Origin of the sequence: Hymenobacter aranciens (assembly GCF_030580865.1) — a bacterium.
Taxonomy (GTDB): domain Bacteria; phylum Bacteroidota; class Bacteroidia; order Cytophagales; family Hymenobacteraceae; genus Hymenobacter; species Hymenobacter aranciens.
In genome coordinates this window covers 1-57,278 of sequence record NZ_JAUQSY010000024.1, presented here as the reverse complement: position 1 = coordinate 57,278, position 57,278 = coordinate 1, and the positions used below count along the sequence as shown (strand labels likewise).

46 protein-coding genes, 3 tRNA genes and 1 pseudogene are annotated in these 57,278 nt (G+C 64.1%); 11 read left to right on the top strand and 39 right to left on the bottom strand.

The genetic code is table 11. The features are described 5' to 3' along the window. From Q5H93_RS23460 to Q5H93_RS23445, 4 genes and pseudogenes are all read right to left on the bottom strand, one after another. Positions 1–293 (bottom strand): annotated as a pseudogene (locus tag Q5H93_RS23460) (hypothetical protein); the annotation flags it as partial. 162 nt (positions 294–455) lie between these two features. Beyond that, positions 456–1,481 carry an aldo/keto reductase gene (locus tag Q5H93_RS23455; protein WP_305009170.1) on the bottom strand — a complete coding sequence of 342 codons (1,026 nt, stop codon included), beginning with the start codon at positions 1,479–1,481 and terminating at the stop codon, positions 456–458. 114 nt (positions 1,482–1,595) lie between these two features. Continuing rightward, complete coding sequence (locus Q5H93_RS23450; protein WP_305009169.1) at positions 1,596–3,617, bottom strand: FG-GAP-like repeat-containing protein; 2,022 nt, start codon at positions 3,615–3,617, stop codon at positions 1,596–1,598. Between the two features lie 138 nt (positions 3,618–3,755). Then, positions 3,756–4,490, bottom strand: a complete 735-nt coding sequence (locus Q5H93_RS23445; protein ID WP_305009168.1) for a hypothetical protein — start codon at positions 4,488–4,490, stop codon at positions 3,756–3,758. Between the two features lie 459 nt (positions 4,491–4,949). Here Q5H93_RS23445 and Q5H93_RS23440 point away from each other — a divergent pair, with 459 nt between their 5' ends. Together Q5H93_RS23440 and Q5H93_RS23435 are read left to right on the top strand one after the other, a co-directional pair. Beyond that, positions 4,950–6,284 (top strand): AAA family ATPase, encoded by a 1,335-nt coding sequence (locus Q5H93_RS23440; protein ID WP_305009167.1) that lies wholly within the window; start codon positions 4,950–4,952, stop codon positions 6,282–6,284. Continuing rightward, complete coding sequence (locus Q5H93_RS23435; RefSeq protein ID WP_305009166.1) at positions 6,284–6,844, top strand: hypothetical protein; 561 nt, start codon at positions 6,284–6,286, stop codon at positions 6,842–6,844. The genes Q5H93_RS23440 and Q5H93_RS23435 overlap by 1 nt, the downstream gene beginning before the upstream one ends. 104 nt (positions 6,845–6,948) lie before the next feature. Here Q5H93_RS23435 and Q5H93_RS23430 read toward each other — a convergent pair whose 3' ends face one another. From Q5H93_RS23430 to Q5H93_RS23410, 5 genes are all read right to left on the bottom strand, one after another. After that, complete coding sequence (locus tag Q5H93_RS23430; protein WP_305009165.1) at positions 6,949–8,259, bottom strand: cryptochrome/photolyase family protein; 1,311 nt, start codon at positions 8,257–8,259, stop codon at positions 6,949–6,951. A gap of 212 nt (positions 8,260–8,471) precedes the next feature. Continuing rightward, positions 8,472–9,101, bottom strand: coding sequence for a flavin reductase family protein (locus tag Q5H93_RS23425; protein ID WP_305009164.1), 630 nt, complete (start codon positions 9,099–9,101; stop codon positions 8,472–8,474). 257 nt (positions 9,102–9,358) lie between these two features. Beyond that, complete coding sequence (locus tag Q5H93_RS23420) at positions 9,359–9,889, bottom strand: SgcJ/EcaC family oxidoreductase (protein WP_305009163.1); 531 nt, start codon at positions 9,887–9,889, stop codon at positions 9,359–9,361. A 189-nt stretch (positions 9,890–10,078) separates the two neighbouring features. Further along, positions 10,079–10,912 carry an AraC family transcriptional regulator gene (locus Q5H93_RS23415; RefSeq protein WP_305009162.1) on the bottom strand — a complete coding sequence of 278 codons (834 nt, stop codon included), beginning with the start codon at positions 10,910–10,912 and terminating at the stop codon, positions 10,079–10,081. Positions 10,913–10,954: 42 nt separating this feature from the next. Beyond that, a complete protein-coding gene (locus Q5H93_RS23410) occupies positions 10,955–11,836 on the bottom strand; it encodes an alpha/beta hydrolase (RefSeq protein WP_305009161.1) in 882 nt (293 codons plus the stop codon). Between the two features lie 115 nt (positions 11,837–11,951). Here Q5H93_RS23410 and Q5H93_RS23405 point away from each other — a divergent pair, with 115 nt between their 5' ends. Then, the gene (locus Q5H93_RS23405) at positions 11,952–14,522 is read left to right on the top strand and encodes an alpha-amylase family glycosyl hydrolase (protein WP_305009160.1); all 2,571 of its coding nucleotides are present in this window, start codon (positions 11,952–11,954) and stop codon (positions 14,520–14,522) included. A gap of 154 nt (positions 14,523–14,676) precedes the next feature. Here Q5H93_RS23405 and aspA read toward each other — a convergent pair whose 3' ends face one another. After that, entirely contained in the window at positions 14,677–16,077 is a 1,401-nt protein-coding gene (gene aspA / locus Q5H93_RS23400; RefSeq protein ID WP_305009159.1) for an aspartate ammonia-lyase, read from the bottom strand. Between the two features lie 353 nt (positions 16,078–16,430). Between aspA and Q5H93_RS23395 the strand changes: the two genes are divergently transcribed. The 3 genes from Q5H93_RS23395 to Q5H93_RS23385 all read left to right on the top strand — a co-directional run bounded on the left by Q5H93_RS23395 (position 16,431) and on the right by Q5H93_RS23385 (position 19,517). After that, entirely contained in the window at positions 16,431–18,191 is a 1,761-nt protein-coding gene (locus Q5H93_RS23395) for a DUF885 domain-containing protein (protein WP_305009158.1), read from the top strand. A gap of 195 nt (positions 18,192–18,386) precedes the next feature. Then, a complete protein-coding gene (locus Q5H93_RS23390; protein WP_305009157.1) occupies positions 18,387–18,743 on the top strand; it encodes a thioredoxin family protein in 357 nt (118 codons plus the stop codon). A gap of 9 nt (positions 18,744–18,752) precedes the next feature. After that, on the top strand, positions 18,753–19,517 hold the full coding sequence (locus Q5H93_RS23385) for a YdcF family protein (RefSeq protein ID WP_305009156.1): 765 nt from the start codon (positions 18,753–18,755) through the stop codon (positions 19,515–19,517). 15 nt (positions 19,518–19,532) lie between these two features. Here the strand turns inward: Q5H93_RS23385 and Q5H93_RS23380 are convergent, their stop codons facing one another. From Q5H93_RS23380 to Q5H93_RS23330, 11 genes are all read right to left on the bottom strand, one after another. Further along, a complete protein-coding gene (locus tag Q5H93_RS23380; protein WP_305009155.1) occupies positions 19,533–20,927 on the bottom strand; it encodes an NAD-dependent succinate-semialdehyde dehydrogenase in 1,395 nt (464 codons plus the stop codon). 153 nt (positions 20,928–21,080) lie between these two features. Next, positions 21,081–22,199, bottom strand: a complete 1,119-nt coding sequence (locus Q5H93_RS23375; protein WP_305009154.1) for a glycosyltransferase family 2 protein — start codon at positions 22,197–22,199, stop codon at positions 21,081–21,083. Positions 22,200–22,203: 4 nt separating this feature from the next. Continuing rightward, positions 22,204–22,542, bottom strand: a complete 339-nt coding sequence (locus tag Q5H93_RS23370; protein WP_305009153.1) for a YbaB/EbfC family nucleoid-associated protein — start codon at positions 22,540–22,542, stop codon at positions 22,204–22,206. Positions 22,543–22,655: 113 nt separating this feature from the next. Next, positions 22,656–24,458, bottom strand: coding sequence for a T9SS type B sorting domain-containing protein (locus tag Q5H93_RS23365; protein ID WP_305009152.1), 1,803 nt, complete (start codon positions 24,456–24,458; stop codon positions 22,656–22,658). Between the two features lie 256 nt (positions 24,459–24,714). Beyond that, a complete protein-coding gene (gene hutH, locus Q5H93_RS23360) occupies positions 24,715–26,211 on the bottom strand; it encodes a histidine ammonia-lyase (RefSeq protein ID WP_305009151.1) in 1,497 nt (498 codons plus the stop codon). Positions 26,212–26,266: 55 nt separating this feature from the next. Further along, positions 26,267–27,538 carry a hypothetical protein gene (locus Q5H93_RS23355; RefSeq protein WP_305009150.1) on the bottom strand — a complete coding sequence of 424 codons (1,272 nt, stop codon included), beginning with the start codon at positions 27,536–27,538 and terminating at the stop codon, positions 26,267–26,269. Between the two features lie 16 nt (positions 27,539–27,554). Next, the gene (locus Q5H93_RS23350; protein ID WP_305009149.1) at positions 27,555–28,814 is read right to left on the bottom strand and encodes a hypothetical protein; all 1,260 of its coding nucleotides are present in this window, start codon (positions 28,812–28,814) and stop codon (positions 27,555–27,557) included. A 66-nt stretch (positions 28,815–28,880) separates the two neighbouring features. Continuing rightward, complete coding sequence (locus Q5H93_RS23345) at positions 28,881–30,188, bottom strand: hypothetical protein (protein WP_305009148.1); 1,308 nt, start codon at positions 30,186–30,188, stop codon at positions 28,881–28,883. Next, positions 30,185–31,597, bottom strand: coding sequence for a histidine--tRNA ligase (hisS, locus tag Q5H93_RS23340; protein ID WP_305009146.1), 1,413 nt, complete (start codon positions 31,595–31,597; stop codon positions 30,185–30,187). The genes Q5H93_RS23345 and hisS overlap by 4 nt, the downstream gene beginning before the upstream one ends. Positions 31,598–31,933: 336 nt before the next feature. After that, a complete protein-coding gene (locus Q5H93_RS23335; protein WP_305009145.1) occupies positions 31,934–34,405 on the bottom strand; it encodes an outer membrane beta-barrel protein in 2,472 nt (823 codons plus the stop codon). 369 nt (positions 34,406–34,774) lie between these two features. Further along, positions 34,775–35,455 carry a TIGR02117 family protein gene (locus Q5H93_RS23330; protein WP_305009144.1) on the bottom strand — a complete coding sequence of 227 codons (681 nt, stop codon included), beginning with the start codon at positions 35,453–35,455 and terminating at the stop codon, positions 34,775–34,777. 200 nt (positions 35,456–35,655) lie between these two features. On the opposite strand from Q5H93_RS23330, the gene Q5H93_RS23325 reads away from it, so the two are divergent. Then, complete coding sequence (locus Q5H93_RS23325; RefSeq protein ID WP_305009143.1) at positions 35,656–37,524, top strand: PI-PLC domain-containing protein; 1,869 nt, start codon at positions 35,656–35,658, stop codon at positions 37,522–37,524. A 104-nt stretch (positions 37,525–37,628) separates the two neighbouring features. Here the strand turns inward: Q5H93_RS23325 and Q5H93_RS23320 are convergent, their stop codons facing one another. The 4 genes from Q5H93_RS23320 to Q5H93_RS23305 all read right to left on the bottom strand — a co-directional run bounded on the left by Q5H93_RS23320 (position 37,629) and on the right by Q5H93_RS23305 (position 42,555). After that, positions 37,629–39,086: a toxin-antitoxin system YwqK family antitoxin gene (locus Q5H93_RS23320; RefSeq protein WP_305009142.1), complete on the bottom strand. Its 1,458-nt coding sequence runs from the start codon at positions 39,084–39,086 to the stop codon at positions 37,629–37,631. Between the two features lie 131 nt (positions 39,087–39,217). Next, entirely contained in the window at positions 39,218–40,399 is a 1,182-nt protein-coding gene (locus tag Q5H93_RS23315; protein ID WP_305009141.1) for an acetyl-CoA C-acyltransferase, read from the bottom strand. Between the two features lie 186 nt (positions 40,400–40,585). Continuing rightward, positions 40,586–41,584 carry a hypothetical protein gene (locus Q5H93_RS23310; protein WP_305009140.1) on the bottom strand — a complete coding sequence of 333 codons (999 nt, stop codon included), beginning with the start codon at positions 41,582–41,584 and terminating at the stop codon, positions 40,586–40,588. Then, a complete protein-coding gene (locus tag Q5H93_RS23305) occupies positions 41,581–42,555 on the bottom strand; it encodes a VWA domain-containing protein (protein ID WP_305009139.1) in 975 nt (324 codons plus the stop codon). Before Q5H93_RS23305 ends, Q5H93_RS23310 begins: the two co-directional genes overlap by 4 nt. Before the next feature lie 154 nt (positions 42,556–42,709). Between Q5H93_RS23305 and Q5H93_RS23300 the strand changes: the two genes are divergently transcribed. From Q5H93_RS23300 to Q5H93_RS23285, 4 genes are all read left to right on the top strand, one after another. Beyond that, positions 42,710–42,797 (top strand) — tRNA-Ser (locus Q5H93_RS23300). Between the two features lie 86 nt (positions 42,798–42,883). Then, a tRNA-Pro gene (locus Q5H93_RS23295) sits at positions 42,884–42,957 on the top strand. A gap of 141 nt (positions 42,958–43,098) precedes the next feature. Then, positions 43,099–43,172: transfer RNA gene (locus Q5H93_RS23290), tRNA-Arg, on the top strand. A 109-nt stretch (positions 43,173–43,281) separates the two neighbouring features. Then, complete coding sequence (locus Q5H93_RS23285) at positions 43,282–44,601, top strand: tyrosine-type recombinase/integrase (RefSeq protein WP_305009138.1); 1,320 nt, start codon at positions 43,282–43,284, stop codon at positions 44,599–44,601. A 30-nt stretch (positions 44,602–44,631) separates the two neighbouring features. Here Q5H93_RS23285 and Q5H93_RS23280 read toward each other — a convergent pair whose 3' ends face one another. From Q5H93_RS23280 to Q5H93_RS23215, 14 genes are all read right to left on the bottom strand, one after another. Further along, entirely contained in the window at positions 44,632–44,862 is a 231-nt protein-coding gene (locus tag Q5H93_RS23280; protein ID WP_305009137.1) for a hypothetical protein, read from the bottom strand. 107 nt (positions 44,863–44,969) lie between these two features. Continuing rightward, positions 44,970–45,155: a hypothetical protein gene (locus tag Q5H93_RS23275; protein WP_305009136.1), complete on the bottom strand. Its 186-nt coding sequence runs from the start codon at positions 45,153–45,155 to the stop codon at positions 44,970–44,972. 2 nt (positions 45,156–45,157) lie between these two features. Next, on the bottom strand, positions 45,158–45,454 hold the full coding sequence (locus Q5H93_RS23270) for a hypothetical protein (RefSeq protein ID WP_305009135.1): 297 nt from the start codon (positions 45,452–45,454) through the stop codon (positions 45,158–45,160). After that, on the bottom strand, positions 45,451–45,696 hold the full coding sequence (locus Q5H93_RS23265; RefSeq protein WP_305009134.1) for a hypothetical protein: 246 nt from the start codon (positions 45,694–45,696) through the stop codon (positions 45,451–45,453). The genes Q5H93_RS23270 and Q5H93_RS23265 overlap by 4 nt, the downstream gene beginning before the upstream one ends. A 292-nt stretch (positions 45,697–45,988) precedes the next feature. Then, positions 45,989–46,525: an RNA polymerase sigma factor gene (locus tag Q5H93_RS23260; protein WP_305009133.1), complete on the bottom strand. Its 537-nt coding sequence runs from the start codon at positions 46,523–46,525 to the stop codon at positions 45,989–45,991. Between the two features lie 86 nt (positions 46,526–46,611). Continuing rightward, a complete protein-coding gene (locus Q5H93_RS23255) occupies positions 46,612–47,187 on the bottom strand; it encodes a recombinase family protein (protein ID WP_305009132.1) in 576 nt (191 codons plus the stop codon). A gap of 5 nt (positions 47,188–47,192) precedes the next feature. Next, positions 47,193–48,041 (bottom strand): toll/interleukin-1 receptor domain-containing protein, encoded by an 849-nt coding sequence (locus Q5H93_RS23250; protein WP_305009131.1) that lies wholly within the window; start codon positions 48,039–48,041, stop codon positions 47,193–47,195. Between the two features lie 120 nt (positions 48,042–48,161). Next, positions 48,162–51,605 carry a phage tail tape measure protein gene (locus Q5H93_RS23245; protein WP_305009130.1) on the bottom strand — a complete coding sequence of 1,148 codons (3,444 nt, stop codon included), beginning with the start codon at positions 51,603–51,605 and terminating at the stop codon, positions 48,162–48,164. Positions 51,606–51,622: 17 nt separating this feature from the next. Then, the gene (locus Q5H93_RS23240; protein WP_305009129.1) at positions 51,623–52,063 is read right to left on the bottom strand and encodes a hypothetical protein; all 441 of its coding nucleotides are present in this window, start codon (positions 52,061–52,063) and stop codon (positions 51,623–51,625) included. After that, positions 52,060–53,553 (bottom strand): hypothetical protein, encoded by a 1,494-nt coding sequence (locus tag Q5H93_RS23235; protein WP_305009128.1) that lies wholly within the window; start codon positions 53,551–53,553, stop codon positions 52,060–52,062. The genes Q5H93_RS23240 and Q5H93_RS23235 overlap by 4 nt, the downstream gene beginning before the upstream one ends. Next, entirely contained in the window at positions 53,550–55,475 is a 1,926-nt protein-coding gene (locus Q5H93_RS23230) for a SprB repeat-containing protein (protein WP_305009127.1), read from the bottom strand. The genes Q5H93_RS23235 and Q5H93_RS23230 overlap by 4 nt, the downstream gene beginning before the upstream one ends. A 3-nt stretch (positions 55,476–55,478) precedes the next feature. Next, a complete protein-coding gene (locus tag Q5H93_RS23225) occupies positions 55,479–56,012 on the bottom strand; it encodes a hypothetical protein (RefSeq protein ID WP_305009126.1) in 534 nt (177 codons plus the stop codon). Between the two features lie 2 nt (positions 56,013–56,014). Further along, complete coding sequence (locus Q5H93_RS23220) at positions 56,015–56,821, bottom strand: hypothetical protein (RefSeq protein WP_305009125.1); 807 nt, start codon at positions 56,819–56,821, stop codon at positions 56,015–56,017. A gap of 97 nt (positions 56,822–56,918) precedes the next feature. Then, positions 56,919–57,278 (bottom strand): T9SS type A sorting domain-containing protein (locus Q5H93_RS23215; protein WP_305009124.1); only part of this gene is annotated, 360 nt, incomplete at its 5' end.

Below are 57,278 nucleotides of genomic sequence, written 5' to 3'. Positions count from 1 at the left end.
TGGTGCCCGCCGTAGCGGGCGGCGAAGGGCTTCATGCTGCCGGTGACGAGGTTGCCGGCCAGGGCATCGACGGCCGGGCCGCGCGCCGGGGGGCGGGCCAGACCCAGCCGGGCGGCGAGGTCGTCGGACCAGGCCAGCAGCTGCGGGGCGGCCACGGGGGTGGGGGCTACCTGCGAGTAGAGCACGCCGGGCACCTGGCGCGACTGCCGGTTGGGGGCTATTTCGCCGGGCAGCTCGTCCACGAAGGAATTGTGGAAGGGGGCTTGGTCGAAGGATTGGGGGGAGGAAGGCATGGGAGCAGCCGGGGGAAAGGCCGGCGCTTGCTTAACGCAGCGGCGGGGCGCTTGTTTGGGCCGGGCTTGGGGGCAACGCAACACCTCTCCTCCGGCCCGGGAAGAGAGGGGTTGCGACAGGGTGGCTTGCGGCGGGCAACTCTGCAAGAGGGGGATTAAGCCTTATAGCACCGAAGCCTTCAGCATCGGAAACCGGCGCTGGTGCCAGTAAGGGTACACCGGCGGAGTATCGCTGGCGGCGTCGAGGCGGGCCACTTGCGCGGGGGTGAGGTTCCAGCCCACGGCGCCGAGGTTCTGGCGGAGCTGCTCCTCATTGCGGGCGCCGAGCACGAGGTTGGCGACGGTGGGGCGCTGGAGCAGCCAGTTGAGGGCCACCTGGGGCACGGTTTTACCGGTTTCTTCGGCCAGCTCGTCGAGCACATCCACGATGTTGTAGAGGAACTCGTCCGTCACGTCGGGGCCCTGGCCGCCACCCTGCTGGAGGCGGCTGTCGGCGGGGGCGGGCTGGCTGCGGCGGTAGCGGCCGCCAAGCCGGCCCCCCGCCAGCGGGCTCCACACGAGGGCGCCGACGCCCTGGTCCTGGGCCAGGGGCATGAGCTCCCACTCGTATTCGCGGTTGATGAGGGAGTAGTACACCTGGTGGCCGATGTAGCGGGCCCAACCGTGGCGCTCGGCCACGCTGAGGGACTTCATGAGGTGCCAGCCGGAGAAGTTGGAGCAGGCAATGTAGCGCACTTTGCCACTGGTAACGAGGTCATCCAGGGCACGCAATGTCTCCTGCACGGGGGTGCGGGCATCGAAGCCGTGGAGGTAGTAGATGTCGATGTGGTCGGTGCCGAGGCGGCGCAGGCTGTCGTCGCAGGCTTGCAGTAAGTGCTGGCGCGAGGAGCCGAAGTCGTTGGGGCCGTCGCCCATGGGGAAGGTGGCCTTGGTGGAGATGAGGGCGTGCTGGCGGCGGCCTTCGAGGGCCTGGCCGAGGATTTCTTCGGCGGCGCCCTGCGAGTACACGTTGGCGGTGTCGAAGAGGTTGACGCCGGCTTCGAGGCAGATGTCGAGGAGGCGGCGGGCTTCGGTGACGTCGGTGCTGCCCCAGGCTTTGAAGAATTCGTTGCCGCCCCCGAAGGTGGCGGTGCCGAAGCTGAGGACGGGGATTTGGAGGCCAGAGGCTCCGAGTTGGCGGTATTCCATATGCGGGGGAGAACCGGGCGGGTGGGGAAAGGTTGGCCTGAGCCAGCCTTCAGCAACGCAAAAATCCCCGCTGGGGACACCAGCGGGGATTTCACCTATCTATCCTCCAGCCGACTATTCCACCAGCAGCCGCCGGGCCTGGCTGCCTACCCGCACCAGGTAAAGCCCGGCCGGCAGCCCGGCCAGCTCCAGGTCGGCCGTGGGCTGGCCGGGGGCCAGCGGCAGCGTGCGCACGAGGCGGCCCGTGGCATCGAGCAGCTGCGCCGGGGGCAGGGCGGCGGCCCTGGCCGCCAGGTGCAGGCGCACCAGGTGGTGGGCCGGGTTGGGCGCGAGCGTAAACAAAGCCGGCGCGCGCGCGCCGGCCGTGGCCGCGGGAGTAGCCAGCACCGTGAAGGCGGTGCGCAGCGTGTCGCGGCCGACGCGGGTGGCCACGCTGATGAGGCCGCTGGTAGCACCGGCCGGCACGGTCACGCGCAGGGCCGTGCCGAGGGCGTTGGTGCTGAACTGCTGGGCGGGCACGCCATTAAAGGCTACGGCGGTGGTGCCCGACAGGTTGGTACCCGACACTTCTACCAGGCTGCCCGGCGCCGCACTGCCCGGCATGGCCGAGAGCAGGCGTGGCGGCAGGCTGGCCTGGTTCAGCAACAGAGCCACGTACTGCGTCTGCATCAGGGGCGCCACAATATCGAGGTCGCCGTCGTTGTCGAGGTCGCTCAGGCTGATGTGCTCGGGGCGGCCGGGCAGAGGCAGCGGGGCGCCGGGGGTAAACTGGCCGTTGCCTTCGCCCAGCAGCACCTGGAGCTGGTAGGTGCCGCGAGGGTCGGCCGTGCCCACCACCGCATCGGGGTGGTTGTCGGCGTTGAGGTCGCCCACGGCAATGGCCGTGCCCTCGCCGCTGCCAAACGTGAAGGGCGAGCCCGGTGCGTGGGCCAGTTGCCCGGTGCCATCGCCCAGCAGCACGGCCAGCGTGCCGCTGAATGTAGTCGTCAGCAGGTCAAGGTGGCCATCGTGGTTCACGTCGGCCGTCTGCAATTCGCGGGGGTACCAGGGGCCCACCGAGAAGCCGGCGGGATAGAGGTTGCCAAACACCGGCGTGAAGCCCCCGGCGGGCGTGCGCAGCGACACCGTGGCCACGGCGTAGCCCGGCGCCTGGGCCACATCGGTGGTCACCACGTCCAGCAAACCGTCCTCGTTGAAGTCGCCCAGCGTGCCCTGGGTGAGGCGGGCGTGGCCGCCCCAGCCCACCGTCAGCACCGCGCCCACCGGGTAGAGGCCGCTGGCCGCGCCGTGGTACACGGCCAGCTGGTGGGTCATGCTATTACCGGTGAGCAGGTCGGGGCGGCCGTCGAAGTTCAGGTCGGCCACTTCCAGCACGTAGTCGCTCGGGCCGCCGGCGGCGTAGTACATCAGCGTCGACTGCGCCGTGAAGCCGCCCGTGCCGCTGCCCAGCAGGGCATACAGGCCGTCGGCCCCCCGCCGAAACACCACATCGGCATTGCCGTCGTGGTTGAGGTCGGTAGCGCGCACGGCCGTGGCTCTCCACGACGAGGTGAGCAGCCCGGTAAAGTGCCGGTAGCCGCCACCGGCCTGCGCCAGCCAGGTGTTGACGCTGTCGTCGGTCGACACGACCAGGTCCTGGAGCTGGTCGTTGTTAAGGTCGCAGGGCTCGGCCCGCAGCACGCCGATGGTATTCCACACCGATACCCGCAGCAGCTGCCGGGTGAAGCTGGCGTTGCCACCCAGCGTGGCCGCCGTGTATTGCAGGCAGTAGGGCAGGGCGGCCGCGCCGGCGCTGCCCTGCACCGTGCCCGGTACCGTCAGGGTGATAGTTTCGCCGGCCCGGAAGGGTTGCGTGGGCAGCACCGTCAGTACCGAATCGGTGCTGCCGGCCGCGAGGGCAATGCCGGGGCCGGCGTGGCTGCTTTGCAGCTGCACCCCGCCCACGGTGCTGGCATTGAGGCCCTGCGTGTAGGGCAGGGTCAGCAGCTGGCCCGGGAGCAGCGCGCTATGCGGCGCGGGCTGCACCAACGCCCGGCGCAGCTGCGGTGCCTGCGCCGCCGCCGGCCGCAGTGTGGCGCCCAGCAGCAGTACGGCCAGGGCCGGCCGCCAGGAATGGGAAAGGAAGCAATAAGTCATTGGCGAAAAGGTGGCCCCGGTTGGCAGCCCGGCAAAAGTAGCGATAAGCAATAATCCGCCATCAGCCTGACGGTGGGCCAGCACCAAAAAGCCCCGCCGATACTGTCGGCGGGGCCTGGGTAAGGAAGGGAGCCGGACCTAGCCGGCGGGCGAGGGCGCCGGCTTCTCATCGGCCGCCTTCGGCCCCGTGTACTCCTTCAGAATAGCCTCCGGAAAGTAGTCGCCCGCCCGCTCCGGCGTCAGGAAGTAGTGCATCAGCAGCGCCAGCAAATTCAGAAACAGGGCATCGGCCAGCGCCAGGCGGGCGGCGCCGCGCAGGTCCTGGGTGTCCTCTTCGCCGCCCATCGTCTCCAGCTGCGTCTTGCGCGAATCCGTCACGTTTTTCCACAATTGCTTGGCCTTCGTGCCCATGGCCGCACCCACGTCGTCCTTCAGGTCCTCGGCCGCCTTTAGAAACACGCTGGCCTCGGTGTCAATATCGGCCTTGTTGGCCTCCGTAACGTCCGTCACGCTGTTCGGGAAAAACTGCAGGTACTGCTTGGTCTTTTCGCCTTTGATATTCTTATCCAAATCCGTGTAGAGGGCGGCAATAATCTTGGCCTGCTGCCCCACGTAGCGCTGAAACTTCTTGATAGCCGCGTCATTGTCCAGCGTCTCACCCTTGCGCTTGGCGCCCTGCTGGGCCCCACCCTGCACCGCCAGCCGGTAGTCGGCAATGGCTTCGTCGGTGGCCGCCACCCGCGCCTTGAATAAATCGGGCAGGCCCGGCAGCGCCGCCCGCAGCCGCTCCACGTGCACGTCGGAGTACTTTAGAAAGCGTTTCGCGCCGAGCACGGAGTTGCGAAACGGGTTGGTGAGAAAGGGTTCAATCATGGTTGAAAAGGGGTAAAGGGTGAAAAAAAGGACTGTCAGTACTCATCAATGGTCCCGACCGGGTCGGGGTGGTCCCTCGTCGCCTCGACCAGGCATCCCGACCGGGTCGGGATGCTCACTCGTCGCCCCGACCAGGCATCCCCACCTAGTCGGGATGGTCACTCGTCGCCTCGACTAAGCATCCCGACCGGGTTGGGGTGGGTACTCGTCGCCTCGACCGGGCATCCCGACTAGGTGGGGATGCTTGGTCGTCGCCCCGACCGCGCATTTCGACCGTAAGCAACTAAGCGCGGCGCTAGTTACGAAGAATTATTAATTCAACCAAACCCGTTCTCGGGTGCTGCCGGGCGCGGGGCGCCGGCCACTTCTGGCCTCCCGCCCCGTACTTTGCGCCCTATGGCTCCCAAACGCGCTTCTGCCCCCCCTACGCCGCCGGCCGCGCCGGCCCGCCCGCCCTACATGCTCATCGAAGAAATTCGGGTGCAGGGGTATAAATCGTTGGTGGATGCCACGCTGCACGTGCGCCCGCTGACGCTGCTGGCGGGCACGAATAGCTCGGGGAAATCGAGTATCATGCAGCCGCTGCTGCTGATTAAGCAGACGATGGAGGCTAATTATAATCCGGCGGGGGCGCTGGTATTGAATGGAGCGCATGTTCAGGCGGATACGGCGGGGGATTTGATGGCAGCAATCGGAAAAAGTAAAGCTAAACAGCTTTTGATAGGCATAACAGGAAGCTATAACCGAGGAGAAACATCTGTTAAAAGAAGTTTTGAACTTGCTTATCATGTAGACGGCGCCAATTTTTTAGTCTCTTATCAGCAATCCCAATCTATGGGTTGGCCTGATGGCCCAAGAAAGACTCTCATAACACCAGATTCAACTTGGGACTCTATGCACTCTCAACTTGACCCGAAGAGGCAGAAACAGTATTCATTAAAAAATAATTTTGGGCATGTTCAGATGCGAAATGGGTTCTTAGTTAATTCCGTAAGTGATAAAGAGGGTAATCTTGTAGTTGTTTTTAAAACTACAATCCAAATCGACAAAGTTCTATCAACTCTTTTGCACATTCCTGGTCTGCGTAATAAGGCTGAGAGAACTTATTTGCCCACTTTGTTTCAAGATAGTGTAAAAGGCACATTTGACTTATATGTTGCTGGAATTATTGTCCAATGGCAGCAGCAGGAGAATACTAAAGAGCTGTATAAACTCAATGATTACCTCTATCGCCTCGGCCTCACCGATAGTATCACAGCCAAGGTGAAAAACGCCAACGACGTAGAGCTAAGCGTGAGCCGGCTGCCGGCCGGCAGCAGGGGCAAGCCCCGCAAGGCCGACATGGTGAACATTGCCGACGTGGGCATCGGGGTGTCGCAGGTGTTGCCCATCGTGGTAGCGCTGATTGCGGCGCAGGAGGGGCAGCTGGTGTACGTGGAGCAGCCGGAGCTGCACCTGCACCCCCGGGCGCAGGTGGTGATGGCCGAGCTGCTGGCCGAGGCGGCCAACCGGGGCGTGCGGGTGATAGTGGAAACGCACAGCAGCCTGTTGCTGCTGACGGTGCAGACGATGGTGGCCGAGGGTGAGATGAAGCCGGAAGATGTGGGCCTGCACTGGTTTTCGCGGGATGCCAAGGGGGCCACCACGGTGCGCTTCGAGCAACCCGACGAAAACGGGGCCTATGGCGACTGGCCGGAGGATTTCGGAGACGTAGAGCTGGAAGCCAAGCGTCGCTATCTGGACGCTATTGGTCAGCGGCGGGCGCAGCGGCAGGCTGGCAAAGCAACAGCCTGATGAGAGCCGCTACCCCCCGCCCCCGGCAGTTGGTTATTGATGCCGATGTGCTGCAGTCGGCCTCCGCAAGAAGCGGCGATGCCAAAGCTGTGGCATGTCGGGAAGCCTTGGAAGCCATTCGGCAGGTGCGGCATTTTGTGGTGCAGACGCCCCTGCTGGAAGAAGAATGGGACAACCATGCCTCGGAGTATTCGCTCGATTGGCTGGTGCAAATGGAATCGCGCCGCCGCGTAGTGCACACAGTAGAAGAGCCCCGGACGGGGCTCGACGGAGCCCTACGCAAGCTGCCGGTGACACCGGAAGTGCTGGCCATCATGCTCAAAGATTGCCATCTGCTGGAAGCGGCGTTAGCCGCCGACCACGTAGTGATTTCCAAGGATGAGAAGGCCTACGCACATTTCTACCACGCTTCGGCGAGCATCAGCCAGATACGCCCCGTGATGTGGGCGAGTCCCATGCGGGTGGCCGATGAGTGTACCGGATGGCTGCTGGCTGGTGCCAAGCCGGAAACAAAGCGGCGGGTGGGAAAACGGCCGCATCGCAAGCATCCGGACTTTTAGATACGTTTTTCTGATGGCGCGGCCGGCGCGACCGGGCGAACCACCCCCGTTCGCGCCTCTTCGGCGCTCACATCCCCTCCTTTTCAAGGAGGGGAGTTGTCGTTCTACTGGCGGCCTTCCCGGAACAGCTGCAGCGCCCGGTCGCGGCCAAATTGCAGGTCGACCAGGGGTTTGGCGTATTTGGGGGTGCCGTATTCGGGCACCCATTTTTTGATGTAGGCGAAAGTGGGGTCGTATTGTTTTTGCTGGCTTTCGGGGTTGAAGATGCGGAACCAGGGGGCGGCGATGGCGCCGGTGCCGGCCACCCACTGCCAGTTGCCGACGTTGTTGCTGAGGTCGTAGTCGAGGAGCTTTTCGGCGAAGTAGCGCTCGCCGAGCTGCCAGTCGATGAAGAGGTGCTTGCAGAGGTAGCTGGCGGCCACGATGCGGGCGCGGTTGGGGAGGTAGCCGGTGGCGTTGAGCTGGCGCATGCCGGCATCGACGAAGGGCTGGCCGGTGCGGCCCTCGCACCAGGCCTGGAACTCGGCGGGGGCGTCGCGCCAGGGCAGGTGGCGCATCCTGGGGTCGTAGGCCTCGGTGGCGGTGTGGGGGAAGTGCCAGAGCAGCATCATGAAGAAGTCGCGCCAAATCATCTCGTTGAGGAGCTTGCTGTTTTCGCGGCGGGCCTGGCGCATGAGCTCGCGCACGCTGAGGGTGCCGAAGCGCAGGTGCACCGACATGCGGGTGCTGCCGGGCTCCAGGGCTGGGAAGTCGCGGGTCTGGTGGTAGTGCTTGACGACGGCGGCGGGCGGGGGCTGGGCGGGGGGCGTGTACTGCTCGTGGGGCTCGAAGCCGAGGTCTTTCAGAGAGGGCCGGGCAGCGTCGGCGCGGTGGGGGCGGGCGAGGTGCTCCTTGGTGAAGAGGCGGGCCGAGGGGTGGGCCTGGAAGTCGGCGTCGGTGGCCTGGGCCTGCCAGGTTTTGGAGTAGGCGCCGAAGACTTTGGGGGGCTTGCCGTTTTTGGTCAGCACTTCGTCTTTGGCGAAGATAACCTGGTCTTTGAAAGCGTGGAACTCGACGTCGTGGGCGTAGAGCAGCTTGGCCACGGCGGTGTCGCGGGCAATGGCGGCGGGCTCGTAGTCCTCGTTGGTATACACGGCCTGGAGGTCGTAGTCCTGGAGCAGCTGCTGAAAGACGGCCAGCACCTGGCCGTGGCGGGCGAGCAGGCCGCCGCCGGCTTCGTGGGCCTCGTGGGCGAGGCGCTCGACGTGGTGGTGGATGAAGGTGAGGCGGGCATCGTCGGGGGGCAGGGGGGCGAGGATGTCGGCGTCGTAGATGAAGAGGGGGAGGACGGGGGCGCCAGCCTGCAGGGCGGCGGCGAGGCCAGCGTTGTCGGTGAAACGCAGGTCGCGGCGGTGCCAGAAGAGGGTGATTTTCATGTGGAGAGAACGAAGCTTCCCTCCTTGGAAAGGAGGGGATGTGAGCGCCGAAGAGGCGCGAACGGGGGTGGTTGGCCCGGTCGCGCCGCTTGGGCTTTAGGGTTTTAAGTTACTGCTTTGTTCGGTTTTAGTTCAGCCGGCGCGGACGGCCTAACCACCCCCGTTTCAGCTGCGCTGAAACATCCCCTCCTTAGCAGGAGGGGAGTTTTGTTCTACTCCGCTTGTGGCTGCTGCCCCGGCCGGGCATAGCCGAAGCGCACGGGCGGGCCTACGGCATGGTAGCTATCAAGCCCTGAGACGGTGGCCGTGCCCAGGCTGGCTAGGTCGAGGGTCCCATCGGGGCGCAGGGCCTGGTCGGGGAGGTAGATGTGCTCGACGGTGCCGACGAGCAGCACGGTGCCGTTGTGGATGGGCAGCTCTTCGCGCAGGCGCAGGCCGATGCTCAGGGGGCTTTCGGCCACGTAGGGGGCGGGGAAGTCGTCGCGCCAGGCGGGGGTGAAGCCGCAGGCGTCGAACTCGGAGACGCCGTCGGGGAAGTTGGCGGAGGTGTAGTGGGCCTGGGCGGCCCTGGCCAGGGGCACATGGTTGAGGGTGAAGCAGCCGCTGGCCCGGATGTTCTGGTAGGTGTGGCGGGGCACGGTGGCCGGGCGCGTGACGATGCCAAGCACCGCCGGGTCGGAGCCCAGGTGCAGGGTCGAGCTGAAGATGGCTAGGTTGGTGAGGCCATCAGGAGCGGCGGTGCCCACGAGGGTGGCGGGCTTGAAGCCGGGCAGGCCGTTGACGAGGTTGAGGCGGTAGATGCGCTCGAAGGCGCGGATATCGGCGGCGGTGAGGTGGGGCATGATAGAACGAAAAAACTCCCCTCCTTTCCAAGGAGGGGATGTTTTGCCGCAGGCAAAACGGGGGTGGTTCGCCCGGTCGCGCCGTTCGCGCCGGGTGGGGGGCATACGCGGATATGCTCCTTCGGCAGGGCTTTCGTGCCGGTTGGGGGTACATACGTGGATATGCTCCTGACGGCGCGAGCGGGCGAACCACCCCCGTTTTGCCTGCGGCAAAACATCCCCTCCTTGGAAAGGAGGGGAGTTTTGTTCTTAGCCGCTTACTTCGCCGGCTTTTGCATCGGGTTGCTGGCGGCGGCGCGGGCGTCGATGACGGTGTTCTGGCCGGCGGTGAGCAGCCAGCGGCCCTGCTGTTTCACCATCACCAGGGTCATGAGCTCGTCGGTGTCGCCGGCTTTGTTGGCGCCGCGGTTGATGCCGTCGGGCGGGTAGAAGGCGCCGACGTGCTCGTGGGCGTTGACGACGGCTACGTCGGGGGTGACGAAGCGGACGTTGACGTCGTTGAGGGTGAAGGGGACGCCTTTGAACATCGTGTCGAAAATCTGTTGGTGGGCCTGCTGCACGGCGGGGCGGCCGCGCCACCACATGCCCACGATGTTGACCCAGCTGACGTCGGGGGTGGTGTAGGTTTCCATGTCGGCGAAGTGGTGGTTGGTCCAGTTGGCAGCCATGCGCTGCACCAGCTGGCGAATGGCGGTTTCGTCGGCGGCGGTGGTGGTGGCGGGTGGGGCCTGGGCGAAGGTGCGGCCGGTGACCAGCAGCAGGGCGAGGCTGAGGAGGAGGGTTTTCATGGCGTGAACTTTGGATGGTTGTTACGCCGGCAAAGGTGGGGGTGCGCGGGGGGCGGGGGGTAGTAAAAAAACGACATTTCGGGAGTAGCGCGAAACTCCGTTTCCGCGACGAGCGCAGCGAGTAGCAAGCGTTAGCAGACGCCTGGAACTCGCTGCGCTCGTCGCGGAAACGGAGTTTCGCGGTACAGCCTAGCGGCCCAGCTGGAGGCGGCCGCCGGCTAATTGGGTGTGGGCTACCTCGGCGGCCAGCAGCTGCGGGGGCGTCACGCCGGCAAATTCCTTGAAGTCGCGCACTAGGTGGCGGTAGTCGAAGTAGCCGCAGTGGATGGCCACGGCCAGCCAGTCGAGGTCGGGCTGCTGCTCCTTGAGGCGGAAGGCCTGGTCGAAGCGCACGATGCGGGCGTAGAGCTTGGGCGCCAGGCCCACCTGCTCCACGAAGTTGCGCTCGAACTGGCGGGGGCTCAGGCAGGCATCGGCGGCGAGGTGCTCCAGGGGGGCGGTGGTGCGGCCCGAGGGCAGCAGGGTGGGCAGCAGGCGGTCGAGCGGCCGCTCGGGGCGGCCGGGCAGGCGGCGCAGGGCGCGCAGCAGGTAGCTTTCCACAATGGCGAGCATGGCGGCGTAGTCGGTGGTTTCGGCCAGGCGGGCCTCTACTTCGCCGATGCCGGGGCCGAGCAGGGCCCGGCTTTCGACCGAGAAATCAAATAGCTCCCGCACGGGCACGCCCAGCAGCCGGTGCAGCCCGCCAGGCCAGAAAGCGGCGCAGACCATGAGGTGGTCGGGGGCAAAGTGCAAATCGACCCGCGACACCTGCGGCCCCACCACGATGCTGGCCGGCATGGCAATATCCTGGCCTTGGCCGTAGTGAAAGGTACGCATCTGCCCGCGCGGGTAGAAGTACAGGCACTGTTGCGGGGCCGGGGGCATGGGTTTCACGGCCTGGTCGGCATGGCGCACGTGCACCAGCAGGTAGTGCTGCACGAAGGGCCGGAGGGCGGGCGCGGGTGGGACGAGGCGGAAAACCATCGGGGAGGGCGAAAAACTCCCCTCCTTTCCAAGGAGGGGAGTTTATCGTTCTACCGTGACCCCATTGGCCTTCAAAACGCCGTTGAGGAACAGCACCTGGTAGGGCAGGGCGTTCTGCCAGTAGTCCCAGGTGTGGGCGCCGGGGCGCTCGGTGTAGTCGTGCGGGATGTGCTGGTACACGAGGCGGCGGTGCACTTCGCGGTTGATGTCGATGAGGAAGTCATCAACGCCGCAGTCGATGATAATTGGCAGCTGGTTCTGGCCGATTTTTTCCAGCATACTCATCACCGAATTGGCCGTGAAGCGTTCGGGGTGTTCGGTTTCGGCGCCCAGCACCGGGGCCCAGAGCTTTTCGCGGTTGGCTTTTTCGGCGGCAGAGACGTTGCGGGTGAGGCTGCGCAGGTCGAGGGCGCCGCTCATGCTGCCGGCGGCGGCGAAGAGTTCGGGGTGGCGGGCCGAGAGGTAGAGCGCGCCGTGTCCGCCCATGGACAGGCCGGCGATGACGCGGCCCTTCTTGTCGGCTACGGTGCGGTAGGTTTTATCGACTAACGGCAATACTTCCTTGAGAATGTGCGTCTCGAACTGGCTGCCGGGGTTCACGGGGCTGTCGAGGTAAAAGCCGAAGGTTTCGCCCTCGGGGCACACGATGATGAGGTTGTACTGGTCGGCGAGGCGGTGGACGGTCTGCTTGTCGGGCGTTTGCTTCAGCCAGTTATCGAAGTGGCCCCAGGCGCCGTGCAGCAGGTAGAGCACGGGGTAGCGGGCCTTCTTGTTTTTGGGGTAGGAGGTGGGCAGCACCACGGCTGCGCGGTACGTCTTGTTCATGGCCGCGCTGGGCACGGCCAGGGTATCGACGCTGGCGGCGAAAGTGGCAGGGGCAGCCAGCAGCAGCAGGGCCAGCAGGAGAGGACGAAGGAGGGGCATAGAGTTAAAAGGGTGTTAAATCGGCCGCAAAGTAGGCTTTTCCGAACGTTTGGGCCGGCGGCTACCTTGTGTCCGCAGTACCTTTAGGTCTGTTGACTTTATTTAATTCAAGCGAATGAGACATTACGTACTCCTGGTGGCCCTATTGTTGGGCAGCTATTATTCCCGGGCCGCCCAGGTCACCTTCCGCGTGGACATGACCGGCCAGACGGTGCCCGCCGGCGGCGTGCACGTGGCCGGCGACTTCCAGGCCTCGGCCGGCTTCCCGGCCAACTGGAACCCCGCCACCACCGCCCTCACCGACGCCGACGGCGACCAGATTTGGGAAGTAACCCTGACCGTGCCGGCCGGCGAGTACCTCTATAAGTTCGTGAACGGCAACGCCTGGCCCGCCGCCGAGCTGGTGCCCGCCACCTGCGGCCTCGCCGATGCCAGCGGCAACGTGAACCGCCAGGTAGTGGTGGGCGGCGCGGCCGTGCGGCTGCCGGCCACGCCGTTTGCGGGCTGCCTGCCGATGCTCACCTTTCGGGTGGATATGACGGGGCAGGCCGTGTCGTCGGCCGGGGTGCACGTGGTGGGCAACTTCCAGCCGCTGGCCGGCTATGGCGCGGCCGGCGATGCCACCGCCCTGCCCCTGCGCGATGCCGACGGCGACGGCATCTTCGAGGCGCGCATCGCGCTGCCCGCGCCCGCCCGCTTCCAGTACCGCTTCGTGAACGGCAGCACCCTGGCCGGCGCCGAAACCGTACCCGCCGCCTGCGGCACCGCCGATGCCAGCGGCACCCTCACCCGCGTGGTAGATGCCACGGCGGCCGTGAATACCACGCCCGCGCTGTGCTTCGGCAGCTGCGCGGCCTGCAACGGGGCCCCGGCGACGAACTACCCGACCTACTGGTGGAACGACGCGGTGTTTTACGAAATCTTCGTGCGCAGCTTTTACGACAGCAACGGCGACGGCAAGGGTGACTTTGCGGGCATGACCCAGAAGCTCGATTACCTCAACGACGGCAACCCGGCCACGACCACCGACCTGGGCATTACGGGCATCTGGCTGATGCCGATGATGGAGTCGCCGAGCTACCACGGCTATGATGTGACGAATTACAAAGCCACCGAGCCGGATTATGGCACGATGGCCGAGTTTGAAACCTTCCTGGCGGCGGCGCACCAGCGCGGGATTAAAGTGATAATTGACCTGGTGCTGAACCATTCGTCGAGCCAGCACCCGTGGTTTACGCAGTCGGCCAGCAGCCCCAGCAATACCTACCGCAACTGGTACGTGTGGTCGCCGACGGATTTGGGCTTCGGGCCGTTCGGAGGCAGCGGCTGGCACTTCCGCAACGGGCAGTATTACTACGGGGCCTTCTGGGACGGCATGCCGGACCTCAACTGGCGCAACCCGGCCCTGAAGGCTGCTATGTGGGATGCCAGCCGCTTCTGGCTCAAGAAGGGCGTGGATGGCTACCGCCTCGACGCCGTGCGCTACTTCGTGGAAACCGGCACGACCCACTCCGACACCCCCGAAACGCTGGCCGTGCTGCAGGAAATGCACGACTCGCTGAAAGCCGTGAACCCGCAGGCTCTGTCAGTAGGTGAGGCCTGGACCAACACCCGCGCCGTCATCCCCTACGTGCAGAACAACCGCCTCGACATCTGCTTCGAGTTCGACCTGGGCGAGAGCATCATCAACGCCGTGACCCAGGGCAGCCCCACGGCCCTGCGTACCCAGCTCAACCTGGTGAACAACCTCTACCCGCGCCTGCAATACGCCACCTTCCTCACCAACCACGACCAGAACCGCGTCTTTGATGGTCTGGCCAGCAACCAGCCGCGCATGAAGCAGGCTGCCGCGCTCTACCTCACCATGCCCGGCGTGCCCTTCCTTTATTATGGGGAAGAAGTGGGCATGAGCGGCACCGGCGCCGATGAAAACAAGCGCCTGCCCATGCAGTGGACGGCTGGCGCCCGCGCGGGCTTCAGCACCGGCACGCCCTGGCGCGCCCTCAATGCCAACTACGCGCAGTTCAACGTGGCCACGATGGCCGCCGACCCCAACTCGCTGCTCAATCACTACAAGAAGTTCATCGGCCTGCGCAACGCCAGCCCGGCCCTGCGCAAGGGCTACTACCTGCCCGCCACGGCCTCGGCCGCGCCGGTCATCAGCTACGCCCGGGTGTTCGATGCCGAGATGGTATTAGTAGCGGCCAACGTCAGCGGCAGCGCGGTGACGTCGCCGGCGCTGTCGGTAGCGGTGTCGACCCTGCCCGCCGGCACCTACCCGGTGACGGAGCTGGTGAGCGGCCAGGCGGCCGGCACGGTGACGGTGAGTGCGCAGGGTGGTTTCAGCAGCTTCACGCCCACGCTGGGTAGCCTGGCGGCCAACCAGACCTGGGTATTTCAGATTGGCGCGGCCACGCCCACCAGCGTGACGCCGGCAGCGCCCGCCTTCGCCCTGGTGCTCTACCCGAACCCCACCACCGGCCCGGTGCGGCTGGCGCTGGCGGCCGCACCGGCGGCGCGCAGCCAAGTGCAGGTGTTCGACCTCACGGGGAGGGAGGTGTTTGCCACGCGCTTCGCGGGGGCTGAATACGCGCTCGAAACCAGCGGCTGGGCGGCCGGAGTGTACTTTGTGAAAGTGCAGTCGGGTAAGAAAGTGGCGGTGCAGCGGCTGGTGGTAGGGCTGTAAAGACGAAAAAAAACGTCATCCTGAGCGCCGAAGGCGCGAAAGGACCTCGCCCGCTTCGTTGTGGTAGTAATTAATTACTGCCGCACTGAGACCCGGACGAGTTCCTTTCGCGCCTTCGGCGCTCAGGATGACGTTTTTTTTTGCTGTTCCGGTACTACTTCATAAACACCGGCCGAATCAGATTTTCGAACGTGAAAATCTCATCCCATTTCTCCTGCGTCAATAGCCCGCGCTCCACCACGGCAATGTCGTGCACCGATTTGCCGGTCTTGAGCGCCTCCTTGGCGATGCCGGCCGAAGCCTCGTAGCCAATAACCGGGTTGAGCTGGGTGACGATGCCGATGCTATTGCGCACCAGGTTTTCGGCGTGCTCCTTGTTGGCCGTGATGCCCACCACGCACTTCTCGCGCAGGGTGCGGCAGGCGTTGGTCATATATGAAATCGAAGTAAACAGCGCAAAGCTGATAACGGGCTCCATCACGTTGAGCTGCAGCTGGCCGGCCTCGGCGGCCATGGTCACGGTAAGGTCGGCGCCGATGACGTAGAAGGCCGTCTGATTCACCACTTCGGGGATGACGGGGTTGACCTTGCCCGGCATGATGCTGGAGCCGGGCTGCAGGGCGGGCAGGTTGATTTCGTTGAAGCCCGTGCGCGGGCCGCTCGACAGCAGGCGCAAATCGTTGCAGATTTTGGAGAGCTTCACGGCCGTGCGCTTGAGCACACCCGAGAGCTGCACGTAGGCGCCGGTGTCGTAGGTAGCTTCGAAAAGGTCGCCGGAGAGGCTCAGGTCCAGCCCGGTGATGTCGCGCAGGTACTGCGTGACCAGCTCAGGGTAGCCCTCCGGAGCGTTGATGCGCGAGCCGATGGCGGTGGCACCCATGTTGATTTCGGCGATGAGGCGGCGCGAGTCGTCGATGCGCAGCAGCTCCTCGCGCAGGTTGGTGGCGAAGGCGTTGAACTCGTCGCCCATGCTCATGGGCACGGCATCCTGCAGCTGGGTGCGGCCCATCTTGAGGATGTTACGGAACTCGACGCCCTTCACGCCGAAGGCTTCGGCCAGCTCGGAGAGGGTATCGCGGTAGCCGGCCAGTTTGTTATTTAGCGCAATGCGGAACGCCGTGGGGTAGGCGTCGTTGGTGCTCTGCGAGAAGTTGACGTGGTTGTTGGGGTGGCAGTACTGGTAGTCGCCCTTGGCGTGGCCCATCAGTTCGAGGGCCACGTTGGCGATGACTTCGTTGGCGTTCATGTTCACCGAGGTGCCCGCGCCGCCCTGAATCATGTCGGTGAGAAACTGGTCGTCAAACTCGCCGGCGGCCACGCGGTCGCAGGCCCGGGCAATGGCCTCGGCGATGTGGGCGGGCACCACGCCGAGGTCGCGGTTGGCCAGGGCGGCGCCCTTTTTCACGTAGGCCAGCGCCTGCACGAAGAGCGGCTCGGTATTGATGGGAATGCCGGTGATGGCAAAGTTTTCGAGGGCGCGGAGCGTCTGGATGCCGTAGTAGGCGGAGTCGGGCAGTTCGCGTTCGCCGAGAAAATCGTGTTCGATGCGGGGCATGGAAAAGGGAGTTGGGTGGGAGGGTGGGCGTGAAAAAGAGCCGAAAAGTACGGCCTGGCGCTGGGTTGGGGCCGGAGTTGCGGCGGGCTTTGGGCCGTAAGCGTTGAGGCTGGGGGCGGTAATGGATTGCGCTGGCGTCAACCTCACCCCCTGACCCCCTCTCCGCAGGAGAGGGGGCACCGGTCTTGCGCGGGTTTGCCCTATTAGAAAATCGTCAGGCTCCCCCTCTCCGCAGGGAATGCGCATCAAGCATTCTTCGGGGGCCGGGGGGTGAGGTTGGCCCAGCCTACGTATTGCGGGGCGTGCCGTTCCTTTGTAGAGCGGTATTCACCCGCGTACCCTTTCCCGCTTTCATGAAACACACTTACCTCTTATTGCTCGGGGCGGCGCTGGCCGCCGGCTGCCAGTCGTCCGACAAAACCGCTGCCAAGGCCGGTAACTCGGCCGACACCCGCTTCGATGCCTACAAAAACCAGTTTATCGAAGAGCTGTGGCAGCACGCGCCCGACTGGGCCGCCCAGCAGGGCTACCACAAATACGACTCGCTGCTGCTTATCCCCGATGCCGGCCAGCGCCAGCGCGATGCGCAGTTTTACACCAGCAGCCAGCAGCGCCTGCGCGGCTTTGCCTTCGACAGCCTCTCGGTCAACAACCAGACCGATTACCGCCTGCTGGCCAACCAGCTCCGGGCCTTCCGCTGGTACGCCGATACGCTGAAGGACTGGCAGTGGAATCCCGCCAGCTACAACCTCGGCGCCAGCGTGGGCGACCTGCTCAACGGCCGGCACTACCGCCTCGACCGCCGCCTGCGCAACATCAGCGACAAGCTGACCAACGCCGCCGCCTACTACGCCGCCGCCCGCGCCAACATCCAGCAACCCACCCGGGAGCACACCGTCCTGGCCATTGCTCAGAACCAGGGCGGCCTGGCCGTATTCGGCCCCGCGCTGGCCGACTCGGTGCAGAAATCCGGTCTCAGCGCCGCCGAAAAAACGACGCTGACCACGCGCATCGCCGCCACCCGGCAGGCCATCGAGGGCTACGTGAGCTTCCTGCAGAAAGACGTGGCGGCGGCCGGGCAGTACCGCAGCTTCCGCATCGGCAAGGCGCTGTTCGACCAGAAATTCGGGCTCGATATTCAGTCGCACTTCACCGCCGATGAGGTGTACCAGGAAGCCCTTAAGCACAAGAAGGAATTGCTGCGCGACATGGGCCAGCGCGCCGCCCGGCTGTTTCCTAAGTATTTCCCTGGCCAGCCGGCCCCGGCCGATACGCTGGCCCTCATCACCAAAGTGGTGAGCCAGCTTACGTTGAAGCATGCCCCGCGCGACGGGTTCGTGGACGCGGTGAAGCGCCAGATTCCGACGCTGGTGCAGTTCGTCAACGACCATAAATTGCTCACCCAGGACCCCAGCAAGCCGCTGGTGGTGCGCGAAACGCCGCTCTACATGCGCGGCGGTGGCGCCGGGGCCAGCATCTCGGCCCCCGGCCCCTACGACAAGACCGCCGATACCTTCTACAATGTGGAGCCTATTCCAGCGGAGAAAACGGCCGCCCAGGCCGAGAGCTACCTGCGCGAGTACAACGACTACACGCTGCAGATTCTCAACATTCACGAGGCCATTCCGGGCCACTACACCCAGTTGGTGTACGCCAACCGCTCGCCCTCGCTGGTGAAATCCGTCTTTGGCAACGGCGCGATGGTGGAGGGCTGGGCCGTGTACTCGGAGCGCATGATGCTGGAAAGCGGCTACGGCCAGAACTCCGACGAAATGTGGCTGATGTGGAACAAGTGGAACCTGCGCACGACGCTCAACACCATCCTCGACCACGCCGTGCACGTCGATAATATCAGCGAGCAAGACGGCCTGGCGCTGCTCATGCGCGACGGCTTTCAGGAGCGGGCCGAGGCCGAGGGCAAGTGGCGCCGCGCCACCCTCAGCCAGGTGCAGCTCAGCAGCTACTTCACTGGCTACACCGAGATTTACGCCCTGCGCGAAGAGCTCAAAAAGCGCGACGGCCAGAGCTTCGACCTGAAGGCGTTCCACGAGCAGTTTCTGAGCTACGGCAGCGCCCCGGTGAAGTACATCCGCGAACTGATGCTGCGCAAGTAGAACGAGGTGGTAGTACGAATTCCGCGAAGCGGTTCGTACTACCACTCTGACGTTGTTACAATCGGGCTGATTATGCCCTGCCGACAAAGTGGTAGTACGAACCGCTTCGCGGAATTCGTACTACCACGCACCGTCCGCCCCACTACATCCTTTTGCTGAGTTTGGGAGTTAAAGGCCGAGCTATCCACCTTTTTTATGACCGAAGAAAACCGCCTGCACGTCCACGATACCAACGACGACGAACTGCGCCGCCTGATTCACGACCACCTCAAGGTGTTCGCCAAATTCACCTCCGAGGGCTGCGACATCTGCCAGCGACTGGCGCCACCCTTCAGCAAGTTTGCCGACAATCCGGCCTTTGCCCCCATCCTGTTTGTCCGCCTGAATGCCGACGAAAACCCGGTGGCCAAGAAAATGATGCAGCAGAAAGTGGCGCCCTTCTTCGTGAGCTACTGCCAGGGTCACCTGCTGGAATGCGACAACCTCACCACCGAGGCCGAAGTGCGCGCCCAGCTCGAGCGGCTGCGCGATTTCATACCCCACGCGCGCTAAGCCGCCCGTATGTTCTTCCTGCTTTCCAAAGTATTATTCTACCTCGTGGCGCCCGCCGTGTGGCTGATGGTCCTGCTGCTGCTGGCCCTCATCGCGCGCGATGCCCAGCGGCAGCGCCGCCGGCTGCGGGCCGCCGCCCTGCTGGCCCTCATCGGCACCAACCCGATGCTGCCTAACGAGCTGCTGCGGCTGTGGGAGCTGCCGCCCCGCCGCCTCGCCCAGCTGCCCCGGCAGGCCGATGCCGCCGTGCTGCTCACCGGCATCACCGAAAGCCACGAGCCCACCGACCGCGTGTACCTGGGCGCCGGCGCCGACCGGTTCACCAATGCCCTGTGGCTGTACCGCGCCGGGCGGGTGCGGCGCATCATCATCACGGGTGGCTCGGGCAGCGTGCTCGACAAGGCCCGCACCGAGGCCGAGGAGCTGCGCATCCTGCTGCGGCTGGCCGGGGTACCGACTTCGGCCATCCTGATGGAGGAAGAAAGCCGCAACACCCGCGAAAATGCCCTCTATACCAAAGAGCTGCTGGCCCGCCAGCCCGAGTTGGATACGCTCATTCTGGTAACGTCGGCTTTTCACCAGCGCCGGGCGCTGGGCTGCTTTCACAAAGTGGGCCTGCACCCGATTTCTTTTCCCGCCGACTTCCGCACCGCGCCCCGCCAGATTACCCCCGACTACTGGGCCATGCCCTCGGCCGATGCCCTGGCGCAGTGGACACTGCTGCTGCACGAAATACTGGGCTGGACGACCTACAAGCTGCTGGGCTACGCCTAGGTCAGCGGGCTGGCGCTACTCTGTCTTGGCCTCTGGCGCGGCCGCCTTCCCAATCCACACCGACTTCTGGTTCACGAACTCCCGGATGCCCAGGTACGACAACTCGCGGCCGTAGCCCGACTTCTTCACCCCGCCAAACGGCAGCTCATTCATTGACTTCACCAGGCCATTGACGAACACCGCGCCGCTCTCAATCTGGCGGGCCATTTCCTCGGCTTTTTGCAGGTCAGCAGTCCACACCGCTGCCCCCAAGCCGAAGCGCGAGTCATTCGCCAGGCGCACGGCGTCGGCCGCGTCTTTGGCTTCCAGCACCAGGGCTACCGGCCCGAAAAACTCCTCCTCGTAAGCGCGTTGGCCGGGCTTCACATTCGACAGAATCATGGGCTTGAATACGGCGCTGCCGGGCTTGGGCTGGCCGCCGTGCAGCTCGATTCGGGCGCCTTGGGCTACTGAGTCGGCCACCTGTTTGGTGAGCTCGTCGGCCAGGTCGGGGCGGGCCAGGGGGCCGTACTGGGTGGCTTCGTCGAGCGGGTCGCCGGGGCGCAGGGCCAGCAGGTGGGTTTTGAGCTGGGTGATGAATTCCTTGAGCACCTTCTTCTCCACGATGAAGCGCTTGGCGGCGATGCAGCTCTGGCCGGCGTTCAGCATGCGAGCCTGGGCGGCGGTTTTGGCGGCTAGGGCCAGGTCGGCGTCGGCCAGCACGATGAAGGGGTCGGAGCCACCTAGCTCCAGCACGGTTTTCTTGATGTGCTGCCCGGCGGCAGCGGCCACGGCGCTGCCCGCGCCCTCCGAGCCGGTGAGGGTGACGGCCGCTAGCCGGTCGTCGGCAATGAGCTGCGGGATTAGCTCATTTTCAATAAGCAAATTGCGGAAGCAGGCCTCCGGCAGCCCCGCGTCATGAAAGATTTTTTCCAGCGCCAGCGCGCACTGCGGCACGTTGGACGCGTGCTTGAGCAGCCCCACGTTGCCTGCCATCAAGGCCGGGGCGGCGAAGCGCACCACCTGCCAGAGCGGGAAGTTCCAGGGCATCACGGCCAGCACCACACCCAGCGGCTGGTAGCTGATGAAGCTGCGCCCGGCGTCGGTTTTGATTTCCTCGTCGGCCAGAAATTCTTCGGCTTTTTCGGCGTAGAAATCGCAGCAGGCGGCGCATTTCAGGGCTTCGGCGCGGCCATCTACCACGGGCTTGCCCATTTCCAGCGCCATCAGGCGGGCCAGCTCGTCCTGTCGCTCACGCAGTAGTTCGGCGGCGCGGCGCAGAATGTCGGCCCGGTGTGCGAACGTGGTAGTGCGCCAGCCGGCGGCAGCGCGGTGCGCCTGGGCCAGCAGCTGCTCGGCTTTAACCCGGGAAATGGGGCGGAAGCGGCGCAGCACCCGGCCGGTGTAGGGGTTGATGGAGGCAATGGGCATAGCTGTATTTATCGCTGGCGCGCGTCTCCGACGCGTGCCGACTGGGTTCGAGCCTCTGGCTCGCGGTATAAAACGACGGAACTGGCGACTTGTTCTGGCTAACGAGCCCGAGGCTCAAACCCAGTCGGCACGCGTCGGAGACGCGCGCCAGCGTTAGCCTTTCAGCCCCAGCTCGGAGAATTTTCGTTTTCCCTGTACGAAATACGCCCATACCAGGCTGCCCGCGTACACCCCGGGCCGCTGCGCCACCCGCAGGTGCGGCTGGGCCGCCTGGCGCTGCTGCTGCCAGTAGCGGCGTTTCTGAAATACGTGCCAGTGGGCGCTCCACACGGCCCTGGCCTCGGGCCAGTTGCCAGCCAGCAGGAAGCGCGCCAGCGCCACCCAATCGAGCAACACGCGCTGCCATAGCGCGCTGCGTACTTCGCCGGGCGCGGCGTTTTTATACAGCAGGGCCAGGCCGTTGCGGAAGTTGAGGTAGGTTTTGCGCGGGCTGCTTTTGGGCAGCGTGCCGCCGCCCACGTGCTGCACGGCGCTGCCGCCGTGGTACCACACCTCGTGGCCCGCGTTCCAGAAGCGCCAGCAGAGGTCAATTTCCTCCATGTGCGCGAAAAAGGCAGGCTCGAGGCCGCCCAGGGCGCGCCAGGCGCTGGCCCGCACCAGCAGGCAGGCGCCGGTGGCCCAGGCCACGGGGCGCGGGTCGTCGTACTGCCTGAGGTCTTTTTCCAGCGTATCAAATAGCCGGCCGCGGCAGAAGGGGTAAGCCAGCCGGTCGAGGTAGCCGCCGCCGCCGCCCGCGTATTCAAACAGCGTGGGGTCGGCGTGGGCCAGGATTTTGGGCTGCACGGCGGCAATGCGCGGGTTGGCGGCCAGCAGCTGGTGCAGCGGCTGCAGCCAGCCGGGCGTCACGGCCACGTCGGAGTTCAGCAGCACGAAGTAGTCGCTGTCTACCTGCCTCAGGGCGTGGTTGTAGCCTTCGCAGAAGCCGTAGTTCTGGTCGAGCAGCAGCAGCTCAACGGCCGGGAAGTCGCGGGCCAGCAGCTCCACCGAGTCGTCGGTCGAGGCATTGTCGGCTACCACCACGCGGGCCCCGTCGGCGCAGGCAATGACGCCGGGCAGAAACTCCCGCAGAAACTTCGCCCCGTTCCAGTTCAGGATGACGATGGCGGTGTCGGGTAATGAGGAATGAGGAATGAGGAATGAGGAATTATCAGGTGAGCCAGTCGGACTAGCGTGCTGCAACTCCTCATTCCTCATTCCTGATTCCTCATTCATAAGCTTACGCGCCAAAGCCGCTCAGGTCGAGGCCGGGGATATTGGGGAGCATACCGCTGGTTTTGCGCTGCATTTCCTGCTTGGCCTGCTCGGCCACAGTGTCGAGGGCCTTGTTCACGGCGGCCACCACGAGGTCGGCCACCATGTCGCGGTCCTGCGGCGTGAGCAGGCTCTCGTCAATGTCGAGCTTGATGAGCTGACGGTGCCCGTTGGCGGTGGCTTTTACCAGGCCGCCACCGGCCTCGCCGGTGGCGGTAATGTGTTGAAGCTCTTGCTGGGCTTGCTGCATTTTGTCCTGCAGGTCTTTCATTTTGCCCATCATGCCGGTGATGTCGAAGGCCATAGAAGTCAATTAACAATTAATAATGAACAATTAGCAACCAAAGGTCAGCGTCAGCTAATGAACAGTGACAAGAAAGCAATGAGCATTTTGGTCCGGAGTGAGGCCAAAATTGCTCATTGTAAAATGGTAATGGTGCCGGTTTCGCGGATGAGCTTACCAGTTTCGTCAATCTGCTGGAAGCGCCAGACGTAGGCGCCGTTCACCGGAGCGCGGCTTTTGATGCGGCCGTCCCAGGTTTCGGAGCGTTGGGTGCTGTTGAATACCTCCATGCCATTGCGGTCCACGACCACGAAGGAATAGTTTTCGAGGAAGCGGCCTTTCACTTCAAGTACGTCGTTTAGGCCGTCGCCGTTGGGGGTGAAGGCCGTCGGCAGCTGGAGCCGCACACGGCGCGCCACGCTGGCCACGTTGGAATAGCTAACGGTATCGGCCGGGATGCCGCCGCCGCTGATGCGCAGGCGGTAGCGCAGCACCTGGCGGTCGGCGGGCGGTGTAAAGTCGGTAACGGAGTTGCCGCTCACGGGCAGGGTGCTCAGGGTGCTGCCATCCGGCGCCAGGCGAAGCAGCTCGTAGCTGGTGGGCGCGGCCGGGTCGGGGCCGGTGAAGTTGGTCCAGCTCAGGTTCACGGTGTTGCCTTCGTTGTCGGCCGGGGTGGCCGTGAGGAAGGCGGGGCAGGTGGGGGAGCTTTCGGCCGAGGAGTTGCCGCACACATCCACGAAGCGCACGGTGTAGCAGGGGGGGGCGACGCGCAACGAGTCGAAGGACGTGGGGTCGGCGATGGCGCGGCCGGTGGTGTCGCTGGCAAAGTCGCGGGCGGGGCGGCTGCCGACGGTTTTACGGTAGCGCAGCACACTGCCGCGCGGCACGCGCGGGCTGGCTAATACTGGCGTCAGGCTCACGGTATTATTCAGCGTGAAGCTCGCTACCAGTGGTGGCACTGGTGGCGGGATGTTGTTCGACAGCGCCGTAACGGTGCCCTCGTTCGAAACGGATTCGGCCCCGTTGGGCAGCACCGCCGTGACGCGGTAGGTGTAGCTGCTGCCGCAGAGCACAGCCGCGTCGGTATAGGGGCCGACGGCAGGGAGGGTCGTCAGCAGCGTACCGTTGCGCTCGATGCGGAACGCGCTGGCGCCCGCCCCGGAATAGCTGACAGATAAAACGTTCTGACCCGGGACGGCCGTCACGCTCAGGTCGAGCGCGCAAATGGGGTCGGAAGTGGCGGGTTGCAGCTGGCAGGCATCGACGCGGCGCAAGCGGTAGCAGCCCTGCGCGGCACCGGGCAGCGTAGCCGTGCCGGCAGTGGAGGCCGGCAGGTCCAGCACGGTGCTGAAGCCGCCGGGAGCCGCAGCATCTTCCCGAATGATACTGTATTGATAACCCGATTGCAGACCGGCAACCGTGACCGTGGCGGCGGTGCCTGCTCGCGGCGCCTGCGTGAGGCGGTTGAAGCTCAACGGCGTGGGAGTGGGCGGCAGGGTAAAGGACTTGCGCAGGCTGTCGCGGCACAGCGTATTGTCGTTGTAAAAGCCTACTACCGTCACGCCGGTAGCCCCGCCGGAGGCCACTACATTGGCAGTGCCGGGCATGAGCGGCACCCGCTGCGGCCCGCCATCGAAGTTGGCGATGTAGCGGTCGTAGCTGGAGCCCGGCTTCAACGTAATCAGCGTGTTATTATTTAGGCAGCCAGCTACATCGAAGTCGGGGGTAGGGCTGTCGAAAACCTGGAAGTTGCGGTAGAAGAACAGGGCTGGGTCACCAGGGTTGCCACTATTGCCGTTGGCGTATATCGTGATGGGGCCTGCTGCCGTGGGGGTGTACACGAAGGTGCCGGGCTGACTGCCGTTGCAGAGGGGAAAGGTCGTTACCGTGCCTTGTAGCACCTCTAGCTGCACATTGTTGGGGGCGAGGCCGCACACTTCAAATCGGACTGACTGCCCGACGCATAGATTATCTATCTCAATAGCCTTGCCATCCACAAAAGTTCGAATCGGACGAGCTGGATTGGGGCAAGCGCTAGTGCCAGACGGCGTGCAGCCTTGGCCGAAAGCAATGGCTGCCGGCCAACCCAGCCCAATCAATAAGCACCAAAGAAAACAATACCTCATAAGCACAGCTAAACGCCAAACGGCCGGAATTCGCGCCCGGGCCCGCGCAAAAATCGCGCCCCGGTGCTTATTCCGACCAGGCAAACGTACGCACGAAGGCGGCGGCGCGGTGCAAATCGGGGTACAGTATCCGGTCGCGCACCACGAAATTGACTTCCTTGCGGAAGGCCTCGACCACGGCTTCGAGCCGGGCCGAGGTACGGCCGGGACGGCGGAAGGCCAGGGCCTGCACGGCCGTAAGCAGCTCAATACCTAGTACCTGCTCGACGTTTTCGACCACGCGGCGGCTCTTGGTGGCGGCGTTGGCGCCCATGCTCACGTGGTCTTCCTGGCCGTTGCTGCTCACGATGGAGTCGGCCGAGGCGGGGGTGCAGAGCTGCTTGTTCTGGCTCACGATGCCGGCGGCGGTGTACTGGGGAATCATCAGGCCAGAGTTGAGGCCGGGCTCGGCCACCAGGTAGGTGGGCAGGCCGCGCTGGCCCGAGATGAGCTGGTAGGTGCGGCGCTCCGAGATGCTGCCCAGCTCGGCCACGGCCAGGGCCAAGTGGTCGAGGGCCAGGGCCAGCGGCTGGCCGTGGAAGTTGCCGCCGCTCAAAATAAGGTCGTCGTCGGGGAAAATATTAGGGTTATCAGTCACCGAGTTACACTCCGTTTCGATGACCTGGGCCACGTAGGCCAGGGCGTCGCGGCTGGCGCCGTGCACCTGCGGCACGCAACGGAAGGAGTAGGGGTCCTGCACGGCGCGGCGCGGCTCGGTCTGCAGCTCCGAGTCTTCGAGCAACTCGCGCATGTGCTTGGCCACCGATACTTGCCCGGCGTGGGGCCGGATGCGGTGCAGCCCTTCGTAAAATGGGTCGGCGCAGCCGCCGAAAGCCTCCAGCGACAGGGCCGCAATGACGTCGGCGGCGGCGGCCAAGCGTTGAGCGCGCAGGATGCCATCTACTGCGTAAGCCAGCATGAACTGCGTGCCATTCAGCAGCCCCAGGCCTTCCTTGGCCTGCAGGTGCAGCGGCTCCCAGCTGAAAAGGCCCAGCGCATCCTCGGCCTGCAGGCGGTAGCCCTGATAATTCACTTCGCCCATGCCCAGCAGCGGCAGGCAGAGGTGTGCCAGCGGGGCCAGGTCGCCGCTGGCGCCCAGGCTGCCCTGCTCGTACACCACCGGGTACATCTCGCGGTTGTACATGGCCAGCAGGCGCTCGGCCGTCGCTACTTGCACGCCGCTGTGGCCGTAGCTCAGGCTCTGCACTTTAAGGAAGAGCATGAGGCGTACCAGCTCCTGGGGCACCTCGGCGCCGGTGCCGCAGGCGTGGCTCATCACCAGGTTGGTTTGCAACTGCTCGCGCTCCTCGGGGGCGATGCTCACGTTGTAGAGCGAGCCGAAGCCGGTGTTGATGCCGTAAATTGGGGCGTCGGACTGGGCCAGGCGGCGGTGCAGGTAGTCGTGGCAGGCGGCGATGCTGGCCCGGGCTTCGGGGCTGAGGGCGGCCGGGCTTTTGTCGGCCAGAATCGTGGCGAGGTCGGCCAGGGTGAGATGCTGGGTGGGCGAAATGGAATGGGTGGACATTAGGGAAAATGGGTGGGGACGTGCGGAGCGGCAAAGTTCGCACACGGCGCGGCTATTACCACATACCCCGCGCCTGAAGCATGCGGGCCAGCGGGGTGCCGGGGCGTACCAGCGGGCGCAACTCCCGGTAGGGCACCACGACGGGAGTGGGCCGGCCTCCGTTACCAAACAGGGTAAAAGAATCATACGTCACCTCCAGGCCTTCCGCAGTCAGCGTCAGCGACTCGCCGAAGCTGTCGGGGTTTGGCAGCGGCACCAGCGCGTTGGCTTTATTGGCTTCGTCCTGCCAGGCCCAGCTATGGCTGCGCCCGGTATTGATGTCGTCAAATTCGGGGTCGTGCAGCAGGTGCCGGGTGAGCAGGCGACGGAGCGGCAACTCATAATCAGGACGGAGCTGGCTGGCGAAAGTCAGTTCCTTACCGGCTTTAAGGTCAAAAATGTGGCCTTCCATGCCTTCGTCCGACGTGCCGCCGAAGGCCCGCGACCAAATGCTCGTCTGGTAGCCCAGCAGGCCGAAACCGTTGAGCCGCACGTCATCGGTGTAGGTGGCCTTGCCGTCGCCTTCCAGCTTGTGCCACACGCGCTCCTGCCGCCGGGCCAGCGAGGGCGCCAGCACTGGCCGCAAGGCAGCAGGCACAGCCTTTGGATTCAGAAGCATCAGAAAATCGCGCTGTTGCCAGGCCGGTTCGCAGTCGCCGATGGGCAGGCCGCCGCCGCGCAACAGCATAGTTTCGATGGTGTAACGCACGGCCCCGGCGTAGCTTTCGCGCAACGCCAGGGGCTGCGGGCGGCCCTGGTGGCGCCAAGTGCCCGTCAGGGTAGCACCCGGCGGGTGGCTTAGACGCCATTCCACCACGTCGAGGCTGTCGGTACAGTCGGCGCAGCCCCTCAGCACCAATTGCCCGGGCTGCGTGCGGCTGGCGTACAGCGAAACTTCCGGCCCGCCCCAGCGAAGGTAGTAGCGGGCCTCAATTGAATCGGGGTGGTGCCAGCGCAGCTCGGCGGTGATGGACTGCTGACCGAGCGTGCCCACGTAGCGGCGCACCTGCAGCCGGCGCCGGGCGGCCGGGAGGCGCACGAAAGCCCAGGGTCGGGGCGGGCAGGGGGGCTCCGGCTCGGGCGCGGCAGCCGCTGTTAGAGCGGGCGGCGCGGGAGCGGGCGGCGGCACAGGTTGCAGTTCGGCCGCCGGGGCGCTGGCGGCCGGCGGGCTGGCCGTCGTTGGGGGGCGGGGCGCCGTGGGCAGCACCTGGCCCAGCCAGTAGCCGGCTCCGCCGATAAGCAGGGCGGCCGCCCCGGTCGCTAGCCAGGAAGTTCGGGGTTGAGTCATGGGGTAATGAAGGCGGTTACCGTATTCCTCGAGCGGCCAGCATACGGGCCAATGGCGTGCCGGGGCGTATCAGCGGGCGCAGCTCGGCGTAGGGAATGAGCACACTGGCGGGAGGCATTCCGCCGGGGCTGGTGTAAACGCTGAAAGGCGAATACGTTGCTTCCAGGCCATCGCCGGTCAGCAAAAAGTCCTCTTCCGTAAGTGTTTCGCGCTCGGGGCGGGGCAGGTCTACCAGTTGCTCGGCGGCGGGGCGGTCGTCCTGCTGCCAGTACCATTCAGCGTCCGTGTTGCTATAATCGTGCAGCAGATGAGCGGTGAGCAGACGGCGCAAGGGCAATTCGTAGCCGGGCCGCAACTGGCTGGCAATGGTGAGTGAGTCCCCGGTAACCAGGTCAACCAGAAAGCTTTTGGTGCCGGGCTGCGGGCGGCCGCCGAAGGGGTCGGCCCAGTATGATGTCTGGTAGCTCAGGAGGTTGAAATCGTTGAGCCGCCCCGCCACGCCGTGCCTTGTGCGGGAGTCCGGCTCGTAATTGTCGCGCAGCTGCTGGCGCCGCACGGCCATCGTGGGCGGCTGCAGGCGGCGCAGCGCCGGGTGGCGGCCCGCGGCGCCCAGCAAGTGCAGGTATTCCTGGCGCAGGTAGGGCACGCGGCAGTCGTTTTCCTCATCGGTTGCGGGCTTGCCGCCGCTTCGCTGCAGCACCTGGATTTCATACTGCGCTGCGCCAGTGTAGTTTTCGCGCAGCTGGAACGGGTGGCGGTGGCCGCTGGTATCGACCCAGACCCCCCTGAGCACCGCGCCCGGCACGCGGGCCAGCCGCCAGGTGCCCGCCCCGCCGTAGTCCGGCAGGCCTTGCCGCACCGGCAGCACCAGCGGCTCACGGCGTTGCTCATCCTCACCCAGAGTATATTCCGGCCCGCCCCGCCAGCGGTAGAAGCGGCCGGTTATCGAGTCCGGGGGCGTCCAGCTCAGCTCCACGGTCACGCGCTCCTGATTGATGGTGCCGGTGTAGCGATGAAATACCGGCCCGACTTTCAGCGAGCTGAAGCGGAGCGGCTGGGGCTGGCAGCCTTCCGACTCATCGACGGGAGCGGGCTGCGGGGAAGTTGCCGACATGGTATCGACGGATGCTGCCCGGTCATTTTCGATGGGCTTTGTGGTCAGCGAGGTAGTATCAGGCTCGGCCGCTGCCAGCGGCGCCGGCTGGGCCGGGAGCGGCATAGGTGGCAGCACCCGGCCCAGCCAGTAGCCCAGCAGGCCGATAAGTAAGGCTGCCATACCAGTTGCTAACCAGTTGGTCCAATTTCGCTGCTGCTTCATAATGGCTTGGGAAGGAACAGCAAATTACCACATTCCGCGCGCCGCCAGCATGCGGGCCAGCGGGGTGCCGGGGCGCAGCAGCGGGCGCAGCTCGGCGTAGGGAATGAGGACGGTGTCCCAGCCACGGGCATTTAGGGCGTTCAGGGTTTCGTAGCCATAGGTTAGCTCCAGGCCCGCGCCGGTGAGGACCCAGGTCCAGGGACGAGGGGCCAGGTCGGGCTGCTTCCACGACTCGTAGCGGTAGGTTGTGTCGTAGGCGGCTGCCGGGCTGGCTCGCTGCCACTCCCATTCGATGTCCCCGAAATAGGCATCGCGCCGCAGATGCCAGGCTGCCAGCCGGCGCACGGGCAGCCAGGAGCCGGGCAGCAGCAGGCGGTCGAGCGGCCAGGCCTGCCCGCCTACCAGGTCGAGCAGCGACGAGCCTGCGCTCTCCTCAAAAAGCCGGCCGGTATCATATGAGTAGTATTCGGTGGTAGTGGTGTAGCTCAGCAACCCAAAGTCATTGAGCTGCACGTTCAGGCCGACGGCTACGCGGGCAGCCGCGTCGCGGACGAGCTGGGTGGTGCGGCGGCGGGCGGCCGGGCCGGGCGACAGCCGCGACCGCAGCGCCGCCGGCACCCCGTCCCGCCCACCTGAGAGGTGCAGAAACTCGTGGCGGACGGTGGGCACGTGGGGGCAGCCCTCGTAGTCGGGTTCCCAGGCCGTCGACCAGCCGCCGGTGAGGTAGGTGGTTTCGATGGTCAGGCGCACGGCCCCGGCGTAGCTCTCGCGCAGCACGAAGGGGCGGTGGCCGGTGGCGGCGTGCCAGGTGCCGCGCAGCACGGCCCCCGGCCGGTCCGGCAGCTGCCACCGCCCTGCGCTGCTGTCGCCGATGCTGAGGTCGTGCCGGCTCACGGCCAGCATGGGGCGGCCCGGCCGCGAGCCGGCGGCTGGCTGCAGCGTGTAGGCGGCCCCGGCGCGGTGGAAATAGAAGCTGCCGCTCACCGAATCCGGATTTTGCCACCGCAGCAGGGCCGTGGCGGGCTGGCCGCCCACCGTGCCCACGTAGCGGCGCAGCTGCCAGGGCCGGCGCGTGGCCGGGCTGCCCCCCACAAACCGCAGCGGCCCTGAGTAGCAGCCGCTGGCCGTATCGGCCGGGGTGGGGGCACTAGCGGCGGTATCTACGCGCGCCACTGCGCCGGTTTCCTGGGTGGCAGCCGTCAGAGAATCAGTCACGGCCAGGGGCTGAACCGGTGGGGGCAGCTTCCGGCCCAGCCACCCGCCGCCCAGCGCCAGCAGCAGGCCCGCTACGCCGGCCGGCCACCAACTCCCCCAGGCCTGCTGCCGTTTCACACCGTCAGCGCCGACACCACTTCCCCAATCGGCAACACCTTTTCCTCGCCGGTTTTCAGGATTTTAATCTTCACCACGCCCGCCGCCAGCTCCTCCGGGCCCAGGATGAGCACCAGCGGAATGCCCTTGGCATCGGCGTATTTGAACTGCTTTTGCAGCTTGCTGGCGTCGGGGTAGAGTTCGCTGGGAATGTTGGCTGCCCGCAGCTGAGCCAGCAGGGGCAGGGCGGCCAGGCCGCTCTCCTTGTCGAAGTGCGTGAGCAGGCAGCGGGTGGGCGTCTCGGCCGTTTCGGTGAACAGGTCGAGGCTTTCGAGGCAGTCGTAAAGGCGGTCGACGCCGAAGCTGAAGCCCACGCCCGACACGCCCGGCAGCCCGAAGGCGCCGGTGAGGTTGTCGTAGCGGCCGCCGCCGCTCACGCTGCCCATCGCCACGTTGTTGATTTTGACTTCAAAAATGCAGCCGGTGTAGTAGGAGAGGCCCCGGGCCAGGGCGGGGTCAAATTCCAGCCGCTCAAACTGCCGGAAACCCGAAGCGACCAGCAAATCGTGCACGTCGGCCAACTCGGCCAGGCCGCGGTAGCCGCGGTCGTGGTCCGACTCGACGCCCGCCGTGGCGAAGCCGGCCAGCAGACGCTGCAGCTTCTCGGCGTAGTCGCCCTCCACGCCCAACAGCTCAAACAGCGTGTCGATAACCGACGCCGCAAAGCCTTTTTCCAGCAGTTCCTTGCTCACGCCCTCGCGGCCGATTTTATCGAGCTTGTCGATGGCCACGAACAGGTCGTTCTCGTTGCCGGCACCGCCCAGGGCCTGGAAGATGTTGCGCAGCACCCCGCGGTGATTGATTTTGATGGTGAAATCGTGCAGCCCCAGGCCATTGAGCACCTGGGCCATCATGAGCACAATCTCGGCCTCGCAGAGCAGCGAGTCGGTGCCCACCACGTCGGCGTCGCACTGGTAAAACTCGCGGTAGCGGCCGCGCTGGGGGCGGTCGGCGCGCCACACGGGCTGCATTTGGTAGCGGCGGAAGGGGAAGGTGAGCGTGCCTCGGTTCATGGCCACGTAGCGGGCGAAGGGCACGGTGAGGTCGTAGCGCAGGCCCTTTTCGGCGATTTTGGGGAGCACGACCTTGGGGCCGGCGTCGAGGTCCTCGGCCGTCACGTTGGGGGTGATGACGCCCCGGCGCTCGTTTTGCAGGAAATTGCCGGAGTTTAAGACTTTGAACAGCAGTTGGTCGCCCTCGTCGCCGTACTTGCCGGTGAGCACAGAGAGGTTTTCGAGGGTCGGCGTTTCGAGCGGGGCGTAGCCAAACTGCTCGAAGGTGCGGCGAATAACGTTGAAGATATGCTGGCGGCGGGCCACCTGGGCCGGGCCAAAGTCGCGGGTGCCTTGCGGGATACTGGGTTTTTGCATAACGGGGGCAAAGGTAGGGCGCAGGGGGCGTCGGGAAATTCCGGGCGGGCGGCGGGTTTTACGGAACGCCCGTTCGGCATTTCCGAACGGGCGTCCGGTTTCACCGAATGTAGGTTCGGTATTTCCGAACGAGCGTCCGGTTTCACCGAACCTACGTTCGGCTTGCCCGAACGTGCGTCTGCTTTGGCTGAACGTCGGTTCGGTGGTTCCGAACGTACGCTCGCTTTGACCGAGCACCCGTTCGGAATTATCGAATAGCTCATTCCATACTAATAACCCCGCCGCCTGACCAGCAGACGACGGGGCTTTTGCAGAAAAAAGCACTCCGGAAAAAAATTACCCCCCGAAGCCCCCGCCGCCCTGGGGCGCGGCCTCGATGCGCTTGGCGGGCTTGCTGGCGCCCAGGTACCAGGTGAAGCCGAGCCAGCCCACGCGGGTTTCCTGCTTGTCGTAGTAGCGGGCCGTGAGGCCGGGGGCGTCGATTTCGAACTCGCGCACCTGGGTGTTGAGCGCATCGCTCACGCGCAGGGTGAGGGCGGCACGGTCCTGGAAGAGGCGCTGGCGCAGGGCCACGTCGAGGCCGCCGGTGGCCAGCTGCCGGCCCTGGGCCGTGAGGGTGTTCGAGCGGAAGGAGCCGGTGAGCTGCACGTCGAGCTTGGGCGTGAGGGTGAAGTTGTTATTCAGGCGCAGGGTGCCGGCCAGGGCGGCGCGGTTGGCGGCGCTGGCGCCGTTGGTGGCCACCTGCGAGCGGTAGAGCGAGCCCGTGGCGGCCACGCGCCACCACTTCGTGAGGGGCTGGTTCCAGGTCAGTTCGAGGCCCAGGTTGGCGGTGCGGCCGAAGTTGCGGTAGGTTTCGGCCGTCACGAGGCCGGCGCCGCTCAGGCGGCTGGCCAGCGTGTCTACCGAGCGCAGGCGCTGGATGGCATTGTCGGTGAAACGGCCGAACAGCGTGGTGCTGATGGTGGCCCCGCCGCCCAGCGTGATTTGGTGACCCAGCTCCAGGTTGTGGCTGAACTCGGCGCGCAGGCCGGGGTTGCCGAGGCGGTAGTTGCGCGGGTCGGTGTAGAGCTCGAAGGGCAGCTGCTGCATAAAGCTGGGCCGGTTGAGGCGGCGGGCGTAGCTCAATTGGAGCTTCTGCTGGCCAGCCTCCTTGCCCAACTCGCGGGCCACCGTGGCCGAGGGAAAAAAGCTCAGGTAATCGAGCGCCACGCCGCCCTGGCGGCCCCGCACGGTGCCGGTCAGGTTGGTGTATTCGGTGCGCAGGCCGCCCTGGGCACTCCACTTATCGTTGAATTTGCGCTGGTAAGTAGCGTAAGCAGCGGGCAGCAGCTCCTGAAAATCGTAGGCCACCGAGCGGGCCGCGTCGCGGGTGTACACGGTGGGCTCCGTAGTGCTGGGCAGCAGCATGTCGGAGCTGCCGTTGTTCACCGAGTGCTGGAACTTCAGACCCGTTTCGAGCTTGCTCTTGCCGTCGGCCAGCGGGTGCACGTAGTCGAGGCCGGCGAAGAGCACGCCGAACTGCACGGCCTGCCCCTGTTTCCAGCCCAGGGTGCCCGCGCCGCTCAGCGTTTGGGTCACGGGCACCTCGCCGGCCACGCGCACGTAGCCCGCGTTGGCGGTGAGCTCGCGGCCGGGGTGGGCGGCCCAGCTGCGGCGGTAGTCGGCGTTGGCGTGCAGCACCAGCACGTCGGTGTTCAGCTCTTGGCGGCCGGTCTGGCGCAACAGCGGGCCCTCGCTGGCCTGCTGCGTGAGGTTTTGGTTTTCAAGCTCGGTGTGGCGCTCCAGCTCGGCGGCGGCGCTCAGGCTCAGGGTTTGCTCGGGGCTCAGGGTGTAATCGAGGCCCAGGCTGGCCTCGTGGTTCTGGTGCCGCTCGAAGCCGGTGCCCTGCTGGCTGGTGCGCAGCAGCCCGGGGCCGGGCAGGGCGGCCGTCTGCTCGCTGTGCGAGCGGCTGCGGAACTGCTGGTCGCGGCCGTCGTAGCTGGCTTTCCAGGTGGCCGCGCCCTGCCGGCGGCTCAGGCTGATACCGGGCGAATACTTTTCGCCCGTACCCAGCACCAGCGCCACCTGGCCGTCGGTGCCGTTAGCCACCTGCTTCTTGGTGATGATATTGATGACGCCCGCGCCGGCCGCGTCGTACCTGGCCGAGGGGTTGGTCATCACCTCCACCTGGGCAATGCGCGAGGCCGGCAGCTGGTCGAGCCGCTGGCCGGTGCCGCTGTTTTCGGAGTTAGCCGGCTTGCCGTCAATCAGAATGGTCAGGTTCGACGAGCCGCGCAAACTCACCGTGCCGCTGGCATCTACGGCCACCGAGGGCACGTTTTGCAGCACGTTCACGGCCGTACCGCCCACGCTGCCCAGGTCTTTCTCCACGTTGATAACCTTTTTATCAAGACTTTCGAGCACCGTGGCCTGTTGGCCCGTCACGACTACCTCGCCCAGCGCCGTGGTGGTAGCCGTCATCTTCAAAGTGCCCAGCTGCACCGCCGGCGCGCTGGCTGTCAGCGTGAAGCGCCGGCGATGCAGAGCGTAGTTCAAGTCCTGCACCCGCAGCAGGTAGCTGCCCAGAGCCAGCCCGGTGGCCTCAAAGCTGCCGTTCTCAGCAGCCTGCACACCCGTCACCAGCGTCGAATCAGCCGCCCGCAGCAGCACCACGTCGCTGAATGGCACCGGCTCGCCGGACTTGGCATCGCGCAGGGTGCCCCGCACGCTGCCGGTACCCTGGGCCCGGGCCGCGGCAGCTACCAAAAAGAGCGCACAAAGAAAGGCCAGGCCGCTCACGGCCCGGATGATGAAGGAAGTCGATTTCATGATGAGAGAGTTCGGAGGTGCGCCGGGGCGGCGAGTGAGCATCATTCCCGGCCGCGGTTCCGGGGATTTTGTTCGCTCGGGGCCAGGGGAGGCACCGGGTGAGAAAGTCCTGTTTTGGTCGGCCCGAAGCCCGTTCGGCTAGGCTGGATTGTGAGGTACTATGCTATCAACGGTTCAAAGGTACGGGAAGGTACTTTGTTTTGCAAGGTACCTTTGGTTTGAAAATCTTCGAAACCGACTTTGTGTCAGGTTGGATGGTTGATAACCAGAAGATAAAATTTGTGCAGCGACTTTGAATTAACCGCTGCTTGCTGCCTTAGATGCAGCTTTGTAACCGCCGGTTGCCTGGTTCCGACGATTTTTGCCCAGCTACTCGCCGCCCTTGCGCACCTGATAAATCACCGAGCCTGCCAGCGGCGCCTTCCACGCCGCCCGAATACCGGCCTGCTTCAGCCCCTGGTTGGTCCAGTCGTTGCAGGTGCGGAAGGCGTGGTACTTGCCCTTGGCCTGCAGGAAAAAATCCTCCGGCGTGTAGCCGGCCTGCGGGATGGGCATGAGCCGCCCGGTGCTGTCGCGCTCAAACGAGGCCTGCACGTAGTTCAGCAGCTGCCGGTACTGCGCCTCGCTCACCCGCAAAGCCACCGCCCGGGGGCCCGGCCGGGGCGCCGCCGGGTAAAAATCGATGTGCATCAGGGTAGGGCCGGGTACCAGCGCCCGCAGCACGGTGCCCGCGCCCGGCAGGTGCCCGCCGTACGACGCCATATAGAAACCGGCATTGCCCCAGCCCATAGCCACGTATTGGTAGGCCGAGAATTGTCGGGCCCAGGCGGGGTTTTCGAGCCAGGTCAGCCAGTCGGTGCCGGTGCGGGGCTCGCGCAGCGGCAGCACAATGTCGGTATGAAAACCATTCGACACCACGAATACCGGGATGCCCGCCGGTGCCGGGCGAAATGCCCGATTGACGGGCACGCAGGTGCCCAGCAGCAGGGCCAGGGCCAGCACAAAACCGGCCAGCAAGCCAATCCGCAGACTTTTTTTCAACCGATTCATCGCCGTAGAGTAGGGGGTGGGGCTGCTTAATGCCCTGATTGGCCACCAGGTAACCTGCCTACGCCCGGACCCCCGTAAAAACACCTGTTTAGCAAATCAGGTAGTTTTACGCTACCGCCGGGTTGGCTGGGCGCAGACCTTTGTGCCGTTCCATTGAGTGATGGAATAAAGGTTCTCATCTTCAGTCCACCAACTGTCTCATGGCCACCATTGCGCCCCCGTCGTTTCAGAAGTACGACACCGGTATTCTACCCAAAATTGCCATCTCCGGAAGCACGGTGGTGGAGGTGCACCAGTCGCAAAACCTACAGGATATTTATTACCACGTGGGCCAGCTCGACGATACCACCTGGAACTACGGCCCCAGCACGCAGTACGACGACGGCATCACGCCCGGCGTGGCCCTCAACGCCAGCGGCACGGTGGTGGAGGTGCACCAGTCCAACGGCGGCTCCTCCAATCTGTGGTGCCACGTGGGGCCGGTGAACACCAGCAGTAAAAGCATCAGCTTCGGCAAAAGCCAGCAGTACGACAAGGGCACGACGCCCAGCGTGGCCCTCAACGACCACGGCGTGGTGGTCGAAATTCACCAGTCCAACGGCGCTTCCACCAGCCTGTGGTACAATGTAGGGCAGGTGGATACCAGCAAAAAGGAAATCGACTTCGGCAAAAGCTGGGAACACGTCAATGGTGTGACGCCCATCGTGGCGCTCAACAACAACGGCCTCGTGGTGGAGGTGCACCAGTCCAACGGCCCCTCGTTTAACCTCTGGTACACCGTGGGCCAGGTGAACACCAGCGATAAAAGCATCAGCTTCGGCGAAAGCCAGCCGTACGACACCGGTACCCGCCCCGCCATCACCCTCACCGACGACGGCCGGGTAATCGAAGTACACCGCTCGCAGACCTTCGACACGCTCTGGCGCCGCACCGGTACCGTCAACGCGGCCACCAATACCATTGTGTGGGACAATAACGGCATCAGCATCCTTTACGGTCAGGGCGATACGCCCAGCATCGGCCTGTCAGGCGCCAACCTCATTCAGGTGGACCAAAGCGCCAGCTTCGCCCTGATGTACGCCGCCACCACGCTGGCCGACCACTCCAATTGGATGGCCGATAACCTCAGTCTGCTCGGCAGCCGCCAGCTGCAGCAAATCGTGCTGCCCGCCTCGCACGATGCCGGCATGTACACCCTCGAAAGCTGCTTCCCCGGCGCCAACAGCTGCAACACCCAAACCCAGACGCGCACCATCGGCGAGCAGCTCGTGGGCGGCTCGCGCTACTTCGACCTGCGTCCGGTGCTCTACAACAGTACGTTGTACACCGGTCATTACTTCGCGCTGAATGCCGGCTGCAACGGCGGCGCCCTCAGCGACATCCTGAGCCAGGTGAAGGAATTTATGCAGAACTCGCGCGATTTGGTCATCCTCAAGTTCTCGCACTACTTCAACCGCGACAGCATGCTCGCCGGCTTCGGCACCGCGCAGATGGAGCAGCTCATTAACCTCGTGACAAGTACGCTGGGACCTGTACTCTACACCGGCGCCGTGCCCAGCGGCGGCCTGGCCACTGCCACCCTCAACGACCTGATGGCCAGCGGTGGCCGCGTGCTGGCCGTGTTCGATGAGCTCGACAGCAGCCTGAAGGAGTCCGGTATTTATTCTTACCTCGACCGCAGCAATTCTGCCCTGGGCGGCAAAACCGGCACTGCCGACCTCATCGTGTACGATGTGTATGCGCAGAAGAGTGAGCTCGATGAGATGATAAGCAACCAACTCGAAAAGCTGGACAACCCCGCCAACCACGGCGGCAGTCTCTTCCTGCTGTCCTGGACGCTGACGCTCAGCGCCGCACAGTCTGTCGTCTGTGGTTCTTATTCGTCCTACGTTACCTCCATTCTCAGCCTGGCCGACCAGGCCGCCGAAGCCCTCTACCCCACGATGCAGCAATGGCTGCAGGGCGGCCAGATTTCCACCACTTACATCCCCAATCTGCTCTACATCGACAACAGCCGCGGCTACGCCACCGAAGTAGCGCTGTGGCTCAATCAGCAATTGCTCGCCTAACCGGCTTTTCTCACGCATCATTCTGCAAAACAAACTTCCTACGCTCTGTACTTTTGCAAAAAAAGAAAATGCCCTGGTCACCGGACCAGGGCATTTTTCATGCGCTATTTTTTCTTCAGCGGGGCCTTGAGTGGCGTGCGCAGCGGCCCGCGCGGCTTGGGGCGGGTGTCGGCCTCCACCGGTACACCGTTGCGGTAGAGCTGCGAGCGCAGCACGGTTTCGCCGTCTTCCTTGTAGTAGCGCCACTCGCCGGTTTCTTTGCCGGTGCGGTAGGCGCCGCTCACGCTCAGGGTTCCATCCTCGCGCAGCTGCCGCGCCGGCCCCGATTTCTGGCCGTGCACGTAAGTGGTTTCGGCCCGGAGCTTGCCGCTGGGGTAAAACTCCTCGTATAGCCCCGCCCGCTGCCCGTTGATGTACGGCGCGCGGCTGTTGAGTGCGCCGTTGTCGTAGTAAACCAGCTGGTTACCGGAGTAGCGGCCGTTCAGATAAGGCACTTCGGTTTTCTGTTGTTTGCCGCCGGGGTAGTAGGTGCGCCAGGTGCCGAAGGGCCGGCTATTCTTGTATTGCTCCTCGCCCTTCAAGCTGCCATCATCGAAGTTGCGCGTGATTTTCTGGTCGTGGCCATCATTGGAGTAGGCGGTTTCGGTCATTGTTTGACCGTTCTCATAGTATTCCAGGCCTTTCCCCGTCGGGATACCGCGTTTGTACGTCACCTTCGATTTCACCTTGCCGCTCTCGTAGTAGCTCGTGGCGGGTCCGTCGAGATTAGTAGTGCCGGTGGGCGGGGCCACTTTTTTGGTCAGGTCGTCGCCGAGCGGGTTCTTCACCGCCCGCTGGGCCAGCGGCGCGGCCGCGTAGGTGCTTTCGGTCTGCAGCTTGCCGCTGGGGTAGTAGTTGCGGTAGCGCCCGCGGCCGTTGGCATCGGCCAGCACTTCGGTTTCGAGTTGGCCGTTGGGAAAATACGTTTTATAAGGTCCTGCCAGCAGGCCGCGTCGCAGCGTGGCCTCGCTTTGCAGCGTCCCATCCGGGTAAAAAAACTTCACCGGCCCGTCGGGCAGCCCGTCCTTATAGGTGATTTCCGACTGCGTTTTACCGTCCGGATACACCGCTTTCAGGGCGCCGTTGGGTTGGCCCTTTACCAAGGTGGTGCGCAGCCGCACCTCGCCGCTGGGGTGGTAGTAAATCAGTTCGCCATTCGGCTCATCATCAGCAAAGGAGCCTTCCTGCGCCACCTTGCCCGAGGGATAATACGTCTTAAACGGCCCCTGCCGGATGCCGTCGCGGTAAGTAGTCTCCAGTCGCCGCCCGCCCGTGGGATGAAACTCCACGTAGGCCGAGTCGCGCTTGCCGGCCGCGAAGCTGGTCTGCTGCTCCAGCCGCCCGTTGCGGTAAAACCGCTTGTACGAGCCCTGCGGCACGGTATCGGCCGCTACCAGCGCCGTAAACACCTCGCGCTTCCTAGTCTGCGCCGAGTCGAAATAGGTAATAATGCGCCGCAGCCGCTGAGCCGAAGCCGATGAGGCGACTGCCAGTAGAAAAAATAGAATCACAAAACGCTTCATGGCCGCAAGAACGCAAAACGGCCGCGCAATAGTGCGCAGCCGTTAACATGGGAGTTAAAAGTTGAGAGTTAAAAGTTAAAAACAGGCGCCGCCAATCCTTTAACTTTTAACTCTCAACTTTTAACTTAAAACTACAGCTTCTCCACCACAATGGAGCTGGCGCCGCCGCCGCCGTTGCAGATGCCGGTCACGCCAATTTTGCCACCCTCGTTCTTGAGCACGCTCAACAGCGTGGTCACGATGCGGGCGCCCGACGCCCCCAGCGGGTGGCCCAGGCTCACGGCGCCGCCGTACACGTTCACCTTGGTGCCTTCCAGGTTCAGCAGCTTGTTGTTAGCCAGGCTCACCACCGAGAAAGCTTCGTTGATTTCGTAGAAATCGACGTCGGCGGCCGTCTTGCCGGCATTTTTCAGGGCCTTCGGAATCGCCAGCGAGGGCGATGTGGTAAACCACTCCGGCGCCTGCTCGGCATCGGCGAAGCCCAGGATGCGGGCGATGGGCGTGAGGCCCAGCGCCTCGGCTTTCTCGCGGCTCATCAGCAGCACGGCGGCGGCACCGTCGTTCAGGGTCGAGGCGTTGGCGGCCGTCACGGTACCATCTTTGGTGAAAGCGGGGCGCAGGCCGGGTACTTTGCTGAAATCCACCTTGGTGTATTCCTCGTCGTCGCTGATAACGGTGATTTTGCCGCGGCTCTCGATGGTCACGGGCACGATTTCGTCGGCCTTCTTGCCAGCCTTGGCGGCGTTGGCGCTGCGGGTGTAGCTCTCAATGGCAAAAGCATCCTGCTCCTCGCGGCTGATATTCATTTCCTTGGCCGTGTGCTCGGCCGCGTTGCCCATAGCGTAGTCGTTGTAGGGGTCCCAGAGGCCGTCCTTCATCAGGCCGTCAATCATGGCGCCGTGGCCATACTTGGCGCCGAAGCGGGCTTTGTCGAGGTAGTAGGGCACGTTGCTCATGCTCTCCATGCCACCGGCCAGAATAACGTCGGCCTGCCCCAGCATGATGGCCTGGGCGGCATACATAATGGCCTTCGAGCCCGAGGCGCACACTTTATTAACAGTAGTGCATTCCACGGTGTCGGGCAGGCCGGCTTTCTTGGCCGCCTGCCGGGCCGGAGCCTGGCCCAGGTTGGCCGAAATCACGTTGCCCATAATCACCTGTTCTACTTCGCCCGGCGCTACGCCGGCCTTTTCGAGTGCGCCCTTCAGGGCAATGGCGCCCAGCTCGGTGGCCGACAGCGAGGCCAGCGCCCCGCCAAACGAGCCAATCGGCGTCCGCACGGCCGAAATGATGACAACTTCTTTGGTCTGCATAAAAAATCCTGAAATGGAAAAAAGGGTGGGAGGGAATCAGGCCCCAAAAGTACGGCCCTTATCCGTGAACAAGGTGCAAGCGGGCCTGCACAATAAGTAATAAGGCATAAACAATGAGCAATGAGCAATGAGCAATGAGCAATGAGCAATTTTGCTTCTTGATTACCAATTTTCAACTGCTCAATGTCACCACGTCGGTTTCGTGGGGTCTGGTTTGACAGTTGCTGGCCGCTCCAGTTGCTGCAGATATTGCTGTTCCTGCCCCCGCAGCGCCTCCAGCACCTGCCGCGCCTGCGCCGGACTCAGATTCATGGCCCGCAGCCGCTCGCGCTGCGTTTGCAAGCGCGCATCCTCCGGCAATGCCGCCTCCGAGCCCGGCCGCCGGCCAAAGCCCGCCGGGGCGGCTGGTCCAGCTTTGCCGCTCATATCAAGCCCACGCTGCGCGCCTGGTGTACTGCCCGTCGCCAGGGGCTGCCGCTCGCCATTGCCTACGCCCCGGCCACCCTTGGCAGTAGAGCCGGGTAGGCTGCTGGGCCGCTGCGGGTCCGCCTGGCCGGTCGGGTTCGGCTGGCTTTCTGGCTGGCCCGCGGGGGGCCCAGGTGGCTGCTTGGGCTGCGGCAGTTCCCCGGCATCATCAGCCCCGGCTTTTTCCGGTGGGCTTTTTCCAGATGCTGACTTCTTATCGGAGTCTTTCGGCTGCTGCTCCGCTCCGCTACCCGCGCCGGGCGGCGGCATGTCTGGCGCTTGCTGCCGGGCCAGATAGTCGCTTAGTACCTCGTAGTCGTAGCGCGCCCCCGCGTTGGCCGGGTTCACTATCAGGGCCTGCCGCAGCAAGCTCAAGGCCTGCGCCACTTGCCCCTGCTGCGCTGCCAGCACCGCCAGCTGTTGCCGCGCCACGCTACCAATGTCGTCCGGGCTGCCCGTTAGCACCCGCGTATAGGTGCCGCGCGCCGCGCCCGCTTGCCCCGCCCGCGCCTGGGCGTGCCCCAGGTTCAGCACCAGCAGAGGGTCGGGCACGCGCCGGGCCTTGGCCGCTAGCGCCGCTTCAAACTCCTGGGCGGCCCGGGCGGCATCGCCCTTGGCGTAGGCCACCTGACCCGCAGCCACGGCCACGTTGCGGTCGCGCACTTTCGTCAGTTGCTGGCAGCTAGCCAGCGTTAGTATTAATAGAAGGCGCTTGTTCATGGGCGAATTACTCGTATCGTTACCACCGCATCGAGCGCCAGCAGCAGCAGTGCCAGGGCCAGCGGCCAGCGGTAGCGGTTGTCGGCTACGGCCACACTCCTGATTTGCGCCGTCGGGCCCTGCAGGTTGCGTAGCGCCGCCGTCAGCCGGCTTACCCCGTTCTGCTTATCGTTCAATTCTACGTACTGTCCGCCGGTTTGGGCCGCCAGCTGCAGCAGCGTCGCATCCTGCAGGCGGCTGGTTACGGGTTCATTGCGCTGGTCGCGCACCAGCCCCCCGCCCGGCTTGGGAATGCGAGCCCCTGCCGCCGTGCCCACCCCCACGGCATACACCCGGGTGCCGGTGCGGGCCAGAGCGTGGAGCGTGGGCTCCAGGTTTTCGCCAAAGTCTTCGCCGTCGCTCACCACCACTACCGCCGTGGTGCGGGCCGCATTGCTGGCCGGGCTGCTCCGCGTCAGCTTATCCAATACCATATCGAGCGGCGTGCGCAGCGTGGTGGCACCGGGCGGCAGCAGGCTAGTGCGCAATGTGCCCAGAAATACCCGTAAGGCCTCCTGGTCGTGCGTGAGGGGGCATTGCACCACCGCCTCACCCCCGAAGAGAATCAGCCCCAGCCGGTCGGCCGGAAACTGGGCCACCAGTTGCTGCAGTTCGGCCTGGGCCCGCAGCAGGCGGCTCGGCGTTACGTCGGTCGCGTCCATTGAGCGCGACACATCCACCAGCAGCCACACATCTTTGCCCACCGCCCGCACCGGCTGCTGGCTCACGCCCCACGAGGGGCCCAGCAAAGCGAGCCCCAAGCCCGCGCCCGCCAGAAGCCGGAGGGGCGTTTTCCAGCCCAGCCGGCCGGCGCGCTGGCCCAGCGCCCGCCCAATGCGCCAGCCCCGCCGCCAGTAAAAACCCATCAGCAGCAGGCTGACGAAAAAAAACAGCCCCACGGCTACAAAATCAGGATACGCCCAGTTCAACACGCAAGTAGCAGGGAGTGCGGAGCCAAGCCATAAGGCCGGCCCACCGGCCGCGAAAATATTTTCGCCCCAAAGATAATTTTTTGCGGCGAGGTATGGGATTTTTTAATTCGGCTGGTATATTTGCACCCGCTTCGGACGGGAGCGCAGCCAATCCGGAGAGATGGGTGAGTGGCTGAAACCAGTAGTTTGCTAAACTGCCGTAGCTCTAAAGGCTACCGGGGGTTCGAATCCCCCTCTCTCCGCTGTTTTTAGTGATGAGTTAAAAATTATGAATTATGAGTTGGTCAGCTGACCCATAACTTATAATTTTTAACTCATAATTTGTTTTCGGGGTGTAGCGTAGCCCGGTATCGCGCCTGCTTTGGGAGCAGGAGGTCGTAGGTTCGAATCCTGCCACCCCGACACACCAGGGAGCTGCCCGCAGCCAACGGATGGCAGCTTTCCCAGCAATCCGTCATCTATAAAAAGTGCTCCTTGGCCGTCTTGGAGCACTTTTTTTATTTCTGCACCGACCATCGTTCTTCTCCGCAGATACCTGATTCTGCCTCGTTAGCTCAGCTGGATAGAGCATCCGCCTTCTAAGCGGACGGTCAGGGGTTCGAGTCCCTTACGGGGTACGCAGTACCATTTTTTAGCCAAAACCCTCATCGGGAACCCGCATTCCAGCTTGGAAATGCAGGTTTTCGATGGGGGTTTTGGCGTTTCTGTTTGACAAATGTTTGACACGTGAATTTTTCAGCCACAATCAACCTCCGAACGCCGGCGCAGAAGAACGGATTGAACACGGCCCGGCTCCAGATTATCCTGAATCGAAAAACGCTGCACCTGCCCCTGGGCTTCTCCTGGCCCGAGGCCTTGTTTGATGCCGGGGCCGGCTACTGCCTGGTGCGGCTGCCCACGGCCAGGCGGAAGAAGGGGTATGACGAAGCCCTGCAAAATCTGCAGGCGGCGGTGGGGCCAGACCTGGCGGCCGCGGCTGAGCACAATAATCTGATTATCGGCAAAGCCCTGGGAGATGCCAACGCGGTGGCCCGGCGTTACCACCTCAATGGCCAGTTCCTTACGGTGGACGAGTTTCAGCGGGAATACAACAGCAGCGCCAGCCGGGCCGACTTCCTGGAGTACATGGAGAAGCGCATCACCAAGCGCTGGCGGCTGGGGCAGATATCCGAGTCGACGAAGAAAAAACACCTCTCGACCCTGTATAAGCTGCAGGAATACCTGATTTACCTGCAAAACCCGCGCAAGCACAAGCCGTGGGGGCGGGGCTACCATGCCGGCCGGCCAGCAGGCACGCCGCACGTGCCGCTGCCGTTTAACTCATTTACCCACGATTTCGCGGGCGACTTCGACTCGTGGATGAAAAGCGTGCACAAGAGCTGCACCAACACCCGCTCGGGGCGCCACCGCAATATAAAAGCGTACCTGACGCTGGCGAGGCGGGATAAAATTGCGTTTGAAGACCCCTACGAGTACTTCGTGAATAAGCGCGTGGATGGGAAGTGGAAGGCGCTGAGCGAAGATGAACTGGCGCTACTCGAGCACCACTACACGCAGCAGGTGCCGCGCTCGTGGCAGCGGCGGGTGCTGCAGAAATTCCTTTTTAGCTGCCACTGCGGCCTCCGGCTGGGCGACCTGAAGCAAGTGGGCAAGATGAAGATTGAAGGGCAGCTGATGGAGCTGATGCCCCACAAAACCTACCAGCACGATGAGAAAGACCTAGTGCTGCCCATCACCAAAAAGGCCCTGGGCTATTTGCAGGACAGCCAGCGCGAAAACGAATGCGCCGGCTTTCACTTGTACGCCGACCAGGCGACGAACACCAAGCTGCGGAAAATAGGGGCGGCCCTGGGCATCAAAACCAAGCTGCACCACCACGTGGGCCGGGAGACGTTCGCCACGCACTTTTCGCGGCAAGGGGGCAAGGTGGAAGTGCTGCAAAAGCTGATGGGGCACAAGCACCTGACGATGACGATGAAATACGTCCACGTCGATGCGAAGATGAAGCAGGCCGAAATTGACCGGCTGGATGCCCTGCACGCCTAAAAAAGCCCTGGCAGGTGCCAGGGCTTTTTGTCAGAGGGAGTGGCGACGGGCCTGCTCCAGCTCGGCCAGCAGGTCGGCGATGGCGTGGCAGGTCTGGATTTCGTCGTCAGTAAGGGTACTGCCGGTGCGTAGGAACTCGAAAAAGATGCGCCGCGCCAGGGTAGATGAGGCGTAAGGATTGTCGACCAGTGCATAATACTTCTCTACGGCTGGCGTAAAAGCGGGAAGCGTTTGCTGTTCATTGACTCTATCCGTTTGCATGAATTGGTAGGAAAAAGATGATTGTAAGCGGCTGACAGGGCAAAAATTGAGCCTCGCAACAGCGCATAAAAAAAGCCCCGGAGTCGGCCGGGGCTTTTTGTTACAACTTACACATCGGGGTCGAGCTCACGGATGCGCTGCTCGAGGGCGGCGGCTATCATCACGAGCTGAAACTCGAATTTGCTGACCGGGGTCAGCGGGTGCAGGTTGTAGCGTTGGAAGAATTGGTCCATCGTCACGTCATCGACGAAGATGGGCTCGACCAGGGGCGGGGGCAGGGGTTGCTGGTCCATGCTCAAGCCGCCAGGGGGAGGTAGGTGTACACCCTGGTGAGGGATTGCAGGCCGTCGAGCAGCAGAAAGTAAGCGTCTTCGTCGCGGCGGGTGCGGGGCCAGTCGGGGCCACCGGCGTCGGCAAAGTCGGCCGAGGCCTGGTGGATGGCGGCCAGGATGCGGGCCGGGGTGAAGCGGCGCAGTAGGTAGCGGAGCTCTTCGAGCTGGCGGGCGGGGATGCTGCTGGTGAGGGCCAGTTGGGCGATGAGGCTGGCCTCGTCGTGGCGGAGCCGGGGGCGGAGGAAGAAGGGGCGCTTCATGCTTCCGCGACGATGGTGGCACCGGATAGGGCCTGGCACACGAGCAGCAGGTCGAGCAGGGCGTGGAGGTTTTCGAGTTCGTCGGGCAGGAAGGTGGTCTGCCGCAGGAGCGAATCGAAGATGAGGCGGTTGAGCGTCAGGCTCAGGTTGACGGGTGCGCTGACCCGGTCAAAGAATTCCTGCAGCGGCTTCCTGAGCACGCGCAGGCTGGGGGCGGTAATGGCTTGTTTGGTGTTTAGCATGACAACCAAAAACAAAGCACGGCATCGGTTGGGACACAGGTGCTAAACATCACGGTGAAGTGATTGTCTGGGGTCCTCACGGATACCCCCCTCTGCCCAACCTTTGCCGTGGTTGAGAAACGCCTTGACATAGGAATGCCACTCGAAAAGCCCCGACTAGGTTTTGAGTGGCAGTCGTCCACCATGATGTTTAGCGGGACGAAGGTAGGAGTTATTTTTCACTGGTGAGAAATGGGGGCATGGAAAAGCCCGGCTGGTGGGCCGGGCTCCTATAACTAGTGGTGTAATATTCTCACGAATCCAGGCGTGCCAGAAACTTCTTTGCTTTCGTTGTCCACGTCTTCACCGTGCCTAAGGGAATCTGCATTTCTTCCGCTGCTTCTACTTGGGTAAATCCTTGAATGTATAATAAATCCAGCAGTTGCAAATGAGCAGCGGGCAGTGGTAGCTGCTGCACTAGTTCCTTAATGCCAACTGTCTCGGGCTGAAAGCCATCGGAAGAGCTATAAGAATCAACGGGACTGTCCTCCAGCGGCTGCGTACGTATTGCCATCCGGTGCCGCTTGCTCCGCAAATAGTCAATCGCCACATTACAGCAAATCCTCGTGGCCCAGGTAAATAAACGGCCCTTCGTCGCGTCATACAGTTTTATAGTCTGCCAAAGCTTTACCAATCCCTCTTGTAACACATCTTCAGTTGTTTCCGCGTTACGGACCAACCGGAAAATCACCGTGTACAGCGGCTTGTGATGCTCGTTGTAAAAAGCAGTCATTGCCTGCTCATCGCGCGCAATTAGGCGTTCTACCAACTCCTCTTCAGATAATGGCATTGGGGAAATAATGGGAAGACAATTCTTACTGGTGTTCTTAACTAAAAGATGCCGTTTTACTTTAGAGAGCTTTAAAAACGGCATAGCTAATTGTTAGCTATGTACTTGTGCATCGTAGCCACCGGCACCCCGGTCACTACCTGAATTTTCTTAAAGCTCAACCCTTCCTCGCGCAACCGGCGTAGCTCAGCCACCTTCGCCGCGGGGAGCGTGGGCCGCCCCGGCTTCTTGCTGCTGCGGGCCTGCCCGGCCTTGATGCGCTCAGAGAAGCGCACGCGCTCCTGCTTGGCAATGGCGGCCAGGATAGCCACGATGGCATCCTTGAACACGCCGGTGCTGTCGAGGTACTGCTCGGTGAAGGACTTGAACTGCACCCCGGCCGCGCCCAGGCGCTGCAAGTGGTTCAGGGTTTCGGTCACGCCCTCGCGGCTGAAGCGGTCGAGGCTCCAGAACAGCACCACGTCGAAGCGCCGCTGGTGGGCGTCGAGAAATAACTGCTGGAACGCGGGGCGCTCGGCGGTGCCGCCGCTTTCCTGGTCGCAGTACTCCTGATAGATGGTATAGCCCAGCCGCTCGGCAAAGGCCCGCAGCTCGTGGAGCTGGTTGTCGTTGGTCTGGCCCTTGTCGCGGGTACTGACGCGGGCGTAGAGGGCGGCGGTCATAAAGTCTAATTGTTGGGTTTCCTATAAATGAAGAACCGGTCTTCTCGGTGTGTAATGCTTTCGCAATCAGAACGCACTACAGCCACGGCTAGCCCTTTCATCTTGACCTTCTTCCCACTTAACACAATGGATGCAGGCACGGGAGCCATGTATACGCTCCAACCGTTCTCTGCTAGCCGCTCAATCTCTTGTGTCATATCAACACCAAGTTGAACTCGCTGCTCTACAGTCATGAGGTCATGCACATCGGCAATCTCTTCGACACCCTGTAAAAACTCACCAATAAGTTTGACCTCAATAGCATTATTGGGGTCTTCGTTAACATGGGTTACCATGTTAGCTTGAGCGGCTGCTCTGATTATTTCATGTCCGGATTTGGTCTTATGCAGGCTAATATGCTCGGCAAGCCTTTTTTTAACATCTTCTAAGATGTCAGGACGTACCTTCTGAACAATCTCAGAGGTAATAACATCAATTCCCCTGTCGAAAGTCAATGCTACTCTATCTGCCAGTGGCGGTGAGAATTTGCGCACTTCTTGGTCAGATACATCCTTCCAAATAGGAAGTAGCACTTTTTCTCCGTTTATCTCGAGTTGCGATAAACCATTCAGTTCTCGGACAGGATAGTGTTTGCTAAAGAAGGCAGGTGATAGAATCACAATGCCATACCGGCTTTGTGACAGTCCTTCATCTATGCGCTCACGCAAACTATCACCAATACGAAGTTCAAACTTATCGAACCAAACCTTTACGCCAAAGCTAGCTAGCCTCTCTGCTAAAGGCCCGGCTAATTCTGCCCTATCCTCTGAGGCATAAGAAATGAAAACATCCCATTTGTGGTCTTGGTCTGCCATGAGTTTTGAGTCGTTTAGTGATTCCCAAAACTACTGTTTTCCGAACAATAATCTGACCCACGCCAAAGGCCTCAAAAACGCTGGTTTTTGGGGCCTTTTTTCGGCAGGTTTTTCGAACGCCTAGTCGGACGATTTTATGCCGGTGTTCGTCATGACCTGCTTCAGCTTTTTCTGGGCGCGGTCCAGTTGGATGAGGTCGAGCCCGACGTCGAGCCGCTCGGGCCACTGCTCCACCTGGCGCAAGCGCTGGTCGAGCGACTCCAGCACCTGCACCAGGCGCGGGTCGCCAGCAGCCTGGTCGGGCCGCGGCTGCTCGTCGCCGGCCGCGGCCGGCCGGCTGCCCGCCGACGTGGGGCCGCCCTCGTAGAAGCCGCGCTGCCGGCGGGCCTCGAGCCAGTTCTCGACCTGCATCACCTGCGGGTCGGCGCGCATCCACTCCGGGATGACGTACTCGTTTTTGTGCACGACGCCGGCCACCTCGTAGCCCTGGGCGTCGGTGAGCTGGCCGCCGGTGCCGATGCGCAGGCCGGTGGCCGCGCTGACCACGTCGAGCAGGCCGCCCATGTTGGGGCGCTGCACCACCACGCCCTCGCCGGTGGCGCCGCCCTCCCGGAAGCCGGACACTTTGGCGATGGCCATGCCACTCCGAATGGTGGCCAGCCCGCTCATGCCGATGCCGTAGATGGGGCCGGCAACCGGCCCCATGCCGGCGGCCGTGGCCCAATACTGCTGGATTTCATCCACCAGCGACATGCCGATGTTGGCGATGGCCAGGGCCTTGCGCGCCACCTGGAAGGTCTTGTACAGTACCGTCTGCTTGCCGATGCTCTCCTCCAGGAACTTGACGTTGTCGCTGTTCATGAACTTATCCGCCTCGGCGAGCTTGCCCTTGAATCTGGCCAGGTCGTCCTCCGTCTTCTTCGCCTTCGTCGTGTGGTCGGCCTGGGCTCTGAGCTTCTCGGCCAGCAGCTTCTTATACTCGGCTGACTCCTCGCCGTTTTTCTCCCTGATATAGGCCAGCTCCCGCTCCCGGGCCGCCTGCTTCACGTCGAAAATGGCGTCGTCGTAGCTCTGCTGGGTGACGACACCGTTGGCTACCTTCAGTTCCGCGCGGGCCAGCTCGTCGAGCATGTCGGCATCCGCCTGGGCCGTTTTCTCGTCGCGCTTCGCCAGCTCGTCCTCCCGGTCGCGGGTGGCATACTCGGCCGCCTGCGTACGCAGCAGCTCGAGCTGGGCCAGCTCAACCTCCAACTGCGCCTCATTGAGTTTGATTTTCTCGTCGAGCGCCTGCTCAGCCTCTTTCTTATCCTGCTCGGCAAACTTGGCGGCCAGCTCGCGCAGCTGCAGGTCGCGCTCCTTGACGATGTCGAGCACCCGGGTGCTGTAATCGACCTCCTTGCCGGTGAGCTTATCAAGATGGGCCGTGGCCTGGTCGAGAATCTTCTGCTCCTGCTGCTGCCGGCGCAGGGCCTCGTCGGTGTAGGCGACCTGGTCAAGCGAGTCGCGCAGGGCATTGCGCTGCTCCAGCACCTGTCCTTCCTCCTTCACCCATTGCTTCAAGTCGTTGAGGCGCTCCTGGGCGGCCTTCAGCGCCTCGGCCTTGCGCTCCCGCTCGGCCTTGTCGCGGGCGGTCTTGGCGGCCTTCTCGGCTTTGGCGCGGTCAGCTTCGGTTTGCCCGTCGCCGCTCTGGTCGCGTTTATCCAGTTGCTCCTGCTTCTTCTCGCCACTGCCATCGGCGGCGTCGGCCTTCGCCTTCACCACCAGCGCCTGGTCAAAGGCCATCGAAAAGGCGTCGCCGGCCTTTTTGCCCAGGTCGCCCATCTCGGTGGCCGCTGCCCCGAACTCGCGGTTCTTCACCAGGCGCCAGGCCCGGCCGATGGTGCCGAAGCTGCTCTCGGCCGCGGCCGAGAAGCCGGCGAAGTACGCCGGGCCGTTGGTGAGTAGCTCGTACAAATCACGAATGGGTGCCGTCAGGGCCACGAGCACGCCCCGCGCGAAGTCGGACTTCTCGGCCCACGCCACGGTGGCCTTCGTGATGTCGGCCAACAGGCCCCAAAGCAGCCGCGTGGGCGTCAGCAGCCAGTGGATGACGTCGCCCAGGGCCTGCGCCACGCCTTTGGCCGTGAGGCCCTTCTCGCTGACCCAGCCCATTGACTGGCCCAGCTCCAGCAGCGAGTTCCAGATGTCCTTTACCGGCTGCACCAACTCGTCGAAGGTGGTGGCCAGCGAGGCCAGCAGGGTGTAGAGCATGGTCATGCCCTGGTTGGCCAGCGTATCCATCGCCGTGCCGCTGCCCTCCAGTTGCTTGGTCAGCTCGTTCTGGGCTTCGGCCAGCTCGGTCTGCGAAACCAGCAGCCGCTCCTGGCGCTGGGTGTAGGCGTTGGTTTTGTCGACCATCTCGTCCACGCCCTTGCCCACGTTTTTCAGCGACTGCAGGTAGGCCAGGCCGGCGTCCTCGCCCGGCCCGCCGAACACGTCGGCAATCACGGTCTGGAGCTGGTTGGCCGGGATTTTGGTCTCGTCCATTTCCTTGCTCACCCGCTGCAGGGCCTGCTGCACCGTCAGGCTGCCGTTTTTAATGCCCCCGAAGATGTCGTTGGTAAACTCGGCGCCGAAAGCCGCCTGCATGGCGTCGGTGGTGGCCGTCGTCTGCTCCCGGATGCGCAGGCCGAACTCCTTCACCACGTCGGCGCCCTTGTCGTCGAAGACCCCCCCCAATGAGGCATTGGTAATGTGGCCGATAAACTGGTCGGCCTCGTAGCCGGCGGCCTTGAATTGCGGCGCGTACTCCTTTACCTGGTCGAGGAAGTCGCCGCCGGCGTCGGCCCCGGCCAGGAAGCCCTGCTGAATCAGCCGCATAGCCTCCTGCTGGCTGACACCCATCTGCTTGCTGAGCGTGTTGCTGGCGACCAGCACCTCGTTGTAGTCCTGGCCGAAGGTGCGGGCCGTGGCCAGCACCGACGTGGTGAGCCCGTCCAGGTCGGCGCCGGCGGCGCCGGTCATCGTGTTGATGGAGCTGCGCAGGGTCTCGACCTCCTTCGTGGTGGCCATGATTTCCTGCCCCAGTTCCATGACGCCCTCCAGCACGGCTTCGGCCCCGACCGTGACGCCGGCGAAGGCCAGGGCCTGGGTGAAGACGCTGCTCTCCTGCGTGGCGCTGCCCATTTCCTGTTTCACGCCTTCGATACGCTCCTGCAGGGCCTGGTAGTCGGCGAGCATCTTTTTCCGGCCGGGGTCGTCGGCCGAGAGGTCGTTGAGCTGGGCCTCCAGGGTTTTGGCGGCCTTCTCCATCTCGTTGAAGGAGGCACTCACTTTCTGGCCGTTGAGCACCACCTCGGCAGAGGTGTGGCTCATGTCCTTGAGCTCCGCGCGGGCCTCGCCCACGCGGGTGCTCAGCTGCTGGAAATCCTGCTTGAGCTGCTCCCGGCGCGGGTCGTCCTGGGCCATCTTGGCGAGCTGATTATTCATCAGCGCCACGCCGGCAGCCATGTCCTTGATGGAGGCGTTGGCCTCCTGGGCTTTGAGGACTATTTCAACCTCCCGTTGTTCTTTGTCAGTAGCCATTGGGCCAGCGTTAAAAGTTAAAAGTTGATGGCCACCTCGCCGGGTAGGGCGTCGGTAGCGCGGGTGACGTATAACTGCCCGTAGAGGCTGAGCATCAATTCGGAGAGGCGCTTGGTCTGGAAGGCCACTTCCTTCGAATACCAGGCCCGGGGCTTGCGCTTCTGCCGGCGGAGCTTGCCCCGCGAATTGCGCAGGCGGTCGTAGCCGTCGTCGCCTTTGGTGACGCCCTTGCCGTGGCCCCGCCCGACGCCCATGTCGACGAACTTGCCATACAGGGCGTAAGAGAGACGCAGCTTCAGCGGGTCGCCCTCAGCGCCACCTACGACTTCCTTTTTAAAGGAGGCCAGCAGCGTGCCGGTGTTCTGAATCCTGAGCGCCTTCATGTTGGCCACGAAGCGCTCGACGGTGATGTCGAGCCAGGCCGTGGCCAGCTCGCGCGGGGTGGAGGGAGTGCTCATAAGCGGCAGTAGCGGTAAGTGAATTGGGCAGTTTCGAGGGGGGTGCCGGTGGTGCTCAGGTTGAGCGACACCTTCTCCCAGAGGTACTTCTTGCCGTCGACCAGTTCCTTGCGGGTGGGGTCGAGGGTGAGCAGGGCACCCACGCGCAGCTGCATGGCGCGCTCCTTCGTGGTGGCCCGGTCGAGGAAGTCCAGCCAGGCCTGGTGCCAGGTGGCGTATAGGCCGAAGGAGCCATCCCAGTGCAGCGTGCTGGCGCCCACCGGGAAGCCGTCGCCGTTCTCGCGGCCCCAGGTGGCCAGCGGGTAGAGCTGGCCCAGCTTGTCGGGCTGCAGGCCGCGGTCGAGCAGTAGGAACAGGCCCACACTGGAGTCGTCGCCCGTTTCGTAGGCCAGGCTGGCGCCCTTGGCCTCCGCGCAGGGCACGAGCCACTCCCGGTCGGTGAAAATCGGGTCGCGTGTGGGCACGACATGCAGCGTGCCCGCCTCCACTTGCAGCTCCTGCTGGCCTCCGCCCACGCGCAGGGTGGCCCAGCTGGTGCCGAGCGACTTGTCCAGGTCGTCGCCCGGGGTGGCCATCGTCAGCACGAAGCCCTGCTGGGTGACGGCCGTCGAGCGGGCCGGCCCGCCGGTGCGCACCTGGTACGCCGGGTCGGCCAGCACGTCGCGCAGCGTGCGGATGCGCAGCTCCCGGCGCACCGGGTGGAAGGTGTAGGCCAGGCCGAAGAACTTCTGGAGGGCCAGCAGCAGCGTGGCCACCTCCATGTCGGGCACATACTGGCTGAGCGTGATGGTCGCCGGCAGGCTGGCATCGGCCTCCTCGGCCGCGCGGTTCGAGTAGATAACCAGCGCCTGCACCTCGGGCTCGTTCAGCCACTCGCCGCTCAGGCCGTAGCCCACGGCCGCCAGCACCCGGCGTAGCAATGGCACCAGGCGCAGGAAGGGCACGATGGGCGAGTGCAGCACGGCCCCGTTGCCCGGATACAGCGTCGGCCGGTAGGTGCCGCCGGTGTACTGGTTGACCACGCCGCAGTAGTCCGGCGCCTTCTCGGCCTCGTAGAACTGGCTGTTGACCAGGCAGGGCAGGGCGTAGTCGGCCGCGTCGTGGGTGAGCACCAGCGGCACGTCACCCAGGGCCAGGTCGCGCAGCTGCCGGCCGGCGATGCGGCTCTGCAGGTCGGCGGCCTCGGCCACGAAGTTGTAGAGCAGCTGGGCACGCTCCTCGTCGTGCTCCAGGTACACCAGGCTGCCCACCCAGCGCATCACCCCATCAATGTAAAACTCGGTCGGCTCGGGTGCCACCCGCTCACCCTGGTCGGCGCGCAGGTGCGGGAAGTTCAGGCGCACCAGGTTGTCGGGCGAGAGCACCAGGGCGAAGGGGTAAGTGATGGTGCCCGGCACGGACTCCGTGTCGAAGAGCGGGTTGTTGATTTCCATCGAGATGGTGCCGGCGGCCAGGTCGAGCCAGCCGCCGGCGACTTTCAGTCCAATCATGGCAGCAATGGTGTAGTGTAAGTGACCTGGTCGGTGCCCAACGGGGGCGTGAACAGGCGCTCAGTGGGCAGGTAGAACTCAAACTCCAGCGTGGGCACGGCCTTGCTCTCGTCGAACAGCGTGGCGTTTTTGGCCTTCACCACGCCCGGCAGCCAGCGCCCGTCGCGGCTGAGCAGCAGCACGCGCTGGCTGAGCAGCAAGTCCTGGGCGGCGGTCTGCTGGGCGCGGGTGCGGAAGGAGCTGGCCACCTTCAGCGCCGGACGCAGGCTGCGCTCGAGCACCAGCGTGTCGCCGCGCAGGGGGTCGTAGCTGGGGGGCAGCGTGCGAGCGGCCTCCTCGCCCCTCACCTCCACGTCGAGCTGGGCCTCGCCCAGGGCCGCGAAGGTGGCCATGCCGCCCAGGCTGGTGGCGAAGAGGAAGAAGCGCCGGTGGGCGAAGTGCCGGCGGTCGAGTTCGTAGCGGCGCACCTCGCTGAGCGGCGTGCCGGCGGGCGTCATCACGAAGACTTCCCAGGCCCGCACCGGGTTGGCGGGCCGGTCGAGGCGGCCCAGGCCCAGCTGGGCGTAGCCCACGGCCCCGGCGTACACCTCGTATTGTTGCACCTGGCTGGCGCTACCGTAGTTGCTCACGTGCGTGGTGCCATCGGCAAAAATGACGCGCACGCGCAGCAGCACGTCGGGGGCCAGCGGCTGGGCCTGGTAATAGAGGTACTCGGGCTGGTCGAGCAGCACGGACTTAGTGGGCGGCTCCCAGGTGAGGAAGGGGCGCACGCTGGGCTGGTAGCTGTTGTGCCAGGTGCGGGCCTGTTGCTCGTAGAAGCTCAGCCCGCCTTTGACCACGTAGTTCTGGGCGCGCACGGTGGTGCCCGCGCGCACGGCCGGCGTGCCGAAGCTCTCCGCGTGGGCCAGGTAGAAGCGGCGGAACAGCGGGTCGGCCCGCTGCAACCCAAACTGCGTGGGCGCCGGCACGTGCCAGTCCAGGTAGGCGTCGAGCAGGGCCTGCACGTCGAACACGGTGCGGCCCTGGGCGTCGGCCGGCTGCTCCAGCGCCGGGCCGACCTGCTCAAACACCCCGCTCAGGTACGCTGTCTCCAGCCAGACCTCGCACAAAAAGGTGAGGTTGGGCTTGGTGGCGGGGTTAGCGCGGTAGGCGGCGCCGGCGTCGAGGGCCAGCACGATGGGGTTGCGCGACCAGAAAAACTGGTTGACGTTCACCAGCACCTCTACCGTTTTGCTGCAGCCCACGGCGTCGGTAATGGTGCAGGAGTAGGGGCCGGCGGCCAGGCCCAGCCGGTTGGCCGTGGTGGCGCCATCGCTCCAGAGGAGGGAGTAGGGAGACGTGCCGCCACTCACTTGCAGGCTCACGTCGCCGCCGGTCTTGCTCACGACAACGAGGATTTCCGGGTTTTCGCCCACGGTGACCAGGGCGGAGGCCACGGCCCCGCTCACGTCGCGCACGGTTAGGCGGTAGCCGCCGGCGGCCACCAGGCTGCGGTCGCGGGTGGTGGGGCCGTCGTCCCAGGCGTAGGTGAAGGGGCCAGTCAGTCCCCCCACGGCCACCAGAATCTGGCCTAGGCGGTTGCCGAAGCAGGGGTTGTTAACGACCTGCGTGCTGATGGTGAGCGTGTCGATGACGGTGGTGAAGCCGCCCACGCCGTCGTGGAAGAAGCCGATGCGGTCGGCGCCGGTAGCGTAGAAGTGGAACTCCTCCGTGGTGGGCCGGTTGTAGCTCGTGGGCGGCGGGTCGCCGGCCGACTGCTCCTGCTGGTAGAAGCCGCCGAGCGGGCGCGGGGTGTGCACGACCTGGCGCGTGGCCGTGTCGAAATACCAGGTCTCGGCCTCGTAATAGGTGCCGTACACCTGGTCGGCCTGGCTGCCGTAGGTGCCGCTGATTGTCCAGTAGGTAATTAACTCTATCAGCATGGCTTACGCAGTAAATGCCTCCGGCCGGTAGGTAAGGGCGGCGTTGGCGGGGGTGGTAAATTCGAGGTCGAAGCGGGTGCCGTACCAGGTGCCGTCGTGCAGCGGCCCCACGGCGTCGGCATTCATGGAGCTGATGGGCCAGCGCACCTTCACGTCGTCGGCGTAGTCTTCCAGGATGGCGCCCAGTATTTCTTCGCCGGTCTGCTCGGTGCGGTCAAGCACATCCCAGGCGTCCTGACCTTTGGCCACTTGCTCCAGGATGAAGAAGGCGCCCCGCCGGCGGCGCTGGTAGTTGTCGCCCTGGTTGTCGGTGTACTGCGTCTGCAGGGACTCGAGCACGAGCACCTGCTCGCCGGCGCCGGGCTTGAGCAGCCGGCCGAGCAGGGTTTCCTGCATCTCCAGCAGGTCGACCTGGCGCTGCAGCGGGTCGATGCTGACGATGATGCGGGCGAAGCGGGGCGAGTCGTCGCGGTGGCGGATGAGCTGGTGGGTCTGGGCCTTGCCCTTGAACAGGGCGGCATACTCGGAATTGCGCATAACTAGGTGCGGGTCTGGTTTTTAAGGCGGTCATATTCCTCAGCCGCATCCTGCATTTCGGCCAGAATGAGGCGCAGGGGCTGCTCGGCCGTTTGCTGGAGCGTGCCGAAGGCGCCGCCCGAGAGCTTGCGTAGCACGCGGCTCCAGTCCGGGGCTTTGGCGTCGTCGGTGGTCTCCTCGGCCGAGCGGAACACGTCGGGAAATTCGAGGGCCAACTGCGCGCGGCAGCCGCGATACCAGGTGAGGATGGCCAGCTTCTCAATGGCGGGCACCTGGGCCACGCGCGGGGTGCGGGCGTCGAGCTGGTGCTCGTTGAAGCGCTGGCGCACGTCGCCCTTCCAGTCGGGGTGGTGCACGTCCAGGCCTTCCTGGGCCGGGCGGTAGAGCACGGTGAGGAACTTATCGAGGTGCTCCGGGCGCTGCTGGAGGCTGTAGAGCACGAAGTAGGTGTCGGCAAACATGAACTCGCCGAAGAGCAGGTTGCGCAGGTACTCGCGCGGGCCGTGCCAGGTGCGCTGGCGCCGCAGTCGGCCGGCAAGCTGGATGGTGGGCAGCAGCTGGGCCGTGAGCAGGTGCTCCTCCGAAAAGAGGAAGTTGGTGAGCGGGAGCAGCTGGGCCAGCACCACCACCGGCTGGGTGCCGAGCAGGGGCAGCGGGAAGCCGGTGAGCAGGGCCAGCAGCCGCAGCCGGCGGCCGGGCCGCTCCGGGGCGTAGAGTTCAGCCAGGAGGGGCAGCAGCTGCTTGCGCCGCAGTTCGTTCCAGGTGGAGGGCACCTGGCGGGTGATGGTGCCGATTTGCAGGGTTTCCATGCAACGAAATTGCCGGCGCCTGCCACGGGAGAAAAGGACACAAAAAAGCCCCGCCGGGTGGGGCGGGGCCTATTGTTGACGAGGGTCGACCGGGCGGCTATTCTTTCACAAATCGTAGCGTGCGGCTGCTGCCAGCTTGGTTCACCTGGAGCAGATACAAACCTGACGGTAGGCCATGCACGTTCACCTTGGGCTCGCTGGTAGGTAAAAAGTTGCCTGACTGTAATGTGCGGCCAAGGTTGTCCAATATGGTGTACTGAGCAGATAAGGCAGGTAGCCCCGTCAGTAGGAATTGTGAGGTGACAGGGTTCGGGTAAAGCGCAAAAGGAGCTTCGGCAAACTGAGTTGTGCCCGACACCGTGCTAGTATTCAGATACACCTTCCAGTAGCGGTTGGTGCCGGTGCCGAACACGAGGGAGTTGCCATTGCTGTCTTTCTCGCGCAGCACGACCAGGTC

Excerpts from the sequence above, each read along its gene's own strand:
- Q5H93_RS23375 (WP_305009154.1), bottom strand. The coding sequence starts at position 22,199 with ATGAATGAGGAATCAGGAATGAGGAATGAGGAGTTGCAGCACGCTAGT.
- Q5H93_RS23230 (WP_305009127.1), bottom strand. The coding sequence starts at position 55,475 with ATGCTGATAGAGTTAATTACCTACTGGACAATCAGCGGCACCTACGGC.
- Q5H93_RS23440 (WP_305009167.1), top strand. The coding sequence starts at position 4,950 with ATGCTCATCGAAGAAATTCGGGTGCAGGGGTATAAATCGTTGGTGGAT.
- Q5H93_RS23410 (WP_305009161.1), bottom strand. The coding sequence starts at position 11,836 with ATGCCCCTCCTTCGTCCTCTCCTGCTGGCCCTGCTGCTGCTGGCTGCC.
- Q5H93_RS23330 (WP_305009144.1), bottom strand. The coding sequence starts at position 35,455 with ATGAATCGGTTGAAAAAAAGTCTGCGGATTGGCTTGCTGGCCGGTTTT.
- Q5H93_RS23235 (WP_305009128.1), bottom strand. The coding sequence starts at position 53,553 with ATGATTGGACTGAAAGTCGCCGGCGGCTGGCTCGACCTGGCCGCCGGC.
- Q5H93_RS23350 (WP_305009149.1), bottom strand. The coding sequence starts at position 28,814 with ATGGCAGCCTTACTTATCGGCCTGCTGGGCTACTGGCTGGGCCGGGTG.
- Q5H93_RS23225 (WP_305009126.1), bottom strand. The coding sequence starts at position 56,012 with ATGCGCAATTCCGAGTATGCCGCCCTGTTCAAGGGCAAGGCCCAGACC.
- Q5H93_RS23275 (WP_305009136.1), bottom strand. The coding sequence starts at position 45,155 with ATGGACCAGCAACCCCTGCCCCCGCCCCTGGTCGAGCCCATCTTCGTC.
- Q5H93_RS23455 (WP_305009170.1), bottom strand. The coding sequence starts at position 1,481 with ATGGAATACCGCCAACTCGGAGCCTCTGGCCTCCAAATCCCCGTCCTC.
- Q5H93_RS23380 (WP_305009155.1), bottom strand. The coding sequence starts at position 20,927 with ATGCCCATTGCCTCCATCAACCCCTACACCGGCCGGGTGCTGCGCCGC.
- Q5H93_RS23250 (WP_305009131.1), bottom strand. The coding sequence starts at position 48,041 with ATGGCAGACCAAGACCACAAATGGGATGTTTTCATTTCTTATGCCTCA.
- Q5H93_RS23315 (WP_305009141.1), bottom strand. The coding sequence starts at position 40,399 with ATGCAGACCAAAGAAGTTGTCATCATTTCGGCCGTGCGGACGCCGATT.
- Q5H93_RS23280 (WP_305009137.1), bottom strand. The coding sequence starts at position 44,862 with ATGCAAACGGATAGAGTCAATGAACAGCAAACGCTTCCCGCTTTTACG.
- Q5H93_RS23355 (WP_305009150.1), bottom strand. The coding sequence starts at position 27,538 with ATGACTCAACCCCGAACTTCCTGGCTAGCGACCGGGGCGGCCGCCCTG.
- Q5H93_RS23270 (WP_305009135.1), bottom strand. The coding sequence starts at position 45,454 with ATGAAGCGCCCCTTCTTCCTCCGCCCCCGGCTCCGCCACGACGAGGCC.
- Q5H93_RS23430 (WP_305009165.1), bottom strand. The coding sequence starts at position 8,259 with ATGAAAATCACCCTCTTCTGGCACCGCCGCGACCTGCGTTTCACCGAC.
- Q5H93_RS23405 (WP_305009160.1), top strand. The coding sequence starts at position 11,952 with ATGAGACATTACGTACTCCTGGTGGCCCTATTGTTGGGCAGCTATTAT.
- Q5H93_RS23425 (WP_305009164.1), bottom strand. The coding sequence starts at position 9,101 with ATGCCCCACCTCACCGCCGCCGATATCCGCGCCTTCGAGCGCATCTAC.
- Q5H93_RS23240 (WP_305009129.1), bottom strand. The coding sequence starts at position 52,063 with ATGAGCACTCCCTCCACCCCGCGCGAGCTGGCCACGGCCTGGCTCGAC.
- hisS (WP_305009146.1), bottom strand. The coding sequence starts at position 31,597 with ATGCAAAAACCCAGTATCCCGCAAGGCACCCGCGACTTTGGCCCGGCC.
- Q5H93_RS23335 (WP_305009145.1), bottom strand. The coding sequence starts at position 34,405 with ATGAAATCGACTTCCTTCATCATCCGGGCCGTGAGCGGCCTGGCCTTT.
- hutH (WP_305009151.1), bottom strand. The coding sequence starts at position 26,211 with ATGTCCACCCATTCCATTTCGCCCACCCAGCATCTCACCCTGGCCGAC.
- Q5H93_RS23255 (WP_305009132.1), bottom strand. The coding sequence starts at position 47,187 with ATGACCGCCGCCCTCTACGCCCGCGTCAGTACCCGCGACAAGGGCCAG.
- Q5H93_RS23420 (WP_305009163.1), bottom strand. The coding sequence starts at position 9,889 with ATGAAAACCCTCCTCCTCAGCCTCGCCCTGCTGCTGGTCACCGGCCGC.
- Q5H93_RS23390 (WP_305009157.1), top strand. The coding sequence starts at position 18,387 with ATGACCGAAGAAAACCGCCTGCACGTCCACGATACCAACGACGACGAA.
- Q5H93_RS23320 (WP_305009142.1), bottom strand. The coding sequence starts at position 39,086 with ATGAAGCGTTTTGTGATTCTATTTTTTCTACTGGCAGTCGCCTCATCG.
- Q5H93_RS23310 (WP_305009140.1), bottom strand. The coding sequence starts at position 41,584 with ATGAACAAGCGCCTTCTATTAATACTAACGCTGGCTAGCTGCCAGCAA.
- Q5H93_RS23415 (WP_305009162.1), bottom strand. The coding sequence starts at position 10,912 with ATGGTTTTCCGCCTCGTCCCACCCGCGCCCGCCCTCCGGCCCTTCGTG.
- Q5H93_RS23445 (WP_305009168.1), bottom strand. The coding sequence starts at position 4,490 with ATGATTGAACCCTTTCTCACCAACCCGTTTCGCAACTCCGTGCTCGGC.
- Q5H93_RS23435 (WP_305009166.1), top strand. The coding sequence starts at position 6,284 with ATGAGAGCCGCTACCCCCCGCCCCCGGCAGTTGGTTATTGATGCCGAT.
- Q5H93_RS23325 (WP_305009143.1), top strand. The coding sequence starts at position 35,656 with ATGGCCACCATTGCGCCCCCGTCGTTTCAGAAGTACGACACCGGTATT.
- Q5H93_RS23265 (WP_305009134.1), bottom strand. The coding sequence starts at position 45,696 with ATGCTAAACACCAAACAAGCCATTACCGCCCCCAGCCTGCGCGTGCTC.
- Q5H93_RS23220 (WP_305009125.1), bottom strand. The coding sequence starts at position 56,821 with ATGGAAACCCTGCAAATCGGCACCATCACCCGCCAGGTGCCCTCCACC.
- Q5H93_RS23385 (WP_305009156.1), top strand. The coding sequence starts at position 18,753 with ATGTTCTTCCTGCTTTCCAAAGTATTATTCTACCTCGTGGCGCCCGCC.
- Q5H93_RS23370 (WP_305009153.1), bottom strand. The coding sequence starts at position 22,542 with ATGGCCTTCGACATCACCGGCATGATGGGCAAAATGAAAGACCTGCAG.
- Q5H93_RS23395 (WP_305009158.1), top strand. The coding sequence starts at position 16,431 with ATGAAACACACTTACCTCTTATTGCTCGGGGCGGCGCTGGCCGCCGGC.
- Q5H93_RS23260 (WP_305009133.1), bottom strand. The coding sequence starts at position 46,525 with ATGCCATTATCTGAAGAGGAGTTGGTAGAACGCCTAATTGCGCGCGAT.
- aspA (WP_305009159.1), bottom strand. The coding sequence starts at position 16,077 with ATGCCCCGCATCGAACACGATTTTCTCGGCGAACGCGAACTGCCCGAC.
- Q5H93_RS23450 (WP_305009169.1), bottom strand. The coding sequence starts at position 3,617 with ATGACTTATTGCTTCCTTTCCCATTCCTGGCGGCCGGCCCTGGCCGTA.
- Q5H93_RS23245 (WP_305009130.1), bottom strand. The coding sequence starts at position 51,605 with ATGGCTACTGACAAAGAACAACGGGAGGTTGAAATAGTCCTCAAAGCC.